50 protein-coding genes, 2 pseudogenes and 1 riboswitch (2 of these 53 only partly in view) are annotated in these 57,671 nt (G+C 31.6%); of the genes and pseudogenes, 35 read left to right on the forward strand and 17 right to left on the reverse strand.

Going from position 1 to position 57,671, the window contains the following annotated elements:
* The 4 genes from RCG18_RS13480 to RCG18_RS13495 all read left to right on the forward strand — a co-directional run.
* On the forward strand, window positions 1–753 hold the 3' portion of the coding sequence (locus tag RCG18_RS13480) for a spore germination protein (RefSeq protein ID WP_308041772.1). It extends 678 nt beyond the left edge of the window; the window shows 753 of its 1,431 coding nt (coding positions 679–1,431); its start codon lies beyond the left edge, outside the window; the stop codon is at window positions 751–753.
* A gap of 95 nt (window positions 754–848) precedes the next feature.
* Window positions 849–1,535 carry a response regulator transcription factor gene (locus tag RCG18_RS13485; protein ID WP_308041773.1) on the forward strand — a complete coding sequence of 229 codons (687 nt, stop codon included), beginning with the start codon at window positions 849–851 and terminating at the stop codon, window positions 1,533–1,535.
* Window positions 1,536–1,539: 4 nt separating this feature from the next.
* A complete protein-coding gene (locus RCG18_RS13490) occupies window positions 1,540–2,973 on the forward strand; it encodes a HAMP domain-containing sensor histidine kinase (RefSeq protein ID WP_308041774.1) in 1,434 nt (477 codons plus the stop codon).
* A gap of 132 nt (window positions 2,974–3,105) precedes the next feature.
* Window positions 3,106–4,413 carry a hypothetical protein gene (locus tag RCG18_RS13495; protein ID WP_308041775.1) on the forward strand — a complete coding sequence of 436 codons (1,308 nt, stop codon included), beginning with the start codon at window positions 3,106–3,108 and terminating at the stop codon, window positions 4,411–4,413.
* A 223-nt stretch (window positions 4,414–4,636) separates the two neighbouring features.
* Here the strand turns inward: RCG18_RS13495 and RCG18_RS13500 are convergent, their stop codons facing one another.
* Entirely contained in the window at window positions 4,637–5,911 is a 1,275-nt protein-coding gene (locus RCG18_RS13500; RefSeq protein ID WP_308041776.1) for a dicarboxylate/amino acid:cation symporter, read from the reverse strand.
* A gap of 226 nt (window positions 5,912–6,137) precedes the next feature.
* On the opposite strand from RCG18_RS13500, the gene RCG18_RS13505 reads away from it, so the two are divergent.
* The 3 genes from RCG18_RS13505 to RCG18_RS13515 all read left to right on the forward strand — a co-directional run bounded on the left by RCG18_RS13505 (window position 6,138) and on the right by RCG18_RS13515 (window position 9,800).
* A complete protein-coding gene (locus RCG18_RS13505; protein WP_308041777.1) occupies window positions 6,138–6,806 on the forward strand; it encodes an NAD(P)/FAD-dependent oxidoreductase in 669 nt (222 codons plus the stop codon).
* 208 nt (window positions 6,807–7,014) lie between these two features.
* Window positions 7,015–7,554, forward strand: coding sequence for a histidine phosphatase family protein (locus RCG18_RS13510; protein ID WP_308041778.1), 540 nt, complete (start codon window positions 7,015–7,017; stop codon window positions 7,552–7,554).
* A 173-nt stretch (window positions 7,555–7,727) separates the two neighbouring features.
* Window positions 7,728–9,800, forward strand: coding sequence for a methyl-accepting chemotaxis protein (locus RCG18_RS13515; RefSeq protein ID WP_308041779.1), 2,073 nt, complete (start codon window positions 7,728–7,730; stop codon window positions 9,798–9,800).
* A 29-nt stretch (window positions 9,801–9,829) separates the two neighbouring features.
* Here RCG18_RS13515 and RCG18_RS13520 read toward each other — a convergent pair whose 3' ends face one another.
* The gene (locus tag RCG18_RS13520) at window positions 9,830–10,177 is read right to left on the reverse strand and encodes a CGGC domain-containing protein (RefSeq protein WP_308041780.1); all 348 of its coding nucleotides are present in this window, start codon (window positions 10,175–10,177) and stop codon (window positions 9,830–9,832) included.
* Window positions 10,178–10,397: 220 nt separating this feature from the next.
* Here RCG18_RS13520 and RCG18_RS13525 point away from each other — a divergent pair, with 220 nt between their 5' ends.
* Window positions 10,398–11,237: a methyl-accepting chemotaxis protein gene (locus tag RCG18_RS13525; protein WP_308041781.1), complete on the forward strand. Its 840-nt coding sequence runs from the start codon at window positions 10,398–10,400 to the stop codon at window positions 11,235–11,237.
* Window positions 11,238–11,415: 178 nt separating this feature from the next.
* On the opposite strand, the gene RCG18_RS13530 is transcribed toward RCG18_RS13525, so the two are convergent.
* Window positions 11,416–12,168 (reverse strand): TSUP family transporter, encoded by a 753-nt coding sequence (locus RCG18_RS13530; protein ID WP_308042026.1) that lies wholly within the window; start codon window positions 12,166–12,168, stop codon window positions 11,416–11,418.
* A gap of 414 nt (window positions 12,169–12,582) precedes the next feature.
* On the opposite strand from RCG18_RS13530, the gene RCG18_RS13535 reads away from it, so the two are divergent.
* From RCG18_RS13535 to RCG18_RS13555, 5 genes are all read left to right on the forward strand, one after another.
* Window positions 12,583–13,119, forward strand: coding sequence for a TetR/AcrR family transcriptional regulator (locus RCG18_RS13535; RefSeq protein ID WP_308041782.1), 537 nt, complete (start codon window positions 12,583–12,585; stop codon window positions 13,117–13,119).
* Between the two features lie 131 nt (window positions 13,120–13,250).
* Window positions 13,251–13,427: riboswitch (Lysine riboswitch) on the forward strand.
* A gap of 215 nt (window positions 13,428–13,642) precedes the next feature.
* Window positions 13,643–15,085 carry an amino acid permease gene (locus RCG18_RS13540; RefSeq protein ID WP_308041783.1) on the forward strand — a complete coding sequence of 481 codons (1,443 nt, stop codon included), beginning with the start codon at window positions 13,643–13,645 and terminating at the stop codon, window positions 15,083–15,085.
* 455 nt (window positions 15,086–15,540) lie between these two features.
* The gene (locus RCG18_RS13545) at window positions 15,541–16,698 is read left to right on the forward strand and encodes an MFS transporter (protein ID WP_308041784.1); all 1,158 of its coding nucleotides are present in this window, start codon (window positions 15,541–15,543) and stop codon (window positions 16,696–16,698) included.
* Between the two features lie 191 nt (window positions 16,699–16,889).
* Window positions 16,890–17,429, forward strand: a complete 540-nt coding sequence (locus tag RCG18_RS13550; protein ID WP_308038893.1) for a winged helix-turn-helix domain-containing protein — start codon at window positions 16,890–16,892, stop codon at window positions 17,427–17,429.
* A complete protein-coding gene (locus tag RCG18_RS13555; protein WP_308038894.1) occupies window positions 17,392–17,967 on the forward strand; it encodes a transposase in 576 nt (191 codons plus the stop codon). Before RCG18_RS13550 ends, RCG18_RS13555 begins: the two co-directional genes overlap by 38 nt.
* Before the next feature lie 133 nt (window positions 17,968–18,100).
* On the opposite strand, the gene RCG18_RS13560 is transcribed toward RCG18_RS13555, so the two are convergent.
* Both RCG18_RS13560 and RCG18_RS13565 read right to left on the reverse strand, forming a co-directional pair.
* On the reverse strand, window positions 18,101–19,528 hold the full coding sequence (locus RCG18_RS13560) for a hypothetical protein (protein ID WP_308041785.1): 1,428 nt from the start codon (window positions 19,526–19,528) through the stop codon (window positions 18,101–18,103).
* A 234-nt stretch (window positions 19,529–19,762) separates the two neighbouring features.
* The gene (locus RCG18_RS13565) at window positions 19,763–20,521 is read right to left on the reverse strand and encodes a TSUP family transporter (RefSeq protein WP_308041786.1); all 759 of its coding nucleotides are present in this window, start codon (window positions 20,519–20,521) and stop codon (window positions 19,763–19,765) included.
* Between the two features lie 158 nt (window positions 20,522–20,679).
* On the opposite strand from RCG18_RS13565, the pseudogene RCG18_RS13570 reads away from it, so the two are divergent.
* Window positions 20,680–21,545 (forward strand): annotated as a pseudogene (locus tag RCG18_RS13570) (LysR family transcriptional regulator).
* A 190-nt stretch (window positions 21,546–21,735) separates the two neighbouring features.
* On the opposite strand, the gene RCG18_RS13575 reads toward RCG18_RS13570, so the two are convergent.
* Window positions 21,736–22,191 carry a DMT family transporter gene (locus tag RCG18_RS13575; RefSeq protein ID WP_308041787.1) on the reverse strand — a complete coding sequence of 152 codons (456 nt, stop codon included), beginning with the start codon at window positions 22,189–22,191 and terminating at the stop codon, window positions 21,736–21,738.
* A 313-nt stretch (window positions 22,192–22,504) separates the two neighbouring features.
* On the opposite strand from RCG18_RS13575, the gene RCG18_RS13580 reads away from it, so the two are divergent.
* Window positions 22,505–23,032, forward strand: coding sequence for a hypothetical protein (locus tag RCG18_RS13580; RefSeq protein WP_308041788.1), 528 nt, complete (start codon window positions 22,505–22,507; stop codon window positions 23,030–23,032).
* Window positions 23,033–23,110: 78 nt separating this feature from the next.
* On the opposite strand, the gene RCG18_RS13585 is transcribed toward RCG18_RS13580, so the two are convergent.
* From RCG18_RS13585 to RCG18_RS13595, 3 genes are all read right to left on the reverse strand, one after another.
* Window positions 23,111–23,632 carry a GNAT family N-acetyltransferase gene (locus tag RCG18_RS13585; protein ID WP_308041789.1) on the reverse strand — a complete coding sequence of 174 codons (522 nt, stop codon included), beginning with the start codon at window positions 23,630–23,632 and terminating at the stop codon, window positions 23,111–23,113.
* A 127-nt stretch (window positions 23,633–23,759) separates the two neighbouring features.
* Window positions 23,760–25,841: a methyl-accepting chemotaxis protein gene (locus RCG18_RS13590; RefSeq protein WP_308041790.1), complete on the reverse strand. Its 2,082-nt coding sequence runs from the start codon at window positions 25,839–25,841 to the stop codon at window positions 23,760–23,762.
* A gap of 310 nt (window positions 25,842–26,151) precedes the next feature.
* Window positions 26,152–28,182 carry a methyl-accepting chemotaxis protein gene (locus tag RCG18_RS13595; protein WP_308041791.1) on the reverse strand — a complete coding sequence of 677 codons (2,031 nt, stop codon included), beginning with the start codon at window positions 28,180–28,182 and terminating at the stop codon, window positions 26,152–26,154.
* A gap of 251 nt (window positions 28,183–28,433) precedes the next feature.
* Here RCG18_RS13595 and RCG18_RS13600 point away from each other — a divergent pair, with 251 nt between their 5' ends.
* Window positions 28,434–29,888 carry an MDR family MFS transporter gene (locus RCG18_RS13600; protein ID WP_308041792.1) on the forward strand — a complete coding sequence of 485 codons (1,455 nt, stop codon included), beginning with the start codon at window positions 28,434–28,436 and terminating at the stop codon, window positions 29,886–29,888.
* Window positions 29,889–30,060: 172 nt separating this feature from the next.
* On the forward strand, window positions 30,061–30,765 hold the full coding sequence (locus tag RCG18_RS13605; protein ID WP_308041793.1) for an MgtC/SapB family protein: 705 nt from the start codon (window positions 30,061–30,063) through the stop codon (window positions 30,763–30,765).
* A 130-nt stretch (window positions 30,766–30,895) separates the two neighbouring features.
* Here RCG18_RS13605 and RCG18_RS13610 read toward each other — a convergent pair whose 3' ends face one another.
* The 3 genes and pseudogenes from RCG18_RS13610 to RCG18_RS13620 form a co-directional block, all read right to left on the reverse strand.
* Window positions 30,896–31,636: an MFS transporter gene (locus tag RCG18_RS13610; protein WP_374119142.1), complete on the reverse strand. Its 741-nt coding sequence runs from the start codon at window positions 31,634–31,636 to the stop codon at window positions 30,896–30,898.
* 57 nt (window positions 31,637–31,693) lie between these two features.
* Window positions 31,694–32,346 (reverse strand): annotated as a pseudogene (locus tag RCG18_RS29055) (MFS transporter); the annotation flags it as partial.
* Window positions 32,343–32,762, reverse strand: a complete 420-nt coding sequence (locus tag RCG18_RS13620; protein WP_308041796.1) for a MerR family transcriptional regulator — start codon at window positions 32,760–32,762, stop codon at window positions 32,343–32,345. The pseudogene RCG18_RS29055 and the gene RCG18_RS13620, both read right to left, overlap by 4 nt.
* 430 nt (window positions 32,763–33,192) lie before the next feature.
* Between RCG18_RS13620 and RCG18_RS13625 the strand changes: the two genes are divergently transcribed.
* Together RCG18_RS13625 and RCG18_RS13630 are read left to right on the forward strand one after the other, a co-directional pair.
* Window positions 33,193–33,894, forward strand: a complete 702-nt coding sequence (locus tag RCG18_RS13625; RefSeq protein WP_308041797.1) for a phenylalanine--tRNA ligase beta subunit-related protein — start codon at window positions 33,193–33,195, stop codon at window positions 33,892–33,894.
* Between the two features lie 25 nt (window positions 33,895–33,919).
* On the forward strand, window positions 33,920–34,297 hold the full coding sequence (locus RCG18_RS13630) for a PH domain-containing protein (protein ID WP_308041798.1): 378 nt from the start codon (window positions 33,920–33,922) through the stop codon (window positions 34,295–34,297).
* Window positions 34,298–34,407: 110 nt separating this feature from the next.
* Here the strand turns inward: RCG18_RS13630 and RCG18_RS13635 are convergent, their stop codons facing one another.
* Window positions 34,408–34,626, reverse strand: coding sequence for a hypothetical protein (locus RCG18_RS13635; protein ID WP_308041799.1), 219 nt, complete (start codon window positions 34,624–34,626; stop codon window positions 34,408–34,410).
* A 304-nt stretch (window positions 34,627–34,930) separates the two neighbouring features.
* Here RCG18_RS13635 and RCG18_RS13640 point away from each other — a divergent pair, with 304 nt between their 5' ends.
* From RCG18_RS13640 to RCG18_RS13680, 9 genes are all read left to right on the forward strand, one after another.
* Window positions 34,931–35,836 (forward strand): LysR family transcriptional regulator, encoded by a 906-nt coding sequence (locus RCG18_RS13640; protein ID WP_308041800.1) that lies wholly within the window; start codon window positions 34,931–34,933, stop codon window positions 35,834–35,836.
* A gap of 168 nt (window positions 35,837–36,004) precedes the next feature.
* The gene (locus tag RCG18_RS13645; protein WP_308041801.1) at window positions 36,005–37,387 is read left to right on the forward strand and encodes a tryptophanase; all 1,383 of its coding nucleotides are present in this window, start codon (window positions 36,005–36,007) and stop codon (window positions 37,385–37,387) included.
* Window positions 37,388–37,794: 407 nt separating this feature from the next.
* Window positions 37,795–39,573, forward strand: a complete 1,779-nt coding sequence (locus RCG18_RS13650) for a stage V sporulation protein D (protein WP_308041802.1) — start codon at window positions 37,795–37,797, stop codon at window positions 39,571–39,573.
* A 212-nt stretch (window positions 39,574–39,785) separates the two neighbouring features.
* On the forward strand, window positions 39,786–40,280 hold the full coding sequence (locus RCG18_RS13655; protein ID WP_308041803.1) for a superoxide dismutase family protein: 495 nt from the start codon (window positions 39,786–39,788) through the stop codon (window positions 40,278–40,280).
* A 115-nt stretch (window positions 40,281–40,395) separates the two neighbouring features.
* Complete coding sequence (locus RCG18_RS13660; RefSeq protein WP_308041804.1) at window positions 40,396–40,599, forward strand: aspartyl-phosphate phosphatase Spo0E family protein; 204 nt, start codon at window positions 40,396–40,398, stop codon at window positions 40,597–40,599.
* Window positions 40,600–40,936: 337 nt separating this feature from the next.
* Window positions 40,937–41,986 carry a carbamoyl phosphate synthase small subunit gene (locus tag RCG18_RS13665; protein ID WP_308041805.1) on the forward strand — a complete coding sequence of 350 codons (1,050 nt, stop codon included), beginning with the start codon at window positions 40,937–40,939 and terminating at the stop codon, window positions 41,984–41,986.
* Between the two features lie 43 nt (window positions 41,987–42,029).
* A complete protein-coding gene (carB, locus tag RCG18_RS13670) occupies window positions 42,030–45,236 on the forward strand; it encodes a carbamoyl-phosphate synthase large subunit (RefSeq protein ID WP_308041806.1) in 3,207 nt (1,068 codons plus the stop codon).
* A gap of 189 nt (window positions 45,237–45,425) precedes the next feature.
* Window positions 45,426–46,250, forward strand: a complete 825-nt coding sequence (locus tag RCG18_RS13675) for a methyl-accepting chemotaxis protein (RefSeq protein ID WP_308041807.1) — start codon at window positions 45,426–45,428, stop codon at window positions 46,248–46,250.
* Window positions 46,251–46,337: 87 nt separating this feature from the next.
* Window positions 46,338–47,162, forward strand: a complete 825-nt coding sequence (locus tag RCG18_RS13680) for a MerR family transcriptional regulator (protein ID WP_308041808.1) — start codon at window positions 46,338–46,340, stop codon at window positions 47,160–47,162.
* 202 nt (window positions 47,163–47,364) lie between these two features.
* On the opposite strand, the gene RCG18_RS13685 is transcribed toward RCG18_RS13680, so the two are convergent.
* On the reverse strand, window positions 47,365–47,778 hold the full coding sequence (locus RCG18_RS13685) for an Lrp/AsnC family transcriptional regulator (protein WP_308041809.1): 414 nt from the start codon (window positions 47,776–47,778) through the stop codon (window positions 47,365–47,367).
* A 108-nt stretch (window positions 47,779–47,886) separates the two neighbouring features.
* Here RCG18_RS13685 and RCG18_RS13690 point away from each other — a divergent pair, with 108 nt between their 5' ends.
* The 5 genes from RCG18_RS13690 (at window position 47,887) to RCG18_RS13710 (ending at window position 51,954) form a co-directional block, all read left to right on the forward strand.
* Window positions 47,887–48,648 (forward strand): MBL fold metallo-hydrolase, encoded by a 762-nt coding sequence (locus tag RCG18_RS13690; protein WP_308041810.1) that lies wholly within the window; start codon window positions 47,887–47,889, stop codon window positions 48,646–48,648.
* Between the two features lie 314 nt (window positions 48,649–48,962).
* On the forward strand, window positions 48,963–49,307 hold the full coding sequence (locus RCG18_RS13695; RefSeq protein ID WP_308041811.1) for an SdpI family protein: 345 nt from the start codon (window positions 48,963–48,965) through the stop codon (window positions 49,305–49,307).
* 191 nt (window positions 49,308–49,498) lie between these two features.
* Window positions 49,499–50,536 (forward strand): low specificity L-threonine aldolase, encoded by a 1,038-nt coding sequence (locus RCG18_RS13700; RefSeq protein WP_308041812.1) that lies wholly within the window; start codon window positions 49,499–49,501, stop codon window positions 50,534–50,536.
* A gap of 564 nt (window positions 50,537–51,100) precedes the next feature.
* A complete protein-coding gene (locus RCG18_RS13705) occupies window positions 51,101–51,346 on the forward strand; it encodes a hypothetical protein (protein ID WP_308041813.1) in 246 nt (81 codons plus the stop codon).
* A 113-nt stretch (window positions 51,347–51,459) separates the two neighbouring features.
* The gene (locus tag RCG18_RS13710; RefSeq protein ID WP_308041814.1) at window positions 51,460–51,954 is read left to right on the forward strand and encodes a hypothetical protein; all 495 of its coding nucleotides are present in this window, start codon (window positions 51,460–51,462) and stop codon (window positions 51,952–51,954) included.
* Between the two features lie 129 nt (window positions 51,955–52,083).
* On the opposite strand, the gene RCG18_RS13715 is transcribed toward RCG18_RS13710, so the two are convergent.
* Window positions 52,084–52,992, reverse strand: a complete 909-nt coding sequence (locus tag RCG18_RS13715; protein WP_308041815.1) for a DMT family transporter — start codon at window positions 52,990–52,992, stop codon at window positions 52,084–52,086.
* Window positions 52,993–53,106: 114 nt separating this feature from the next.
* On the opposite strand from RCG18_RS13715, the gene RCG18_RS13720 reads away from it, so the two are divergent.
* Complete coding sequence (locus RCG18_RS13720; RefSeq protein WP_308041816.1) at window positions 53,107–54,471, forward strand: PLP-dependent aminotransferase family protein; 1,365 nt, start codon at window positions 53,107–53,109, stop codon at window positions 54,469–54,471.
* Window positions 54,472–54,494: 23 nt separating this feature from the next.
* On the opposite strand, the gene RCG18_RS13725 is transcribed toward RCG18_RS13720, so the two are convergent.
* Both RCG18_RS13725 and RCG18_RS13730 read right to left on the reverse strand, forming a co-directional pair.
* On the reverse strand, window positions 54,495–55,397 hold the full coding sequence (locus tag RCG18_RS13725; RefSeq protein ID WP_308042027.1) for a DMT family transporter: 903 nt from the start codon (window positions 55,395–55,397) through the stop codon (window positions 54,495–54,497).
* A 226-nt stretch (window positions 55,398–55,623) separates the two neighbouring features.
* Window positions 55,624–56,178: a helix-turn-helix domain-containing protein gene (locus RCG18_RS13730; protein WP_308041817.1), complete on the reverse strand. Its 555-nt coding sequence runs from the start codon at window positions 56,176–56,178 to the stop codon at window positions 55,624–55,626.
* Window positions 56,179–56,471: 293 nt separating this feature from the next.
* On the opposite strand from RCG18_RS13730, the gene dsdA reads away from it, so the two are divergent.
* On the forward strand, window positions 56,472–57,671 hold the 5' portion of the coding sequence (dsdA, locus tag RCG18_RS13735) for a D-serine ammonia-lyase (RefSeq protein ID WP_308041818.1). It continues 174 nt past the right edge of the window; the window shows 1,200 of its 1,374 coding nt (coding positions 1–1,200); its start codon is at window positions 56,472–56,474; its stop codon lies beyond the right edge, outside the window.

Genomic DNA, 57,671 nt, shown 5'->3' on the forward strand with positions numbered 1-57,671 from the left:
TCAGATACAGCCTGTGCAAATATATTAGAAGGAAAGGTTTGCATAGTAGTAGAAGGAAGCAATTTATCATTAATAGCGCCTAAAAACTTTATTGAATTTTTAGATGCTGGTGATGATCACTATGGTAACTCTTATGCAGGAATACTTTTTAAATTTTTGAGATTTTCATCTTTAATAATAGCACTAACGCTATCATCTATATATGTTGTTTTAGTTGCTTTCCATCCTGACATCCTCCCAGCACACTATATTTTAGCAATTGCAACTTCTAGAGTAGGAGTACCTGTAAATGCTGTGACAGAATCTATAATAATGGAATCAATATTAGAACTGCTAAGAGAAGCAAATCTAAGGCTTCCAAAGCAAATAGGTTCCTCTATAAGTATAGTTGGAACTATTGTTATTGGTCAGGCAGCAGTTTTTGCAGGTCTTGTAAGCCCTCTTATGGTAATAATTGTAGCACTATCTTCTATGGCATCCTTTGCTGTTACAGATTATACTGTCATGAACCCCATAAGAATATTAAAGTTTTTTATGATTGTTCTTTCAGGAATGTTTGGTTTATTTGGCTTTATTATGGGATTAACTCTTGTAGTAATAAAAATAACATCCATTGAAAACTTTGGAATACCATATACTGCACCTGTAACTCCTTTCAGTTTTAAGGATTTAAAAGACCATATTATGAGTGAACCAACAAAAGATAATGATAGACCAAGGTTTTTGTATCTAAAGAATAAAAAGAGAAAGTAAATTATAGGAGTATCTTTATCCTATGGGAATTATATGATAAAGTGTTATAATTATGTACATGAGTTCAATACATTAGCCATTAAGGGGGATGAATTGTGAATTTTAGAGTATTTGTTATTGAAGATGAATTTTCTATAAATGATATATTAACTTTTTCTTTGAAAGGAGAAGGCTACGATGTAAAAGGGGCTTTTTCCTCAAAGGAAGCAAGAGAACTTCTGGAGCATTTTAAGCCTCATATAGTATTGCTGGATATTAACTTACCGGATGAAAGTGGTTTTGAACTTTGCAAATTTATTAATGCTAATCACAGAATTCCAATAATCATGCTTACAGCAAGAAATGATGTTATAGATAAAATACTTGGGTTAGAACTTGGAGCAGATGATTATATAACAAAACCATTTCATATAAAAGAAGTTTTAGCACGGGTGAAAGTAGCTTTAAGAAGAGTTGATAAATATAAGAACTATGATGAAGAGGGGAATTTCATACAGTTAAATACAGATGTGAAAATTAATTTAGAGAAAAGGATGATAATTAAAAATGAAGAAGAGGTTAAGCTTAAGCCTAAAGAATATGATTTACTGGCATTCTTTATAAAAAATAGAAACAGAGTTTTTTCAAGGGAAGAAATTTTAGATAGAGTTTGGGGAATGGATTATGATGGTGAGATTAGAACCGTTGATATTCATGTAAGAAGATTGAGAGCAAAGCTAAATCTAGAAAGTGGACAATCATTTATTGAAACAGTTTTTGGAGTAGGATATGTTATGAGGTAATATTATGAAAAATAGTGTAAGATTCAAATTTATACTGGGATTATCAATGATATTTATAATTTCTGCCGTTGCTTTAAATCTTTTAATTAGACAAGTCTTTGAAACTAATTTAGAAAATACTATAAAAAGCTCTATGAAGGATACAATGAAAAATTCAAGAGAGTACCTTCGTTATAATATGAAATCTAAGGATTCATATGAGAATGAAAAAAGCTTTTATGCTCGCATGAGGAATTTACTTAATAATTCTGTGCTTACTTATAATTATGAGTTTGAAATAAGAAACCCTAGTGGAAAGGTAATGGAAAGCAATATGAGTTTAGATTCTAATGAATTAACAGAGAAAGGAGCGAAGTCAGCGCTTAAAGGAGAAGCTGTAATAAATCTAAAATACAATAGTGATAATGTTCAGGCAGTTTTATCCTATCCTTTATATTATGAAGACAAGTGCTTGGGAATAATTAATATAAGCCAAAATTATAATAATATGTATTTAGAAAACAAAAGGATTGTAGATGTTATTACAGTAATTGAATTTGCAGTTTTTATAGTTATATTTATAATATCATATTTATTTACATCTAAAATAATAAGACCTATTATAGTTTTAACAAAACAAGTAAAGAAAATTGAAGATGGAGACTATGAAATAGATTTAAATGTTAAAAGTAAGGATGAAATAGGAATACTACTGAACGAGTTCATGAATATGAAGGACAAAATAAAAAATCAAATTCAAACAATAAGTATGGAAAAAGATAAGGTGTTAAGGCTGGAAAAGGGAAGAAGGGAATTTTTCAATAATGTAACACATGAACTAAAAACTCCACTGACAGCTATTTCTGGTTATGCTCAAATATTGCTAGATAAAGAGGTAGAAGATGAAGAGTTTAAGAATAGAGCAGTACAGCGAATTTATTTAGAGAGCGAAAGACTTCATAGCTTAGTTTTGGATTTAATTAATGTTTCTAAAGGATTAAGTTTTTTTCAAGAAGATAAGAAAAATATTGAAATGAAAAGTCTCTTAGAGGATATATGTAATGATATGAGTATTAAGGCAAAAAAGTATTCAATTGATATACTGGCAAATATTGAAGAAGGATTTATAATTGGGCAAGAAAATAAGATAAAGCAGCTCATAATAAATTTATTAGATAATGCTATTAAGTACTCTTTCTCAGAAGAAAGTATCAATATAAATACATTTAATGAGGATAAAACTTATACAATACAAATTTTAAATAGAAGTAATCCAATACCCTGTGATATTTATAATTCTATTTTTGAGCCTTTTGTAAAAGGAAACAATACAGTTGAAGCTGGAAGTAGTGGATTGGGGTTATACATATGTAGTGAAATAGTTAAGGAGCATAGTGGACAAATATTTATTGAAAATGGTAATGAAGTAAAGGTAACAGTAAAAATTCCTTCTCTTTAAATTATGAAGTTTAAATTTTTAGTTGGAAACAAGTTGGAAATAAGTTGTGCAAATTTGGAAAACATTAAGTGATATTATTTAGTTAAGGAAAATTTAAACTTCAAATATATGATTTAGAAAGGGGAAGAGAATATGATAAAAACAAACATGAAAAGAATAGCACTAATATTAGCTTTAATAGTTTCAATACCAGTAACTTTTACAGCCTGTGGTGAAAAACAAAAAGAAATTAAGTTAGCTACTGATGTTAAACAAGAAGTGAAAGATGAAGAAAAAAATGCCAATAAATTGGTGAAAATAAAAGATTTAGATATAGGTAACATGATGTATGTACCTATATGTTGGAAAGATGATGAAAATATTGTAGTTACAGAAGGCAGCGAAAAAAATAAAAATGCAATAGATTTTAAAAGTGTCCATATAGATGATATAAATGTCTATAACATTAATATTAAAACTTCAAAAGTAGACAAAATTAATACAATAAAAGATGCACTCTGTGGAGAAGTAGGGGAAAAGGACATGTATGGAAGTTTTCTCTATATAAAAGATAAGAAACTTTGGATGTACAATACAATAGAAAATACTCAAAAATCAATATATGACTTATCAGACATAATTAAAGAACAAAAAGAAAGTTTAAAAATTACAGATGATAAAGAATTATTAAAAAGAATACACTGTGGCTTTGTGTTTGGAAGTGATAAATATGTGTATGTTATGGCAGATATAAATGGCACTGATTGTAGTATGAGAGTTATTGATACAAAAACAGGAGCTGTAACTAGAGGACTCGTTAATTCAGGATATTTTCCTTATTTAGATAATGTACGTGGAAATTATTCATGGGTATACAATAAAAACAATGATAGTTTTTATATAACTTCAATTTTTTATAATGTTATATACAAATGTAAGTTTGGAGAAAGTACTAGCCTTAAAAAAATTAAAACCGTAGGAGGACAAATATTTGACATATCAGAGGATGGAAATGAGATATATTTAAATAGCATGTATAAAAAAGGTGAAAAAAGTATTGTAAAATACGATATACAGAAGGATAAAGTTACAGTAATAGCAAGTGAAAATATGAACATTGGTGGTAAAAATCATATTAGTATATTTGAAGATGTTCATATTAACAATAGCAAACATTCTATAGGATATGGTGTGCAAAATGCAGTATTTGAGCCAGACAACAAGAGCTTATCTAAAATGCAAACAACATCATTCATAGGTGATTTCGATGGTAAAGAAATAAAAAATGCTAGGATGCTTCCTGTAGAGCAGCTAGACAATAAAAATTACGGTAGCTCAATTATGTTTAATAAAAAAGAAGATGGATTTATTTATACTGTTCATTATTTCGATTACAATTCGAAAGATGATGTTACTACATTGTATAAAGCAAAAAGTTATATATATCAAATAAAGCAATAATATAGGGTTACAAGGCCGAAAATTGACTTACACCCTGTGCTAAGTTTCCAAGCTTCAGTCCGTTAAGCAGAGAGCCAAAATCGTAGATTTTGTGCGAATCGCTTACTCCTCTGACGTAAGGAGGAGGAGTTTCATATAAAAGTTTTTAAATCCACCTTAAGCTTTGGAAACATATCCCTTTGTGTAAGTCAATTTTCTAATTTGTAATCCTATAATTTTTGTCTTAAGAAGATGTTTCTGCTATTTGGTTATTTCCGTCTTTAAGCCAATTTTTACCTTCTACCAATCTTGTTACCAGCATAGCACATACTGTATTTCCTGTAGAATTTAACAGTGTAGCTGGAGCGTCTATAATTGTACTTATAACAGCTATTATTGGTAAAACCTCTGGAGAAAAACCATAGACACTTATAATAAGCATCTCACCAATCATACCACCACCAGGAATAGCACCCATAACAGCGCCTACTAGGAAGGAGATACATACTATACCTAATATAGATTGTACACTATTAATGTCCTTTCCGAACAATCCAAGAAGAAATACAATTTTCATAACGCCACCAAATACAGAGCCATCTTTATGAGTATTAGCTCCAAGTGGGATTACAGTTTCAGCTATATCATTTGGAACTCCCATTTTTTTTGTGTATTCGAGATTAATTGGTATACAAGCGGCACTTGAACAAGTGGCAAGGGCTGTTACTGACGGAGCTATAGCATTTCGCCAGAAAGTCGTTACACCTTTTTTTCTACCAGATATAAATGCATATATAGTAAAGAAACCAAAGTAGTAAATAGCAGCTAAAGCCAAATATAAAATGAATACTCGGAGATATCCTTTAAGTATTTGAGTACCAAGCTGACCGATCATGGATGCAAAATAGCAACCAAGACCTATAGGTGCGTAATACATTATAATGCTAACAAATTTCATCATTACATTTGTTCCAGACTCCAGTAATGCAGCGATAGGTTTTCCTTTTTCGCCAATGACAGCTGTAGATGTACCGAACAATACTGAAAATACTATAAGTTGAAGCATATTTTTTCTTGAAAATAAAGCTGAGAAGTCAGAGACTGTAACAGTATTTACAAGCTGCTGAAGTATTCCAGGGTATTCGGAGGCTTTAGGAGCATCTGCTGATTTAGCTATAATACTTTGAATTGCAGCAGGATCCACTCCTTTAGTAGGATTGACAATTAGTGCTCCAATCAATCCAATAATTGCAGCAACAAATGCTGTACAGGTAAAAACTATGACCACACTAGCCATGATTTTCCCAAGTCTTTTCATTCCATTCATATTAGCAATAGCCGAAGAAACGCTGAAAAATACTAATGGTACTATTATCATAAACATTAAATTTATAAATAGACTACCAAAAGGCTCAAGCACCGATGCCTTCGGTCCCATAGATATCCCAATAATTCCACCTAGAATTATAGAAGATAACAGTATAATAGAAGATTTGTAGGAATTAAAAAATGATTTCATTGAAAAACTCCCCCTAAAAGTAAATTATTACGAGCTTTGTTTAAATATATTATACACTAATTTTTTGCATGGTTTATTGCTAAAAATGCTTATTATATTGCAAAAAATGCTTTACTAAAATTAAGCAATATTTTGGAGAATTGATTATAATCATAGAATATTTGAATTTAATTTGATAAAATATTAATTAAAAAATATCTATACTTTTAGATTAGGAGAGATTAGTATGAGTAGCCATTTTGGTAATTTGCAAAAAATAAGAAACGGTAAAAGAAAGTTTTCAATAACTCCATATATTCCAGGAGGATTTATAACTCCTGAAGCTCTTGAAAAAATAGCTCAAGTAACTAAAAAATTTAATGGAGTTTTAAAAATAACTTCTGGTCAGAGAATTATGATAACAAATTTAGAGGAGAGCGATTTACCAGCTATATGGGAAGAGCTAGGTATGGAACCTGCTGTAAGAAAGCAAAACTCTGTTAAAAATGTGGAGATCTGTCCAGCTGGATTCTGTAAAAGATCAAAATACAACACTATAAGTACAGGTATGAAACTAGCAAGAAAATATCAATGGATGGATATGCCTTGTAGAACTAAAATAGGTGTTGCAGGCTGCAGAAATGCCTGTGGAAGTGTATATAGCAAAGATGTAGGCGTAATAGCAGATATTACAGGCTTTATGATAGTTGTAGGAGGTTCTGCAGGGTACAATCCTAGAATGGCAGATATCATAGCAGTAGATTTAAGTGAAGAGAAGGCATTAAGATTAGTAGATATAATTTTTGACTATTATAAAGAAACTGCAGAAGATGGAGAGAAATTAGGATTTTTTATTGATAGAATTGGAATAGAAAATTTTAAAGCAGAAGTTTTAAAGAGGGCAGAACTCTTATAGATTTATAACGGAACAAGTTTTGTTCCGTTATTTTAATTTTATCTAATAAACTAGTCTTTCCTTAATTTAATCTGAAACATCTAATATATCATTGTAAAATATTGATTCAAAACTAAAGTCTAATTTAACAGCGGTTAATAGAATAAAATTTTTACATATGTAAATTATATAATAAGTAAAGCATTTTAATTTGGAATGGAGAATAGAGATGAAAATAGGTCTTATAAGGCATTTTAAAGTAAATCTAAAAAAGAGTAGCTTTATGTCATCAAAAGAATATAATAAATATGTTTCAGATTATGATGTATCAGAAGTAATACCTAATGAGATTGTTGTTGATAAGGAATGGGATAAATGCTATTGTAGTAGCCTAAGCAGAGCGATTACCACTGCTAAAACTGTATATGATGGTGAAATAATTATAACCGATAAGCTGGTAGAAATTCCATCAGCAGCGTGGAGAAACATTAGATTTAAAATACCTTATACTGTGTGGACTTTGCTGAATAGGCTTGCGTGGATTAGAAACCACGTTTCTCAGCCAGAGGGCAAAAAAACTACATTAAAAAGAGTCAATGAAATTTTGGATACAATACTAAGAGAAAAGAATAAATATATATTAATTGTAAGCCATGCTGGAACCCTTTATGAAGTACAAAAGATATTAATTAAAAAAGGATTCAAAGGGAGCTACTTTATAAAGCCTAGAAATGGTAAATTATATACTTTTGAAAATAAAAAATACTGATAAAAGATATATATAACTATTTGTCTTAAATGAAGGCAAGTAGTTTTTTTTATTAGTGAAGTTGTCATATAATAAGTTAAATAGAAGGATTTTCAAATAATATGGCGAATAAATACATAGCTGGAACTTAAAGTGAAAATAGAATTAAATGTAAGTAGACAGGGGGAGTTTACATGGGGAAAATAAAAAGTAAAATAACTGCAGCAATATTATTCTGTACATTTGTAATAGCTGTGGTAGTAAGTACTGTATCTGGATATCAATCAGGGAAGGCAATAGAAAAGGAATCTAAGGATAAGCTTTTAGCTGTAACAGAAAGCAATGCAAAGGATTTTACTACTTTAACCAGAGAGATAGAAAAAACTGTAGATTTTATATCTAATTCAGTATTATCAGACTTTGATTTATCAAAAGCTAAAAATGATGAAGGATATTTAAAACAATATGAAGATAAAATTGAGCCTATTATAAAAAAGATGGGTGAGACTACACCAGGAGTTGTTGGATCTTACATATACTTAAATCCGGAATTGAGAAACTCACTGCATTATGTGTCTTATGATGATGCAGATAGAGATGGAACTTTCAAAAGAAAAACTTCATATGTTTTAGAAAATTTTAAAGAAGATAATAAGGATATGGGATGGTACTATGGATCAGTAAAAGCTAAAAAAGGGGCATGGAGTGATATTTATGTTGATATGCATTCAAAAATTGAGATGATTTCCTATACTAAACCGGTATACGTAGACGATACACTAGTGGCGGTTGTAGGTATGGATATTTCCTTCGATCTTTTCCGTAATGCAATAAATAAAATCAAACTCTATGATACGGGCTATGCATATCTTTTATCATCGGACTATAATTTTTTAGTTCATTCTAAATTTACTAGAAAAGATAACATGGCAACAGTAGAAAATGGAACTTTAAAGAGTGTAATGGAAACGATTAAGAAGAATAAATCAGGGGTGATTGAATATAACTATGGTGGCAAAAGAATAGTTGGATATTATACTATTCCTAATGGTTATATTCTAGCTGTTAGTGTTCCTTTTAATGAGGTACTAAAAAGCTTAAGCCAAATGAGGATTTTTGTATCTATAATAGTAATTATAGGTATGGTTGTAGCGGCATTTATAGCAATGATAATTGCAAGTAGAATATCTAAGCCTCTTATGGAGGTAGTACAATTGTTAAATAAGATGTCTAATTTAGATTTAACTGATGACAAAAGATATGGACACTTGTCACAAAATAAAGATGAAATTGGAGTTATGGTTAACTCCATGCATAATATGCAAAAGTCTCTAAGAGAAATAGTGGAAAACATTAAGTTAGGATCTAAGGAAGTAGCTTCCAGTGCTGAGAATTTGTCCAGCGTATCAGAGGAGAATGTAAGTTCAATAGAATCAGTAGTAAAAGCTACGGATGAAATTGCAAAAGGTTCAGCTGACCTAGCGGTAAATATTGAGTCAGGTGCAGAAAAGTTAGATTTTTTAGCAAATGAAATAAATAGTGTGGTTGAAGGTTCTAATATAATTAAAAAACATGTTGATGAAACTAGCAGTGTAAGTAGAGATGGATTAGACTATGTTAAAGAACTAGAAATTGCAGTAAAAGGTAATGTTGAGGTAGCAGATAAAGTAGCTAAGCAAGTTAATGATTTATACAATAAGTCTGAAATAATTAGTAGAATAACAGATACTATTAAGGCTGTTACAGACCAGGTTAATCTTCTTGCTTTAAATGCAGCTATTGAAGCAGCTAGAGCTGGAGAACAGGGGAAAGGCTTTGCAGTTGTTGCAGAGGAAATCAGAAAACTTGCAAGCGAGACAGCGGCTTCTACAGAAGAAATTGATGATATAATAAAAGAATTTAAATCAAATATTAATGACACTAATCTTAAAGTAGGTGAAGCAAAGGTAGCAATTGACCAGACGACTAATGTTTCAAAAAATACAGAAAAGGCTTTTGAGATGATTGACAAGTCAGTTTCAAGCGTAATACAGCAAATTGATAGTTTAATAGAGAATATAAATACTATAGGTAAAAATAAAAATGAAGTAATAGCAGCAATGGATAGCATATCAGCTATTTCACAACAAGTAGCTGCAACTAGTCAAGAAATTTCAAGTTCTTCACAAGAGCAATCAAGCAGTATGGAAAATATAGCTCAATCTTCAAATGAACTAAGTGTTATATCTTCAAACTTAGAAGAATTAGTAGGTAAGTTCAGAACATAATTGAAGAAAAAGATAAAATGCAGAGAATGTTACTCTGCATTTTTATTTTTTCGCTCTTTACCACCGTGAGTATATCCTATTACTTCAAAATTTTTAGAAAGTGTACTTAAAAATTCGTCATACCAAGGACACTTAGATCTTATGCATGATGATAAATGAATTGTGTCCACACCAATTTCTTTCATTCTTTCAGCTCTGCTTATAACCTGATCTATTGAATCTTCACTGCATCCGTTACAGTGAACGAAGCTTAACAGTTGAGACTCATTGTCATAGTTCTCAAATGAAGCAGTTTTGTTATTAAAAGCTTTAAAACACCCTGAGCCAGAGCATCTTTTAGATACTTCAAAGCAATTTATAATACCTATTTTTTTCATCTAGTTTCTCCTTTATTGAGTGATACGCCTACATAACATAATATCATAAAAATAACTATTTCTATGTGACAACTATCACGAGCATTTAATTTAAGAAATTTAATCAATATTAAAAACCATAATTCGAATTTAATGTTTCAGTTGATTAGCATTTAATTCTAAAATATAATAAATTATATACTAAAGTGTAAATAATTTATTAACTAAAGGTGGTTTTAGAATGAAGTTAAGCGATGAAGAATATTTTTCAGCATTTAAGGTAGTATTTGATACTTTGCCAGATTTATTTACATCAGATATGGCTATTTCTCTTACAGATTTAGAAAAATTTATATTAGTAAGACAAGCTAAATCTTTTAATTTAAATGTATTTGAAGGAATGGAATTGGTAAAGGGCGGTTCATCAGAAAAGGCAATTAGAACTAAAGAAAAACAAACAGCACGATATCCAAAGGATACTTTTGGATTCCCAATTATAGCCGCTTCTATTCCACTTGTAAATAACCATACCGGAAATGTAGTAGGCACTATAACTTATGGAGTATCTCTGGAAAAGGAAAACTTGGTCGGTGAAATGGTAAATGAAATAAGAGAGTTCTCAAGTGAATTAGCAGCTTCGTCGGAGGAAATGGCTAGTTCTGCTGAAGAGTTATCTTCAAATGCTCAAAACATTAATTCAGTAATAAGCGATACCCAAACAGGTATTACTAATATGGATGATATACTAAAGTACATAAAAAGTATTGCGGATACAACTAACTTATTAGGTCTAAATGCTGCTATAGAAGCTGCGAGAGCCGGGGAGCATGGAAGGGGATTTTCTGTAGTGGCAGGTGAAATAAGAAAGTTAGCTTCAAATAGCAAGGACTCAACAGCTCAGATTAATGAAACCCTAGTTAAAATTAAAGAAAATGTAAATAGTATACTTAGTTTTTTAAATGAGTTTACTTCAACAACAGAAAATCAAGCAGCACAGGCGGAACAAATAGCAAGTAGCAGTGAAAATCTTAATGAACTTTCACTTAAGCTTTCAAGGATTGCAGAAAATCTTAGTCAGTAAAATAAAGTGAAACTTACTTCAGGTGGGGTTTTAGACTCCATCTGAAGTTTAGTTGAACGAATCCAGGGACGTAGCCGCTCTTTACCCCCACCTTGGAGAGGATGGGAGTATTAGAGCGGGTAGTCATCGGATAAATCCACAAGTATAAGAACTTGTGGATTTTGTATATCAATTAAATCTATCTCATTATTCCATAAAGCATTTTACCTGCTACAGCAAGAGACATTGTTACAAATATAGGTTTTATAACCTTAGCTCCTTTATTTAGTGCAACTTTAGTCCCAAGTCTTGCACCTAATATCATAAATATTGCTATTGGTATACCTAATTTTAAATTAATTTGTCCTCTCATAGCAAACATTATTACTGCAGCAACATTTCCTACAAAATTTAAAGACTTACAGTTGCCGCCTGCCCTGACAAAGTCAAACCCAAATATATTTATTAGGCCAAATATTAAAAAAGAGCCTACACCAGCTCCTAAAAATCCATCATAGAAGCCTAAACATAGAGCAAGAATAATACCTAATGTTATATTTTTTCTTGAAAAGCCACTAAATCTATCTTCCATACCAGCAGTTTTCGAAAACAAGCTATATATCCCTACAAATAGCAAGAGTATAAGAACTATGGTATTAAGATAATTTCCATTTATTTTAAGTACAGTGTTTACTCCTAAGATAGCTCCTAAAAAACTAAAAGGGGCTAAAATCTTTAAGAGATAAAAATCTACTTTATCAGATTGAGCAAATTTTATGGTACTAATAAGTGTAGAACAGCAAGAGCAAAATTTATTTGTTCCAAGTACTAAATGAGGTGGAAGACCTGAAAGTAAAAAAGCTGATAAACTAATAATTCCTCCTCCTCCTGATATACAATCTATAAAACCAGCAAGAAATCCAGCAATGCATAAAAATATTAAAGTATTAATAAAAATCCCCTCCTCAAGTAAGTGATATATGGTAATAGGCGGTCAGTTAACTTTCTGGTTATTTCGCCTATATAAGATTATAATTCTAAAAGTTATCACATCCATCTTATATTTATAATTGTAGCAGAGGGGAAACCATATAAAAAATATTTAATACATATTATAGGTATATGAAAAAGATATACATGTCCTTTTGTATAAGCGAAATACCTAGGTTAGGTATATATCTAATATGGATAATTAGCTTAATCAAGGTACTCCTATGAATATCGCTAATAAGTTAAGTACCCAAGGTGGATATCTATAGGGAAACTAACTTTGAATCATACATATTTAACAAATTTGACCAGTGTTGTTGACAGAAAAGTATGAATATGATATATTGTGAACAGAGTTCATTAATGGGAGGATAAAATGCCAAAGTTAATTGAAAATGCCAAGGAAAAAATAATAATCCAAGGAAGAAAAACTCTTTTAGAAGAGGGATATAAAGGTCTGAATATAAGAGAAATTGCCAAGCAGTGTGAAATAGGAACAGGAACCTTTTATAATTATTTTAGAAATAAAATAGAGCTTGTAATAGAAATTTTTCAAGATGATTGGAATAAAACCTTGAATATTATAGAAAACTTAAAGTTAACTGATGAACCTTTTAAAGAAAAAGTAAGAAAAATATATGAGTCTTTACAGGGCTTTGTAGATGATTATATTTCAATTTTTTATGAAATTGCGAATGAGGAAGAGCAAGGATATCACTGTAGAGAAAAAGATAGCTTTACAAAGTTGTATGCAAAGATAGGAGAATTAATTGAACTTGAGAGAAGAAAAGGAAACATAACATCTAAACTTGATTCCGAAAAACTCTCTTATCTTATTATTTCTAATCTTACATATTTAAGCAAAAATAAATATATGTCGTTTGATGAACTTTATGATCATTTGAAAATATAAATTTTCTTAATTTACAGAAGGTTAAATACCATTATAATTACAAGAAAAAATAAAAAAGCTCTTATACTAAAATGTTAAAAAACTGTTTACTAATTATAAATGTTGCTGTATAATGGTTAACATAAGTGAATAACTGAGGTAGAGGCGCGGGATTTAAGAGTAAAACTGCAGAGGTAAGCACAATGAAGTAGTTTGAAAGGAAATTTCGCCGAAGCGTACAGTAAATGCTTTAGTACTGTATAGCTGGGTTTGCATAGAATATATGCAAGACTGTCACAAATAGTATTTTGTGGTGAGCTATCATTCGTTGTATATTAATATGTATGTTTTAGTAGTTAGTATAAATGCATATTAAATGCCTTGAGTGTATGCTCAAGGCATTTTTTTACGTTAAGCAGGCATCCAAAATCTGTGATTTTGTGATGATCGCTTACTCATTCGACTGATGGAGAAGGAGTTTCATTTCTAATCTTAGTTATTTCACTTATCGGAATAAATAAAAGCCGGTAAGGAGGAAAAATTTATGCAAAACGCAGTAGAGCAAAATGCTCAGACTTCTAATGAACTTAAAAGAAGTTTGAAGGCAAGACATCTAAATATGATTGCAATGGGAGGCGCAATTGGGACAGGTATATTTTTAGCCCTTGGCGCTACAATTAAACAAGCTGGTCCTGGTGGAGCGCTAGTTGCATATGGTTGTATAGGTATTATGGTTTATTTCTTGATGACTAGTTTGGGGGAAATGGCAACATTCATGCCAGATTCAGGTTCCTTTGGAACATATGCGTCAAAATTTGTTGATCCTGCTTTTGGATTTGCAATGGGCTGGAATTATTGGTATAACTGGGCTATTACAGTTGCAGCAGAAATGGTTGCAGGTGCCCTTCTTATGAAGTTTTGGTTTCCAGGTGTGCCAGCCCTTGTATGGAGTGTTTTATTTCTTGTATTAATAGTTGGACTTAATCTTTTATCAGCAAGAGCCTATGGTGAATCAGAATATTGGTTTGCAAGCATTAAAGTAATTACAGTTATTATATTTATACTAGTAGGTGTTGCAACAATAGTTGGAATAATAGGTGGACATGCTGTAGGATTTAAAAATTTTACAGTTGGTGAAGCACCATTTGTTGGTGGAGTTAAATCAATTTTCATGGTATTCTTAATTGCTGGTTTCTCATTCCAAGGAACAGAGCTTGTTGGTATAGCTGCTGGAGAAAGTGAAAATCCAGAAGAAAATATACCTAAAGCAATAAATACAATCTTTTGGAGAATTTTAATATTTTATATAGGAACGATATTTGTTGTTGGAGCATTAATTCCTTATACAGATGCCGGAGTTGATACAAGCCCATTCACACTAGTATTCCAAAGAGCTGGTATAGCTGCAGCGGCATCATTAATGAATGCAGTTATCTTAACTTCAGTATTATCAGCAGGAAACTCAGGAATGTATGCTTCAAGCAGAATGTTATATGCAATGGCTAAGGATGGTAAAGCACCAGCATGGCTTGCAAAGGTTAATTCTAGAGGAGTTCCTATAAATTCATTAATAATAACTACAATAGTAGCATCTCTTTGTTTCTTAACAGGTCTTTATGCAGAAACTACAGTTTATGTATGGCTTGTAGCGGCATCAGGACTTGCAGGCTTTGTCGCATGGTTAGGTATAGCGCTATGCCACTACCGTTTCCGCAAAGCTTATGTTGCTCAAGGACGTGACTTGAAAAAATTAAAATATGTTGCAAAGTTATTTCCATTAGGACCAGTAATAGCAATGGTGTTATGTATAGTTGTTACTTTAGGACAGGGCCTTAGCTATTTTGAAGCTGATAAAATAGATTGGAATGGGGTAATTTCATCATATATCGGACTACCATTGTTTATAGGATTATGGTGGGGTTATAAGAGGAAGCATAAGACAAAAGTTATCGATTTAATGGAAGTTGATTTTAACACTACTGAATAATAATATAAAAAGGCCGCATTAATTGCGGTCTTTTTATATTATTATTATAGACATATAATTTTGCACAATTTCTATATTTAATTAGGCTGAACCTTAGTTTATGTTATTTTACAATGTCTAGGTAATAGTGACCGTAACTGCTTATCTAGAATTGCAAGATAAGCATGCCAACTATTAACCAGAATTTAAAATTCTGGTTATAATATATTATAAATATAATGAGACTATGGTAAAATGTTGTATAATAGTTATTTTAAATAATACTAGAGGTAAAAGTTCTAAATGAACTTTTATGGGTAACTTGTGAGCGGAAACGAAAATCTTAAGTTATTCAGTGTTCCGACTAAAAGGAGGAAGTATAATGAGAACGATTTGATGCATCTGCACAACTATATGTTAAAAAAACCCTTTCTAAAAGGTTTTTTTGTTGTGCAAATTTTTGGAGGTGTATCAAATTGAATAAAAAGATAAATGTTTATTTAATGTACATTATTGCTTTTCTTCAGGGACTTGTTTTTTATGGGCCTGTAGCTACTTTATATAGACAATCAAGAGGTTTGTCTATGTACAATATTTTTTTAATAGAGTCCATATTCATGATTTTAATGCTGCTCTTTGAGATTCCTTGGGGATGGTTTGCAGATAAATATGGGTATAAAATAACTTTGTTGATGGGAAACTTTCTACTTTTTATATCAAAAATTGTTTTCTATGAGGCAAATTCCTTTTCCTTATTTCTAGTAGAAAGAATATTAGTAGCTTTAGCTACTTCTGCAATTTCAGGATGTGATATAGCATTATTATACTCATCAACGGATAAAGAGAAGACAGAAAAGGTATTTGGCATGTACACTGCTATGGGTGTTGCAGGATTTCTATTGGCATGTTTATTTTCTACGAAAATGGTTGAGAGATCAATGGATTTAACTGCATCTGGAACAATAATCCCTTATGGGGCAGCAGTGATCTTAACATTTCTTATTAAGGATGTGTCTCATAATTTAGAAAAGAAGCCAAGTATTAAAGATAGTATAAGAGATGTATTAAATAACAAACAAATTATAATAATTGTGGTAGTCTTTGCTCTCATCAGTGAAACAACCCATTCAATTGGTGTTTTTCTAAACCAAACTCAATATTTGAAAAGTGGAATAGGTATCAGGTATTTTGGATTTTTAACAGCATTAATGCAGATAGTATGTTTAATATCAGCTAAGTCCTATAAGTTTACTGAAAGATTTGGACAAAACAAAACAACAAAAGTTTTATTAATAAATATTTTAGTAGGATGTACAGTATTAGTATATACTAGAAATCCAATTATAAGTGTAGTTGCAATTGCTGTCACTCAAGGATGTTTTTCAATTATGAGACCTATCATTTTAGATATTGAAAATAAATCAATAAACAGCAGCAATAGAGCAACAATACTTTCTATCTATGCTATGGCTGGCGATATACTTTCTTCTATAGTTAATATTTCCATAGGTAAATTTGCTGACGTATCTATTGAAGCAGCCTTTAAAGCATGCACATTTATTAGCATCACTGCCTTTGTCTTAGCACTAATATACTTTAATAAAGACAAAACTAATTCAGTAAACCAAAACTAAACAAGAACTATAGATATCTAATCTATATGATTTACTTATTATCAACGTTCATAGGGGTATCCCTGATTAAGTCAAGTATCAAAGTTATTTATCTATAGATAAACCAACTGTATGATTGACTTATTCGAAAATATTGTTAGTGATTTCTGCACAAACTAAAATCAATTAGAATTTAGTTAGGAGATATTACTATGGGGAGAAAAGGTATTGAAGTTGAATCATTATACGGCTTCACAACAGAAAGCCTTAAGAAAATGAGAAATTCACACGAGAGTGAATTTGCACGCAATGTATTAACTGCTGTCGCTATGCGCTATGAAGGTTTTAGTACTATAAAAATTGCCAAGTTCTTATTAAAATCTAAGCAAACAATTATAGATTATATTAAGAAATGGAATTCAGTTGGGTTAAAAGCATTAGAGGATCATCGTGGAGGTTCTGAAGGAACTTTTACAGCTGAAATGCTTGATGACCTAATAAATACTGTACTGCATACACTTCCAAACGACTTTGGCTTTATAGGTAATGTATGGACATGTCCACTTCTTGTAGAGTATATCTATCAAAACTATGGTGAAAAGTACTCTAAAGAATATATAAGAATATTGCTAAAGCGAAACAATCTTAGCTACAAAAGAGCGCAGCGCAAGCCGACTAAGGCTGATAAGGTTGAACAAGAAGCCTTTAAAAAAAATGAAATACCTTCTACCTATTGTAGAAAACTCTTCTGATTGTGTATTTTATGCTATGGATGAAACTGGCCTTAGGACGGAGTCTGATATCCGTAGAACATGGAGCCCTGTAGGGATATCCCCTAATTTAGAAAGCAATAATTCTCATGAGGGACTTAATCTAATAGGCGCCACCGAAATTACCAAAAACTTTGATACTATCATAGATGCCTATTCGGCGAAACAAGTGATTACCTCTGAAGAAGTACAGACATTTCTTGAGAGGCTACTTGATATAAATGCAGGTAAAAAGGTGTATGTTTTATTAGACAATGCGAGATTTCATGTTTCTAGAGCTATGCAGGCTTTCGCTGAAGCTCATAGATATGAGATGTTTTTGATAAACACTCCTAGATATTCTCCTAAGTTAAACCCTCAGGAGAACATCTGGAATAAATTAAAGAACTGTGTCTTTAGTGTTAGTGCATATCCTTCTATTGATGAACTTTTTGAGTCAATCAAATTAGTTTATTATCATTTTAATGAACAAAAGGATATGATTAAGTCCTTAGCTTATGCTAGAAATTACTATATATAAGTTTAGTTTTGAGTTGGCTTATCTATATAAGATTTCAAGCAAGAAAATTGACTTATACAAAGGGCTATGTTTCCAAAGCTGAAGCTTGGAAACATAGGGCCCGGAGTTTAAGTCAATTTTCGGCCTTATAACCCTATACTTGATTTTGCTTATTATGGTCAGTATAGTCAGGTGCAAACCACTTAACAGATATACTGTACTTTCCTGTTTCATCCTTAGGATTTACTTTAAGTTCCTCGCTACTAATTTCGGTTTTATTTAGTAGCAATACAGTATTTTGAGGATCATCACAATAAAAAGTAATTCCTCTTATGTTATCAAGAGTAGGAACGTGTTTCCCGAAAATAGGATCATTTATATTAGTTATATTAATATAAGTTTTTCCGTTATCATTTACTTTATTATACATTATATATTTATGGACATTGGCGTACTCCAGAAGCCTTGAGGTTCTGGCAACGAGTATCTTTCCATCTGTTTCATACTGTTTTAGCAATCTTAAGGATTTTATATTTTCATCATGGAATAAATCTTCGGCATCGACACCAAAGTGTTGTCCCACTACAGAATAATACTTATTGCTTACAATACTATCTAAGTTTGATTGAGTAAGTTGTTTGTGGAGATGTTTAGGAACCCATGTCCATTCAATCTTTCCATTTACCATGTCATTTGTATACCTATAAAAGCCCCATACCTTTTTGCCATCTCTTAGAGAAATTTCATAAAGAGGATAATCATGCCCAAAGTTATAATCTGATATAGAGTTCCAAACATATTTAATACCATTAGGAATAGTTAAATCTGTATGATAGCATGAAGAACTAGGGTTGTCCCCTTGTTGATAGTTCATAAAATTAGAGGTACCATAGGCACCAAAATTTTGCCTATTAGACTTATTGCCGTGATTTATCCATACTACCGGTTTGAAATTAATAGTTTTTAGTGTTTCCCAAGCATTTACGGCTAAAGCTCTGTTAAAGGAAGAATTTCTTTCATTTTTAGTTGAAAAATCTCCAAAAGAGTGGAGAGAATCTATCCATCCGCATTTGGTGAAATTAATAATTTCATTAGAGTTATGTCGTGAAGATTTATCTATACCTTTAAAGAAAGTCATTATATTATCAACGCCATTGCCATATTTATCTACTTTATATCCTGCATTATCAGCCATGTACAACCACATAGAGTCACTAATATCTAGACCTATACCTTCACCGTTAGCAGTTTGTTCTTTAGTGTTTAAAAACCTATGATAGTTTTTAAACTCTTCTAAAGTTGCATCATCTATATCAGAGCATATAGCAAGCATAGCGCTGTATGGGTAAGGAAACTTCCTTAAATCCTTATATTGCGAATCTGAAGTCTCATTATTGGAATTCAGTATAGTTGCAGGTATTCCATCATGCGTTTTGCTCTTTTCATGTTTTTGTTCTTGATTAGTTGCATTAGATGTTACTTTTGCGGTGATTTTTGCTTTGTTAGGATTAAATATTTTTAATGCTGCGAAAGCAGTCATCAAAATAAATAATAGTAAAAATAATAATTTAAATTTTTTCATAGTTTTCAGTCCTTTATATAATTAATTTATGTAGTATAAGTAAACACACTTGAATATTGTACCATATTTTCCATTGAAATTAAAAGAAGTAAAGATAATTAAAATATAATTAATATAAATTGTTTGATAATTCTAGATGCTTAAGACTAACCTATTATCAATAAGAAAAGGATTGTAAGACTAATAAAGGACAATAAACAATAAGGAGTAAGGAAACCGTGATTTCCTTACTCCTTACTTAATTAACACTCCGTAAAGCATTTTAATTGCTACTGCTAGAGACATAGTTACAAAGATAGGTTTCATCAGCTTAGCACCTTTATCTAGAGCAACCTTTGTACCAAATTTAGCTCCCAGTGCCATAAATATTGCAACTGGTATACCAAGTTTATAATCAATCTGCCCTCTTATAGCAAACATGCCAAGAGCAGCAATATTACTTATAAAGTTTAAAACTCTTCCGTTTCCTCCAGCTCTAACAAAGTCAAATTTAAATATTTTTATAAGACCAAAGATTAAAAAAGAACCTGTCCCAGGACCGAAAAAGCCATCATAAAATCCTAAGGAAAATGCAAGTAGTATTCCGAAAAGCTTGTTCTCTTTTGTCAGACCTTCAAATTTATCTTCAATTCCTGCAGTTTTCGAAAATAAACTATATATACCTACAAATAGTAAAAGTATAAGCACTATTGTATTAAGATAACTTGCATCTATGCTAAGAACAGTATTAACACCTAAAATAGCTCCTATAAGGGTAAATGGCCCTAAAAATTTCAGGATCCCAAAATCCACTTTGCCAGATTTAGCGAATTTAACAGAACTAGTAAAAGATGCACAAGACGAAGAAAACTTATTGGTTCCTAGTGCAAGATGAGGTGGAACACCTGCTAGCAAGTAAGCTGGAACGCTAATAAGGCCTCCACCACCAGCTATGGAATCTATGAAAGCAGCGCAAAAGCCAGCTGTGCATAAGAGTATTAAATTATTAAGCATAAATACCTCCGATTAAATTAAACTGAAATAAGACTTATTTTGACAGTGTCTATTCTTTACTGTATTATTATAGCAAAGAAAAATATATATAAAAAATATTTAATAGCTATAAAATGCATATGAAAAACATATGGTTATAATTTAGAGGAGATATTCTTATGGACATTAGACAATTAAGATATTTTATCACAATTGCAGAAGAAGGAAATATAACTAAAGCAGCAAGAAGGTTGCATATAGCACAGCCTCCTCTTAGTCAACAGCTAAAGCTTTTAGAAGAGGAACTTGGAGTTAAATTAGTTGAAAGAGGAAGCAGACAAATACAACTGACGGATGCAGGTAAAATATTAAGACATCGAGCAGAGCAGGTAGTAGAACTAGTTGATTCTACTATTAAAGAATTAAAAGATTTTAATGAAGGACTCCAAGGAACACTATCCGTTGGTACAGTCCCATCCTCAGGGTCTACCCTTTTACCAGAGAGGATATATAACTTCCATGAAAATTATCCAGGAGTAAGTTTTCAGATATGGGAGGGGGATACTTATAGAATACTAGATTTATTAAATAATGGAGTTATAGAAATAGGAATTGTAAGAACACCAATAAACTCAGAGTTTTTGAGATAATATATTTGCCGGATGAGCCAATGGTAGTCGCAACAAGAGGGGACATGTATTGGGAAGAAGAGCAAAAATCAATATGTCTTAAAGAACTTAAAGATAAGCCTCTGATAATAGACCGCAGATTTGAAAAAATGATAGTAGATTCCTGTGAAAAATCAGGATTTGAACCTAATATACTATGCAAAAGTGATGATGCAAGATCAATACTATTGTGGGCAGATACTGGAATTGGCGCAGCTATTGTACCAAAAGCAGCCATAGGACTTATACCAAGTACAAATTTGAAATATAAGGAAATTGATGAAGCGTCCTTAGAAACCCAGACAGCTATAATATGGATGAAGAATAGATATTTATCATCAGTAGCAAAACATTTTTTAGAAACCTTTTTAGGTTAGAGAAAACATTTATAAAATTATAGGTTAGAAAATTAACTTACATTAATATTTAAAATGGCAACTTTTATAGGATAAGTATTTAACTGAATAGTTGAAAGTTGAGAATTAACTTTTGCTCTTCTCCTATAAAAATTACCAACTTAGATTATAGTGTAAAGTAACTTTATAGTTATTTTATCTATGTACCTCTTTAATGTGTTTGAATAATGTACACGCCTGCTACTAGCAAGATAATACCAACAGCTCTTAAAGGATTAATTGCATGAACTTGCATATTAAATGCACCAAAGTGGTCAAAAATTACTGCAAGAAGTATCTGCCCACCAATAACTAAACTAAACATATTAGCGAAGCCTATTTTCGGCGATGCAAAAATAGTTGTGAATATGTAAAATGCACCAAAGAGTCCTCCTGTCCACATCCACCAATTAGTGTTTTTGAAGTTTGCCAAATCTGGCTTAGCTTGTGCACCTAACCAGATAGAAGCAAAAAAGGCAATCGCCAAACCTATAGCACCAACAGCAAAGCTGATAAAAGAGGTTAGTATAGGATCACCAAGATTAGAGCGTAGTTTTCCATTAACTGCAACCTGGGTTGCTATAGCCAGGCCTGAAATTAAGGAAAGTACATAATAAATTCCCTTCATTTTTTCTCTCCTTCTAAGTATTTTCCATTATATATATATTTCTTTATATCTGTTAGATAATTATAACATATTTGCTAGACGAATCAGATAAAAATGTCAATGGATTTATAATTTTAAGACTATTCCGTAATTTTTTAGAGTATAAGGTAATTACAAGTAAAAATTTGTCGTCAATAATTAACAATAAGAATTGTATGTGTTAAAATATAGTAAAGGATTAGCTATAAAAATTTCATAGCAATGATATTTTTATATTTACGTTTTAAGGATAGTATTACTATATTAAATTACAGGAAACAGGAGGAAAATAGAATTGTCGCATAATGAATTGCTGCTAGGATTAGGTTTTATTGTGATCATCCTTATCATAATTAGTTTTATAAAAAAAGTAGCCAAGATTGTTATTTATGCTCTAATAGGATTGCTGGTGTTTTTTGTAATAAATGCTGTAAGTTCAAATAAAAGTCCAGAAGCAGTGTTTAACTCCACAAAAAGTGATGCTGTTTATACAAAAGAGATATACAGTTACACTGGGAAAATAAAGACTTCAGTAGATAACACAATGAAAGGAATTGAAAATAGGGCATTGCCACAATTAAAAGAAGAAAATAAAAATCTTCACAAATATTTAGATGAAGTGACTAAGCTTCCTCATGGCAAAGAGCTGGATTCTTTTCATGAGAAGTATTGCAATTATTTAGAAAACATAGTAGTCACTTCTGATACTGCTGTTAAAGACGGAGATTTTATAAATGGAACAACAAAAAGTGTGGAAGAGGCAAAAGACAAGATTAATAAAGCGTTAGAGGGATTGACAAATATGAAAATAAATTCTCAATAGAATATGAAACATTTTTTGAATAAGGATAAAGTTATAAGGAGTTGCATAATTAACCAATTATGCAACTCCTTATAGTTATTATATAACTTCACGATTTTCACAAGGAATATTTGATTGCTCTGTTTTGTAATCTTTACACAAAAAAGCTCTAATATAGCCTCGATCTTTAGTGGTTGACTCAATATAAAAACCTCTGCCATAATAAAATCTAACAAGTGATAGCATCCTAGAAGCAGTATGAAGATATATATTAGTTACACCTAAATCTATCATTGCATTATCTACTGCATTTATTAATATTTTGCCTACACCATTATTTTGGTAATCTAATTTGACTCCAAATCTGCTTAAGTAGGCGGTTTTATCAGGTTTCACTTCAACTCGAACGCTTCCAACTACTTCTTCATTTAAAAGGGCTACAAAAACTTCCTTTGTTTCTATATCTCTTTCTATATCTTCATAGCTTTCACTCAATGCACTGAGTGTACCTTTGACACCTGCATTTTCAGCATAGATTTTAAAAACTATTTCAGTTATTTCATGTATTTTTGGGATATCTGCTTTTTCAGCTTTTCTAACCACAAAGACCATTTTTTCCATTGATCTACCCCCAGTACTAAATCTAATTATTTCGGATATGAATAATTATACAAAATATATAATAAAAATTCAATATAAATTTATAGATAATAAAAATCCCGAACTTTAAATAAGTCCGGGATTTTTGTTAATTTAGTTTAAATGTTCTTATAGATTCATGAAGCTTTACTGACATACTATTTAACTCATCAGCTAGACCGAATATTTCCTCTACAGCAGCGTTTTGCTCTTCTGTTATAGCTGAAACTTGTTGAGAAGATAAAGCAAGAGTTTCAGCCACTTTTGATGCGGCATCCATAACCGTAATAAGTTGATCTCTAGTGATAATAACGTCATTAAGGCTAGAGGAGGTTATGTTTATTTTACTTACCACGTCTTGAATACTGGAAGATATTTCGCCAAAGGTTTCTCTAGCATGTTTTACAGCATCATTTTGTTTATAAATCACAATTTCTGCTTGATTTATAGTATCCTTAGCTGTGATAATGTCTTTTTGAACATTAAATATAATTTCCTTAACATTATTACTTGAAGAAGCTGTGTCTTCAGATAGCTTTCTAACTTCCTCAGCAACTACGGAGAAGCCTCTGCCTGCCTCGCCTGCCCTTGCAGCTTCTATAGCAGCATTTAGAGCAAGAAGATTAGTTTGTTCGGAGATTGAGGTTATAGTATCAGCTATATTTCCAACTATATTTGCTTTATCACTTAGTGAATTTATGACTAATGCTACATTATTTATAGATTGATTACTTTCTCTTGCAGCACTTTCTAGTGTATGAATAGCCTCAATACCTCTAGCGCTAACATTACATATGTTATCAGCAGAAGTTTTACCATCATTCATATAATCTGTCATAGTAGTAATTTTATCAGATAACTTTTTAGTTGTATCAAGTCCAGTTGCAGCATTGGAGGCTTGTCCATCAGCAGCTACTGTAACATCTGAAATATTAACTGTTACCTGTTCTATAGATTTAGCGGTAGATTCAGTAGTAATTGCTAGGGTTTTAGATGAATTAGTCACAAGTACAGATGTTTCATCTATGTTAGTAATGAGTTCTTTTATTTGAGACATCATTAAATTAAAGTTACTACTTAGGCTTCCAAGCTCATTTTGACTTTTATATTGAGATTGAACTGTTAAATCGCCATCAGATGCTTTTTGCATCAGTATAACTAAATCAGAGATTGGTTGTGTAAATTTTTTTGCAAGAAAATATATTAATATAATTACTAACAAGAGCAGAGATAATGCTATAATCATGTTTTTTATTTGAGTAGTTCTTATTATTGCCATAGCAGATGCTTTGTCTTGCACTGTTATTACTGCCCAGCTCTGAGATTGTCCTGGGAGCTTTATTGTAGTATAAGAACTTGATATTTCTTTTTTATCATTATCTGTATATTCGACAACACCAGATTCTCCCTTTAATGCCCTTTCAGTGATGTCCTTAAGAGCTTGAGGAAGTTTTATATCTTGAAGTTGAGTTTGCTGATTTCCATTAGCATCTTTAACTACATTACCTGAAGAATCCTTAACTAAAACCGTTTTCTTAAAGGTTTTATAATTATAAAGCTCTGAAACTTGACTTTTATCAGGATGAGCAATAACTACGCCATCGCTGTCCAGAATAAATGAATAGCTATTTTTACCATCAGAGTACTTATCTACAAGCTTTTGTAATTCGTTTAATTTAAGGTCAGCACCGAATATTCCTATTATATTGGAGTTTTTATCAAAAATAGGATGAAATATTGAAGTTACGGCGCTATCACCAGTTACAGAATAATAGGATTTGCTAACGAATGATTTCTTTTCATTCATAACTTGTGTAAACCACCATCTATTGGCTCTATTCGCCAATTCACCAGAAGAGCGAGCCGTCTGATTTCCATCACTTTTTACTATGTACAACAAATCTAAATAAGGGTTTTTAGATACAGATTTGGTAAGCATCTCTTTTTGATCCTCTAGGTTAAAGTCGACAGTTGTCTTACTTTCGGTCATTGATTCCGTAAGAGCGTATGCCTTATCAATAAAATATTTAACTTCGTCAGCCATTGTGGATGAAAGACGTTTATTACTATCTGATATGCTGGATTCAATGTTATTGGAAAAATAATAAGAGCAGATAAAATTAGTAATTATTACTGGGATTATTACTAGCAAGATTGCAACAGAAATTAATTGACGTTTTATGGATTTCATCAATTTGTCCCCCTATAAATGTTAATAATATGTTTACATTTTAGCATAATAACATAAACATTTCAAAATGTAGTTTTTATTTAAAAAATGTGAAAGTTAATGTAAAAAATATAAAATTTAGTATAAGGAATAAGGGATATCCCAAAATATAATTTTTAGGATACCCCCTTTAATTTCCATAATAAAGCATATTTGTTTTTGTGATTCCCAAATAGCTACATTCCGATTAATTAAAACAAACCTATTATCTTTCTATTTTAAAATATTTAAAAATATAATCTAAAGAGTCTGAGTTAAATTTATTTATAATTTATTCGTTAATCTTAAATTGCATTATCATGTTAAGTAATTCAGAAGATAAGATTTTCAATTTGCTAATGCTTTGATTAATTTCCTCGAATGCCGCTGCCTGTTCTTCTGTAGCAGCAGATATTTCTTCTGTTGTAGCAGCAGTTTCCTGGGAAACAGATGCAATGTTGTTAACAGATACAACTACTTTTTCTGTATTCTCGCTCAAAATCTTACAAATATCATTTAAATTTTCTACAAGGGCAACTAATGAATCATTTGAAGCTTTAAGCATATAAAAAGCTTCAACGGTGTTATCAAGCTTTTCGTTTGATTCGCCAACGGATTTACCTGCAATATTTATGGATTTTACAGCATCTGATACATCGCTTTTGATTTCCTTAATAAGGGAATCAATATTAAAAGCTGCATCTGCAGACTGTTCAGCTAGATTTCGGACCTCTTCTGCTACAACTGCGAAACCTCGTCCAGCCTCGCCAGCTCTTGCAGCTTCAATAGATGCATTTAATGCTAGTAAATTAGTCTGGCTGCTTATTGCAGAAATAGATTCTGTGATCGCTCCTATTTGGTTCGATCTATCAGCAAGCAAGGTTATCTTTTCACTTACACTTTCTGTTGCATCTTTATTTTCGGAAAATTTATTTTTTAAGATATTTATTGATTCAAGGCTATTTTTATTTTGATGGTCTATTTCGCTTATCTTTTCAGAAATTATACTTGTATTTGTTAGGATATCCTCAATGTTCTTAGATACATCAGATAATTGATCAGCGCTTGTTTGAGCTTCCTGCGCTTGATTAGTTGTACCTCCTGCTATTTCGGAAACACTTTTTGCAATCTCTTCTCCCGCAGCTGAGGTTTGTTCCGTTGCTTGTGCTACTGCATCAGAGGTTAGTGTTACGTTTGAGGCAGTAGTATTTATACTTAAAACTAATTCTTTTAAATGATTTATAGTATTATTAAATCCAAATGCTAATTGACCAAGTTCATCATTGTCAGAATCTTTAATGGAGACATTAAGATTTCCATCGCCGACCTCCTCTACTACCTTTAATATATTTTTAATTCTTTTAATAATATATTTGTTGCTTACTAAAAAAATAATAAATGAAGCTAAAAGTAAACTAAGTACTATTGACAAAATAATATTATTTCTTAAAGTTGATAACTGACTATAGTATTCTGATGTAGGTATTGTAGCTATAATAGTATATTTATCTGTCTTTTGAAAGGCCATTAAGTTTTCAATACCATTCATTTTGTACTTGAAACTTCCCTTATTTGAGGATGCTACTTTTTGTCCCCAATCAAAATCCTTTAAGCTTTTTCCAATAAGTTTATCATCAGGATAACTAATTATTTTACCATCTTTATCAAGTACAAATACATATCCAGCTTTACCAATTTTAGTTGACTTAGAAATGTTTTTTACATTAACTCTATCTAATAAATCCTGCAATTCCTTTGGAACTACTCCTATTTGTACAAGACCAGGTTTATCTACCCTTGATACGGTAACATACTGAAAAAGTTCTTTGTCACCTCCCCTTGGCTGAGGGTCTTGAGCCAGCGTGAAGTTCTTATCGGTAAGCCCTGGGAGAAAAGGTTTAGTTTGATCAGAAGTTTTAAAATCGAACCCATAGAAGTCTGGAATAGATCCCCATCTTAATATTCCATCCCCATCAGTAATATGTATTTCAGTAACGCCTAGAGATTGAGCCAATCTTTTAGCTTCGTCATTTAATTTATCTTCAGGGACTGTTTTTAATGTCTCAGCAATGCCTTTTGTAATTGAAATCAAGTATTTATCGAGAGCTTGCTTTAAGGATTTGACGTTATCTTCTCTTTCTGCAATCAATCCTTTTGTTTCTTCTACTTTAAGTGTAGTCATGTTTTCCATAATTCTAGTCAATGCATTTTTTTCACCTATATAAGACAATATGCCAATGCCGCTTGTAGCTAGAAAAGTAATTATAAGTATTGGCATTAAAAATTTAATTCCTATGCCCCTATAATTTGTATTCTTCCCCATAAGTATTCCTCCTTAACATATATTGTTTGGTTTTAATTATAAAAGCTCTTAGATAATAATATCGTTATATCAATACAATTACTTTATACAATTAGTGGATATTATGTAGAAATAATGTATTTTGTCAAAATATTTGTCTGAAGAGAAGGTCATTTTTTAAATCTTGGCAAGTTGGTATATTAATGATAAAATAAAATTTGCTATATTTTTTGAGGTGTTAATTTTTATTATATAAGGAAGTGATATTTAGAATGGATTCTAAAAAAAGAAGTATAGTTATTGCAGTAATGGTTGCCATGTTCCTTGGAGCTGTTGAGGGAACAGTTGTAACTACCGCGGTACCTACTATAGTCAAAGAATTAAATGGATTTGAACTTATAAGTTGGGTTTTTTCATTATATTTACTTACATCAGCTATTTCAACGCCTATATATGGCAAGCTATCAGATTTATATGGAAGAAAAAATGTACTATCTGTAGGAATAATAATTTTTCTAATTGGAAGTTCACTTTGTGGTATATCTCAAAGTATGTATCAGCTAATAGCCTTTCGTGCAATTCAAGGGTTGGGGGCTGGATCAATATTCACAGTTACTTACACAATAGTAGGAGACGTATTTTCTCTTTCAGAGAGAGCAAAAGTTCAGGGATGGTTAAGTACAGTATGGGGAATAGCTAGCTTAATAGGCCCATTTTTCGGAGGGTTTCTTATAGACTATCTTTCATGGCATTGGATATTTTTTATAAATATACCTTTTGGAATAATGTCTATAATATTGATTCAGAAGAACCTTAAAGAAAATTTTGAAAGAAAGAAACATAAAATTGACTACGCTGGAACAGTAGTGTTATCTGCGTCAATAATAGTTCTTTTATATGCTGTGTTGACCGGGGGAGAAAGTCACAGCTTTTATTCTTTTACAACTGTAATTTGTTTAGTAGCTACAGTGATTTTTTTAATAGCATTCTATTTTATAGAAAAAAAAGCAGAAGAGCCAATTATACCTTTTGATATTTTTACTAAGACTAACATAATAGTTAACATAATTAGCTTTTTGGCATCAGCTGTTTTAATAGGTGCAGATGTTTATATGCCTATTTATATGCAAAATGTCTTAGGCTTTGGAGCAACAATTTCAGGAGTTTCTATGGCGCCTATGTCCGTTGCATGGCTTATGTCTTCAGTTATTTTGGCAAAAGCTATACCTAAATATGGGGAAAGGGTAGTTATTGCACTATCCACTATTATTTTAGTCATAAGTTGTGTGCTTTTACCGACACTAACAGTTAGTTCGCCATTGCTGTTGGTTATAATATATATTACTATAATGGGATTTGGCTTTGGTGGAAGTTTTACAACATTAACAATAGTAGTACAGTCCTCTGTGGATTATAGCAAAAGAGGAGCTGCAACAGCATCTAACTCTTTAGTTCGTACTTTAGGTCAGACTATTGGAGTAAGTGTTTTTGGAAGCATGTTTAACTTAGGTATAGTGAAATATTTTAGTAAACTAGGCATCCAAGGAGTAGAACCAAGCAATCTATATTCCGCTGCTAGCGTAAACTATGGAGTTTCAATTGGTCAAATAAAGGCAGCATTACATTCTGGTTTATATTCAGTATTTATATTATTAATCATACTTACTGTAGTGTGCTTAACATTATCCTTTATACTTCCAAATGCCCTTAAGGAGAAAAGCGCTTAATAGAATATTATTATTTTTATAGGACATTTTTTAATCACAAGATAAAAGCATCTCTAAAAGTATTTTTGTTGTGTTCTTTTATAAAAATAATCATAAACTATCAATATAATATTGATTATTTAGAAGAACTGTGGAAAAATATATGAAAATACCATTGAAGGGGACAGGGATAATGGAAATATACGAAGTTATAATAAGGTTGCTGCTCGCTATACTGATTGGTGGTCTAATAGGGTATGAAAGAGAGTTTAAAAACAGGCCAGCAGGCTTTAGAACTCATATACTTGTGTGTATAGGCGCCTGCGTAATATCAATGATACAATTATATGATGTGCAAAAAACTGTACAACTAATATTAGCTCAGCCACAGCTGGCTAGTGCATTAAAAGCGGATATAGGAAGAATAGGTGCGCAGGTTGTAAGTGGAGTAGGTTTCCTGGGTGCAGGAACAATAATTCATGAGAAAGGTTCAATAAAAGGACTTACTACAGCTGCAAGCTTGTGGGTGGTTGCTTGTATTGGGCTTGCCATAGGTCTTGGATATTACTATTTAAGTATTTTAGCAGCTATTGCTGTAGCTATATGTCTTGTAACATTAAAGAAGTTTGAATCTAGATTTTTAGAGAAGGCCAGCGTAATAAAAATTCAAATCGAATATTTAGATAAAAAGGAAATGGTTCAAAAAGTTGATAGTTATTTTGAAGATAAAAATGTAAAGATTAAAAATATAGAGTTTTTACTTGAAGAGGAACTTGAGGGCGAATTTGCATATATGAAGAGTTCATACACTATTTTAGTTCCAAGATATGTAAGAAAAGAAGAGTTAATTAAAGATTTAGCATCATTTAATGAGGTTTTAGGAGTAGCAATTATATAAGAGTGTATATACTTATGAATCTACAATAAATATATATTTTGTAAAGGCATAGAGATTTTTACTTAGCAAATTTAAGAAGGCCGCGCTAATTTAAATAGCAGCGGCCTTAAGTTTGTATAATTTTTAATTATTATGCTAATTCTAATTCTGGTTCTGATTCCTCATCCCATTTTGGTTCTGGTCCTCTTAAATAAGATAGAATAGCAGCTATTACACTAAAACCAAAGGAGATACTAAAGGCTAATCTAAGACCGCCAATAAATTTACCTATTGCAATTCCTTGAGATCCAACCTGAGTTCCTACAAACAAAGCCTGCATTGCTTCTGGAGTAACACTGGAGGATATTATAGCCATAGAAAGAGCTATGCTTATTACGCTTCCGGCAGTATTTAACATAGTTCTAAGTCCTGCGGCAACACCTCTTTTATCCGCTGGTACAGACCCCATAATTGCATTAGTATTAGGTGAAAAGAATAGGCCTGAACCAAGTCCCATAATTAACATATATATTACAAGCATTGTAGTTGAAGTAGTTGAGCTTATGGTCATAAATCCTAAAAGCCCTACAGCGGAAATAATAAGTCCTATGGAGCTTAGTACTCTTGAGCCATATTTATCAGAAAGTGCTCCGCTTATTGGAGAAATAATAACCATAGAAATAGCAAGCGGTGTTAAGTATATTCCAGCTATAATTGGATCTATAGCTTTAATTCCCTGAAGATAAAATACAAGTAAGAAGGTAACGGCTCCTCTTGCTATTCCATTAAAAAAGTTACTTGCATTTGCAAAGGCTAATATTCTGGTATTTAAAAGCCTTAAGTCAATCATTGGATATTCAACTTTACTTTCAATTTTAACAAATATAACCATAAGAACTACAGAAGCTATTAATAGACCTATTACTACAATATTTAACCATCCTAAAAAGCTGCCTAATGTTAGAGAAGTTAACAGCGACATTATGCCAACAGTAAATGCAAAAGTACCCATCCAATCAAATTTTTGCTTTTCAGGTAATGTAGTTAGTTCTTTTAATTGAATTCCTGCCCATATGGTTCCGAAAACTCCAATTGGAATATTTATATAGAAAATACTTCTCCAACCAAAGTTAACTAAGAAACCACCTAAAATAGGTCCAATGACATTAGCTACACTGATAACCATACTATTAATACCAAGAGCTTTTCCTAATTCTTTTTTGGAAAGGCATCAGTAACTATTGCAGTACTGTTTGCCACCATTAATGAACCACCAATACCTTGAATTAATCTATAAATTAATAATTGCATACCTGTGTGTGACAGGGAACATAAAAAAGATGCTATAGTAAAAATAGCAAATCCACTAACATACAACTTTTTCCTTCCCACCATATCTGCAATTCTGCCTATTGATGGTACAAGTATAGTAAGTACTAATAGATAACCCATAAGAATCCATGTAACCACTCCCATACCTGCATTTAAATCTTTCATCATAATAGGTAGTGCTATAACTAAAGTACTACCACTCATAACGGATAGCAAAGCACCTAAAGTAGTGCAACTCAATGCAATCCATTTATATTTATCATTCTTCATTTCTGTTCCTCCTGAATTTCGTCAAGTATTAAATTTAATTTTATTAAGTGATCATTACATTTTTTTTCAACTCTTCTTAATATCTCTTCTCTTTCTCTTGCAAGATTAGATAGTTCTGTTACTTTTGATATTGAATCTTTTATATCATCAATATTCTTGTATTCACCTTGAAAAATATTATTTAAAGTCTTTCTTAATCCTATTATCTTTTTGACTTCAATTAAAGTTAATCCTAATTTTACGCGTAGATTTTTTATTTCCTTTATGGTATCAATAACTTCTTCAGTGTATAACCTATAGCCTGAGTCAGTTCTTATAGTAGTATATAATTCCATATCTTCATAATATCTTATAGTTCTTTTTGTAAGTTCAGTTATTTTTGCCACTTCATCAATTTGATAATACTTTACGTCCATTACTTCACCTCCATAGTTATATTTTAATATTAATTAACATTAACGTTAATGTCAATGTTAGAAAGTTATAGTAAAATCGATTTCATTTTTCATCATTTGTATCAAATCCTAAATTTTATGAACTATATCGCTTTTACCAGAAAACTTAAATGCAATCAATAAAATATTCAAATAGACTTAGAAGAATATGAGGATAAGACTGTTTTAAAAATTTTATCAGCACTCCTTACAAAACAAGTGGTTTCCATATAAACGCTAATAGCATGTTTCTCTTAATGTAGTTAGTCTCTAATTTGAATTTGTTATTGTGAAAGGTTTCATAAATAGGTTATAATGTATTTTAAAACAAATTATAACCACAATAGTAAAATAATATAGTGATGGCAGCTAAGGTGGTAAGTCTTAATATATAAAACAAGGGGTGAAAAATATGAAATTCATAGTTTCGGAAAAAGTATTTGATGAACTTGGAGATGTTTGTTTTGGAGTTGTAGTGGCAAAAGGTATAGATAACAACAGCAATAATATATGGATAAACGAACTTCTCAAAGAAAGTATAAATTCTGTAGAACAAAAATTTCAAGATAAGAAGGTAAAAGAATCAGAGGAAATATTACCATATAGAGAAGCCTTTAAAAAAATGGGAATTAATCCTAATCAAAATATGAGTTCTATTGAAGCGATGACTACAAGGATATCAAAGAAGAAAGGTCTTCCAAGCATAAATTCTATAGTAGATTTAGGAAATGCTATATCTTTAAAATACCTCGTTCCGCTAGGAGCTCATGATATGGATAGTGCATCAAATGATATCCAAGTCAGATTTTCTAATAAAGAAGACTTGTTCGTACCTTTTGGAGAGACAGAAGCAGAAGTTTTAGAAGATGGAGAACTTATTTACTCTGTTGGTGATAAGGTAAAAACAAGAAGATGGATTTGGAGACAGAGTGAAGAGGGAAAAATAACGGAAGGAAGTAAAAATATATTTTTCCCTATAGATGGTTTTAAAGATAGAAACTATGATAAGGTAATTGGAGCTAGAGACGAGCTTGCACAATTACTAAAACAACTTCTAGGGGCTGAAGTAAAGGTAGGATTTATTGATAAGGACAATATGGAATTAGAATTATAATTTAAAGGATTTGGAGGAAGAATAAATGGGATTGTTTGATGGACTTATGGGAAACGCTTCAGAGGTTAATATTCAAGAGGTGCAAAAAGAATTTTCCAACATATTATCTTCTACAGAAAATATTGAAAAGGCGTACAAGCTAATTCGTGACATGTTTATCTTTACAAACAAAAGACTTATATTAGTAGATAGACAAGGATTAACAGGAAAGAAGGTGGAATACCACTCAATTCCATACAAAAGCATTACTCACTTTAGCATTGAAACAGCAGGAAATTTTGATTTAGATGCTGAGTTAAAAATTTGGATATCAGGAACACAACTTCCAATACAAAAACAATTTAACAAGAGTTTAAATATATACGAACTTCAAAGTGTATTAGCAGAATATGTGTTGAAATAAAGACAAAGAGTTGTAAGACCGAAAGTTAACTTTCGGTCTTACAATTTTATAACTATTTTCTTTATTTTACTTTACTTTTCTCAACGTCAGCACCTAGCACATCTTTAAAATTAAAATCTTCTTTTACGGTTTGAAAAATAAATTATTGCACAAATAATCATTATAACAAATAGTGGGCCACCAAAAACAAACTTGAGAATAATAGAAATAACAGAGAAAACTAAACCAACTGCAATAACAATAGCGATTATTGGAAGAGCCGCAGCACTAAGAGCAAATACAACAACTCCAAATATCAACATTGAAATTAAAAATAATAGGGTTAACATAATTTAATACCTCCAAATTTATATAATTATATCTATGAAATATTAGGTACAAGTATTAATCCATATATGATTAATACTTATTTATATGGTGTATAATACCGCATAAATAAGTAAAAATAAACACTTATTTTGCTTCAATATTATCTATTTTAGATTGAATAAGCTTGTTTATAAAGAATTAATCTAGATTTCTTTGTAAATCTAAAGATTACTTATATTATATTAAAGGATTTGATTTATGGATATATATAATGTGTTATAATTTCAGTAAAATTATAGTAGGAGAGCAGTAAGGAGGGTATTTATGATTCAATTACAACAGTTAATATTCTTTGAAAAAATTGCTGAGAAAAGTAGTATGAATAAGGCCGCTGAGGAGCTCTATATTAGTCAACCTAATTTAAGCAAGGCTATCCAAAACTTGGAGAATGAATTAAAAATTAAGATATTTGAACGAACAAATAAAGGAGTAAAGCTAACAGAAGACGGATATAAATTATATAAATATACAAAAACAATACACAAGCAGGTTGATATGATTCAAAGTATTGCGCTTAAAGAAATACCTAATAGTATAAGTGTAGCTGCCTACCCATGTCCTCTATTATATAAGGTTTTGGGGGAATTTCATAATAGAAATAAGGAACAATATATTGAGTTGACATTAAAGGAAGAAAGAGTACAAAATATTATTGAAAGTGTGGCAAATCTCCAATCGGATATTGGCATAATAGAGATTAATGATGTTCAAAAAAAAGAGGTTCGGCATCTATTGGAGTCAAAGAATCTGGAATATCATGAGTTCGCCAATGATACTTGGTATGTCCATGTTGGGAAAAGTAGTCCTTTTTATAATCAAGAAATCATAGAGATGTCTCAGCTTGTTGATTGTACTATTATGCGTTTTCCAGATGATTATTTCTCAAACTTATCTTATTTATTCGAAGTGGATGGAATACATTTCACCCAATTTGAAAAAACAATGTTTGTCAATGACTATTTCACACGATTAAGACTTTTGAACATGACAGATATGGTTTGTATAGAAACTGCTTGGGATAAAGAACTTGAAAAAGAAATTGGTGTGAGAGCTATACCAATTGTGAATTGCAATATACAGATAAGCATGGGGTGGATTAAACGAAAAAAAGAAAATCTTTCCGTGAAAGTGTTGGATTTTATTGCAATATTGGAGCAGATATTTAAGTAAATACAGTTGCTATAATTAATAGTAATAACTGAAATATAAATATAATATCTTATTCAAATAGACAGAAAAGTGTTACTATTACCTTAACAGTAAGAAGAGTTTAAACAAGAAACGATAAAGTGTTGAAAAAGACATATTATTGTCAAAAATTAAAGGAGGTAATAGTAAATGGGAGTAAAATATATTCCAGAACCATTCAGAATCAAAATGGTAGAAACTATAAAAGTTCTTTCTAGAGAAGAAAGGGAAGAAGCACTTAAAAGGGCAAAGTATAATATGTTTTATTTAGCAGGAGAAGAATGCTACATTGACCTTTTAACAGATAGTGGAACTAATGCCATGAGCCAAGAACAATGGGCAGGAGTAATGAGAGGCGACGAAGCTTATGCAGGTTCAAGCAGTTACTATAAACTTGTTGATGCAGGTAAAGATATTTTTGGATACGAATATATTCAACCTGTACATCAAGGTCGTGCTGCTGAAAAGGTACTTTTCCCGATTTTATTAGGTGAGGGGAAATACTCCATTTCTAATATGCACTTTGATACAACAAGAGCACATGTAGAACTATCAGGAGCTAGAGCAATTGACTGTACTGTAGAGGAAGCCTCAGACCCATCCTTAAGAGCACCTTTTAAAGGAAATATGGATACAGAGAAGTTAGAAAAGCTTATTCTTCAATATGGTCCTGAAAATATTGGAGTTGTTGTTATGACAATTACTAATAATTCTGCAGGGGGACAACCTGTTTCTTTAGCAAATGTAAGAGAGACAGCAGCTATTTGTAAAAAATATGGTATTTTCTTTAATATTGATGCTGCTAGATACGCAGAAAATGCTTTCTTTATTAAACAACGTGAGGAAGAATGCAAGAATATGTCCATTAAAGAAATTATTAAGACAATGTTTAGTTATGCAGATGCTTTTACAATGAGTGCTAAAAAAGATACAATTGTTAATATGGGTGGCTTACTCGGCGTTAAAGAAGATGCAGATTTATTCCAAAAAATCAAAGGTAGAACCATTTCTTTTGAAGGATTTATTTCCTATGGTGGTTTATCCGGACGTGATCTTGAAGCTTTAGCAATTGGTTTATATGAAGGATTAGATGAAAATTATTTAAGATATAGAATCGGCCAAATGGAATACCTTGCAGGACGTTTAGATGATGCAGGTATTGCATATCAATCACCTGTAGGTGGTCATGGTGTATTCATAGATGCAAAGGCAATGTTCCCACATATTCCATATTACGAGTTCCCAGGACAAGCACTGGCAATTGAGTTGTATAGAGAAGCTGGAATACGTACATGTGATATAGGTTCTTATATGCTAGGTAATGATCCTGATACAAAGAAGCAATTAGAAGCTGACTTTGAATTTACAAGACTTGCAATTCCACGTCGTGTATATACTCAAGCACATATTGATATTATGGCAGATGCTTTGATTGCTATTAAAGAAAGAGCGGCATCCGTTAAAGGCTACAGGATTACATGGGAGCCACCAATTCTTCGTCACTTCCAAGCATATTTAGAGCCAATTGAATAAATTGTAAAATATTTAATGCTGATTGAGGTAGTCCCTTCTGGGACTGCCTATTTCTTTTGGAGCTGCGTCTTGATGTATATCTAAAGAATTGTATTAGAATAATTCTTTACATTTTGTAACTGGCATTACGTAAAGAAAAAGAAGGAATTTATGGAATAGAACAGCTAAAATTTCTATAAATTTTTTTAATCTTGTAACATAGTTGTCACAAAGAGTCTGTATAATAAAATATGTAAAAGAATATAGAATAGATTAAATCATTCCTAGTCTTGTGGAGACATATATTAAGTTGTATGTCTCTATTTTTTTCGTTGTAGTAACTCAGAGAATTTGTTAAAATAAAGTGAAGCTACCAATTAAACGATAATTAATGAAAATACATATATTAAAGCACAAAGGAGCTTAAGATGAAAAATAAAAAAAATAATTTAAAACATAGATTTATGATCATTTTCATATTCTTATTCTTAATATTTTTTTCATTAGTAGGACGACTTTTTTATGTAATGGCAGTAACAGCGGACAAGTATAAAAGCAGAGCCTATGAACAACAAAAAAGTGAAATACAAATTAATGCTAAAAGAGGAAGAATATTAGATAGAACCAACAACGAGTTAGCTATAAGCGTTAATGTTTATCAGATAGATTTAGACTTAATAACATTGAAAGATACTTTGAAAAATAAAATGACTTTTGATGAGCTGGCGGATAAGCTTGCCCCGATAGTCAATATGAAAAAGGAAGATATAATGAAAATATTTAATACTACATTGCCAAGCGGGTTGCCAGCTAGTTCTGCTATATTAAAAAGGCAGGTTGAAAAAGCGGAAGTAGATAAAATTAAGGCACTAAATATTAGAGGCATTGTTATTTCATCAGATACAAAAAGATATTATGCAAATAGTAATTTTTTATCTAATGTGTTAGGTCGTATTAATTATAAAGGTGAAGGTGTCTCAGGAGTTGAGCTAAGTTACAATAAAGAACTTTCCGGAGTACCAGGAACTCTAACCTATGAAAAAGATGTAAAAAACAATCAACTTCCTTATGAAGATCAACAATATGAAAAGCCTGTGGATGGCAAAGATGTTATTTTAACTATAGATGAAACAATTCAAGATTACATAGAGAAAGCAGCAGAAAAGGCTTTAGTTGATAATAAAGCAAAAGCTGTAAATATTATAGTTATGAATCCTAAAAATGGTGAAATACTAGGGATGACAAGTAAACCAAGTTATGATCCTAGTAAGCCGCAAAAGGATTCGGAAGGTTCTAAAGGAGTAAGTAACATTTGGAAAAATCCTTCTGTTCAGGATACTTTTGAACCAGGATCTATTTTTAAGGTCATAACTGCTGCTGCTGCTTTAGAAAACAATATAGGCGTAAATGATGGCTATGCCTGTGGTGGAAGCATAAAAATAGGAGGTAAAGTAATTCACTGTTGGAATCTAGATGGTCATGGTAATGAAAGCTTTGTAGATATAATAAAGAACTCTTGTAATGTAGGTTTTGCCCAATTAGGAGGCAAATTGGGTCAGGACAAGCTTTTAGCCTTCTCGCAAAAAATGGGATTTGGACAGAAGACTGGTATTGACTTACCAGGAGAATCACCAGGAATTTTGAGAAAAGCAAGCCAAGTAAACGCAGTAGATCTAGCATCAATATCTTTTGGACAAGGATTAGGAGTTACTCAGGTTCAATATATGGCAGCTTTTAATGCAATTGCCAATGGAGGCACGTGGGTAAAACCTCACGTTATGAAGAGTATTGTTCATCTTGATGATAGTAGTAAAATGACTGTTGATAAAGAGTTTAGCGATTATAATAAAAAGAAGGTTTTTGATACAAATTTAGCTGCAAATTTAAGAGGAGATTTAGAAAAGGTTGTTACTGAAGGTGCAGGTAAAAACGCTTTTGCAGAAGGATTAAACATCGGAGGAAAAACAGGTACTGCCCAAGTAGCAGATCCTACTAACGGTGGATATGCTCCAGGAGTATACATGTCATCCTTTGCAGGCATGGCTCCGGTAAGTGATCCTAAAATAACACTTTTGGTAAGTGTTGATGAACCAGATAGCTCAAATTACTATGCTGGAGATGTTTCTGCTCCTGTAGCAAGAGAATTGTTTAAGCAGATATTTAACTATATGGCAATTAAAGGCGAGGAAAATGTTTTAGGTAAATAGTGAGGCATACGACAACAGGCTTCTAAGCTGCAGATGAAGTTTAAAACTCAACCTGAAGCTTAGAAGCCTGTTTATATTAGGACAGCAAAATTTACCCGATGGGTTAACTTCTTTTAGTATAAAAATAAGTGTATGCGAAAAACAAGGTCTGATGGAACCATATTAGTGGCTACTGCATATAATGATAACGAATTAAAAACTGGAGGTAAAATATGATTGCTGTAGCTCAAATACGAGGAGGAAATCTAGATCCAAACCTCAATGGAGTTGTATATTTTAGAGATGTTCCAGGCGGTGTAGAAGTACAGGTAGAAGTAAGGGGACTCCCTAAATATAAACTTGGTACAGCTAGAACACCACAAATTGGTCCTCATGGGTTCCATATACACGAAGGTGGAAGCTGTAATATAGGAGACCCTAAAAATCCATTTGCCGCTGCTGGAGAACACTGGAATCCTACAAAACAACCTCATGGTAACCATGCAGGAGATTTTCCAGTACTTTTTTCTAATAATGGGTATGCTAGAATGACATTTTTTACAAATAAATTTAGAGTTGCAGACATAATAGGCAAAACAGTGATAATACATGAGAGCCCTGATGATTATCGTACGCAACCAGCAGGTGCATCTGGTAAGCGTATTGCATGTGGAGTAATTAGAATCTATCAAAACGTTCCTCAATCAATGCCTCGTATGTATTTCTAAATAAAAATATAAAAAAGCTGGAATCTCACTCCAGCTTTTTTATATTTTTAGTACCCCCCTAAATTTAGCGTAATAATCGTATATCTAATGTATTTGCTAGAAAGTGAGGGGCATTATGTTAATAATGGAAGAAATATTGTCAAAGATAGAAGAGTTGAGAAATTTAATGCATCGACTAATTGAGGAGAAAGAACTGTTAACGGACACAGAGTTAGTTTCACTTAGCCAAGAGCTGGACAAGCATCTGAATAAGTACAACAGACTTTTGAATATTAAAAGAGAAAGTGAAAATAATGAAAATAAGAGAAGTAATAAGTAAAAATAGAAAGGTAGGTCCAATTAATCTAACGTAATAAGTAAGGTTTAAAATCAAGGTGTAATATCAGCCCTTGACAACCTTTAAAATATAAATTAAAATTAACTGTGAAAATAAAGTAAAAAATACACTTTAATTTGGTCCTGTGAGGCCAGGAAGAGGTATAATTATGATGATGTTTTTTTGTTGTGTGAAAAAAAAGGTGAATACTATAACTATAACGGGTAATGAAAAGATTAATTTTTAAAATTTAGTCTTCTTATTACCCTTTTCTTTTGAATAAAGAAAGGCCTTCAACAAAAAGTGTATTTTTACTGTAGCAAATTGAGGAGGTCTATTTATGAAAGCAAAACTTATATTAGAAAACGGAACAACATTTCAAGGAAATGCATTTGGCTACCTAAAGGATAGTGTTGGAGAGGTTGTATTCAATACTGGAATGACAGGGTATCAAGAGATTCTTACAGACCCATCCTACTATGGTCAGATTGTCACAATGACCTATCCGCTTATAGGAAACTATGGTATAAACTTAGAAGATATGGAATCAAAGTCTCCTAAGGTTAAAGGATTTATTGTTAGAGAAAAATGCAGTGCATCAAGTAACTTTAGATCTGAATTAGAATTAGAAGATTACCTAAAACAAAATAAAGTTATAGGATTAGAAGGAATAGATACGAGAGCTTTAACTAAAATATTGAGAAACAATGGAACTATGAAAGGAATAATAACTTTAGAAGATGTTTCTCATGAAGAAGTTAAGAGTAGAATAGAAGCCTTCTCTAATAGAGAAGCAGTGCAAATGGTAACTGCTAAAGAAAAGTATGTAGTAGAGGGAAGTGGAAAACACGTTGCTATTATGGACTTTGGCATAAAGCAAAATATAGTTAGATCCTTCTTAAATAGAAAATGTAAAGTAACAGTTTTCCCAGCAGACGCAAAGGCTGAAGATGTTTTAAATGTAAATCCAGATTTAATATTCTTATCTAATGGCCCAGGAGACCCGGAAGATTTAACGGATGTTATAGGAAATATAAAGAAGCTAATAGGTAAAAAACCAATCGTAGGAATATGCTTAGGACATCAGTTACTAGCTTTAAGTCTTGGAGGAAAAACAGCAAAGCTTAAGTTTGGACATAGAGGATGTAATCACCCTGTTAAAGATTTGGAAGCAAACAGAGTTCATATAACTTCTCAAAATCATGGATATTACGTAAATATTATACCAGATGATATGAAGGTAACCCATGTAAGTGTGAATGATGAAACTATAGAGGGAATGAAGCATAATAGTTTACCTATTTTCTCAGTGCAGTTCCACCCAGAAGCATGCCCAGGTCCAAAGGACAGCGATTATATATTTGATAGATTTATGGAGTATGCAGAATAGTTTATGAGAAAAACATGTATTCGAAAATTAGGAGGTAGCAAATATGCCATTAAATAGAGATATAAAGAAAGTTTTAGTTATAGGATCAGGTCCAATAGTTATAGGTCAGGCAGCGGAGTTTGATTACTCCGGAACGCAAGCTTGCCAAGCGTTAAAGGAAGAGGGAGTAGAGGTTGTACTTATAAACAGCAATCCAGCTACAATAATGACAGATAAAGAAGTAGCAGATAAGATTTATCTAGAACCTTTAACAGTAGAGTTCGTAGAAAAAGTTATAGCAAAGGAAAGACCAGACAGCCTTCTTGCAGGAATGGGAGGGCAGACAGGATTAAACTTGGCTGTAGAGCTTTATGATAAGGGAATATTAGAAAAGTACAATGTAAGAGTTATAGGAACATCTATTGAATCCATAAAAGAAGGAGAAGATAGAGAGCTTTTCAGAAATATGATGAACAGAATAAATCAGCCTGTTATACAAAGCGAAATAATCACTGACATGAAAAGTGGAAAAGCTTTTGCAAGTAAAATAGGATATCCAGTTATAGTTAGACCAGCTTATACCTTAGGGGGGACTGGCGGCGGAATAGCTAACGATGAAGAAGAATTAGAGCAGACTTTAGCGCTAGGACTTCAATTAAGTACTATAGGCCAAGTACTTCTTGAAAAGAGTGTTAAAGGATGGAAAGAAATTGAGTATGAAGTAATGAGGGACAGCTTTGGAAACTGCATTACTGTATGTAATATGGAGAACATAGATCCAGTAGGTATTCATACAGGAGACAGTATAGTTGTAGCACCAAGCCAAACATTATCAGATAAAGAATATCAGATGCTTAGAAGTGCATCAATAGATATAATAAATGCTGTAGGAATAGAGGGAGGATGTAATGTACAGTTTGCACTAAATCCACATTCCTTCGAGTATGCAGTAATAGAAATAAATCCAAGAGTAAGCCGTTCTTCTGCGCTAGCATCAAAGGCTACAGGATATCCAATAGCTAAATTGGCTGCAAAAATTGCACTAGGTTATGGATTAGATGAAATTAAAAATGCAGTTACACAAAAGACCTATGCATGTTTTGAACCATCATTAGATTATGTAGTAGTTAAAATTCCAAAATGGCCTTTTGATAAATTCCATGGAGCAGACAGAGCTTTAGGAACTAAAATGATGGCAACAGGAGAAATAATGTCCATAGGAAGCAACTTTGAGGCTGCTTTCCTAAAGGGAATAAGATCCTTAGAAATAGGAAAATACTCACTGGAGCATAAAAAGTTTAGAGAATTAAGCATGGCAGAATTGAAAGAAAGGGTAATCACTCCAGATGATGAAAGAATATTTGCCCTAGCTGAAATGCTCAGACGTGATTATAGAATAGATAAGGTTGCAGAAATAACAGGAATAGATAAATTCTTTATTGAGAAGTTTAAGTGGATTGTGGAAGAAGAGCAGAGATTAAGACTTAGCAAAATAGGTGACCTAGATAAAGAATGGTTATATAAATTAAAGAGAAAAGGCTTCTCAGATAAAGGAATAGCAGATATGCTAAGGGTTTGCCCAGAAGATGTATATAGACTTAGAACTATATGGGGAATAACTCCAGTATACAAAATGGTTGATACCTGTGGAGGAGAGTTTGAAGCCCTTTCACCATATTACTACTCAACTTATGAAACTTACGATGAGGTAGAGGTTTCAGATAAGAAAAAAGTTATAGTTATAGGATCAGGTCCAATCAGAATAGGTCAAGGTATAGAGTTTGACTATGCATCAGTACACTGTGTAATAGCTCTTAGAAAACTAGGAATAGAAACAATAATAGTAAATAATAACCCTGAAACAGTAAGTACTGACTTTAATATATCAGATAAATTATACTTTGAGCCTCTTACAGAGGAGGATGTATTAAACATAATAGAAAAAGAAAAACCTAATGGTGTAATTCTTCAGTTCGGGGGACAAACAGCTATTAAACTTGCTGAGTTCTTAAAGGAAAAAAATATACCTACGCTCGGAACTACTGCAGATCAGATAGATATGGCAGAAGATAGAGAAAAATTTGATGCTCTGCTTGAGAAACTAGGAATATCAAGACCTAAAGGAAAGGGAATCTGGAGTGTAGAAGAGGGCTTAGAAGAGGCTAAAAAGTTAGGGTTCCCAGTACTTGTAAGACCTTCTTATGTAATTGGAGGCCAGGGTATGGAAATAACCTACGATGAAAAGGAGCTTATATACTATTTATCAAATGCCTTCCAAAAGGATAAGAAGAATCCAATACTAATAGACAAGTATCTTATGGGGAGAGAAATAGAAGTAGATGCTATATCCGATGGAGAAGATATACTGATACCAGGAATAATGGAACATCTTGAAAGAGCAGGAGTACACTCAGGGGACAGTATAACCATGTATCCGAGTCAAAATATATGCTCTAATATAAAAGAAAAAATATTAGAGTTTACTAAAAAGCTTGCTTTAGGAATAGGGATAAAAGGAATGATAAACATTCAGTTCATAGAGTTTAAAGGAGAGCTTTATGTTATAGAAGTTAACCCAAGAGCATCAAGAACTGTACCTTATATAAGCAAGGTAAGTAAGGTGCCTATAGTAGATATAGCAACTAGAGTTATGCTTGGGGAGAAATTAAGAGATTTAGGCTATGGAGTAGACATCTATAAAGAGCCAGAATTAGTATCTGTAAAGGTGCCTGTATTCTCTACTCAGAAACTTCCAAAGGTTGAAGTTTCATTAGGACCAGAAATGAAGTCTACAGGAGAGGTTTTAGGAGTTGGAAAGACAATAGAAGAAGCTTTATATAAAGGATTTGTAGCAGCTAACATGTTCACTAACAAAACAGGATCAACTATACTTGCTACAATAAATGATCACGATAAGCAAGAGTTCTTGCCAATAGCAAAAGAACTTAATAAGCTAGGGTTCAAATTTGTAGCAACTTCAAAAACAGCACAACTTTTAAGAGATGCTGATGTAGAAGTAAAAGAAGTTAGAAAGCTTAGTGAAGAGCATCCTAATATAATAGATGTAATTAAAAATGGAGAAGTAGATTTAGTAGTTAACACTCCGACTAAAGGTAACGATTCAAATAGAGATGGCTTCCATATTAGAAGGGCAGCTATTGAAAGAAATATAGGGGTTATAACAGCTTTAGATACCTTTAAAGCTATGGTAGATGTTAAAATTAAAGGAATAAAAGATGAAGAGCTTGATGTATTCGATCTAGCTAACTAGAAAAAATTAAAAGGAGAATTCCAATGTTTGGGATTCTCCTTTTAAATAATTTAAATTATAAGTATATACTAAATTATTGATATTTAGATGCGATAACATTATAGTATTAAATGTAGAACTAGGTTGTTCTTTGTTAATTAAATATATAATTAAGCTAGCTAGTTAGTAGAAAAAAAGGGGCGATGAGTTATGAAAGAAAAGATTTTAGAATCCTTTATGGATGTACTACCACATTTAAAAGGAATAATTCAGGAAGATATAATGACTTCAGTAACTGATACTGAAAAGTTTTTAGGGTATTATCCTGGTGATAAAATGAGAGTAGATATAAAAATTGGAGATCCAATACCAGATAATGATCCTTTGAAACAGACTATAAGAGAAAATAAAATAATATCTTCAATAGTGCCAAAGGAAGTTTATGGATTTCCATTTAAGGGTGTTACTTATCCTATAAGAGATGAAAAAGGAACTGTTATAGGAGCAGTAGGTTATGCAATAAATATTGAAAATGAAGTTAAAATCAGTGAATCATCAGAAAGTATGTTTAGTGCTATTGAGGAAACAAGTGCAAGCATTAATGAAGCTTCTGTGGATATTCAAAAACTAACTAGTATGATTAATAACATAGACGAATCTGCCAAGGCTACAGAAAAAAAGATTGCAGATTCAGATAAAATAATAAACATGATTAAAAATGTAGCACAACAAACTAATTTATTAGCCTTAAATGCTGCAATTGAAGCTGCAAGGGCTGGTGAGCATGGAAGAGGATTTTCTATTGTAGCATCAGAAATGAGAAAACTTTCTCTAACCAGTAAAGAATCCAGCGAAAGCGTATACAGAGAATTAAGTGAAATGAAAAAATCTATAGAATTTATTAAGAAACAAATAGATAGTATTTTAGAGATAGCAGATAGACAGTCTGTAAAATTCAAAGAAATTACAACAGCTACAGAGGAGATTGCCTCAAACGCAGAAACGCTTGTTCACTTTACCAGAATAAATGATTAAAATATTATTTGTGTTACCTTATATTGACTTTTACCTTAGGTAAAGGATTATACTTAAAACATCAAATCAAATGCGCAGGTGATATTGATGTTTTCAATAGGAGTTTTTTCAAAAATTAATAAGATTACTACAAAAACATTAAGACACTATGATGAACTAGGATTATTGAAGCCAGAATATGTTGATAGTTTTACAAGCTATAGGTACTATACTTCACAGCAGTTACCAAGACTTCATAAAATACTAACATTAAAGCAAATGGGACTGTCTTTAAGTCAAATAAAAGAGGTAATTAATAATCCGGCAGCAATAGATATATTCTTAAAATTGAAAGAACAGGATATTTTAAAGAATATTGATGCTGAGAAAGCAAAGCTTTTACAAATTCGTAGTTATCTTAATAGTATGAGAGGAGAGGAATGTTCTGTGTATAGTCCAATTATAAAAGAATTGCCTAAGGTTATAGTGGCTTCAATGAGACAGATAATACCAAGCTATCATGCACTTTTTGAATTGTGCCCCAATGTAATGGCAAAGGAAATGGAGAGGTTAAAATGTGTATGTGCCACTCCAGCCTATTGCTTTAATATTTACCATGATGGTGAATACAAAGAAAAAGATATTGACGCGGAAATATGTGAAGCTGTAACAGAACTAAAGGAAGATACAGATATTTTAAAGTTTAAAATCTTAGAGGGTATACCAACAGCTGTATGCGTGCTTCATAAAGGTTCTTATGATACTCTTAGGAATGCTTACTCATATGTTTTTAAATGGATTGAGGAAAATGAATATGAAGCTATAGACAATCCAAGAGAATCATACATCGATGGAATATGGAACAAAGATAAGGTGGAAGACTGGCTTACAGAGATTCAGGTGCCAGTAAAGAAGAAAGATAAAAAGGATTAAGCATGTATATATGCGATTCGAAGATGGACGGCTTCCGTATAATTAGAACTAGCTAATTAGAAAAATGTTAAGAAAAAGGAGAATTCTAATCCAGATGAAATTCTCCTTTTATAATTAACAAATAATTAGTTAATAGTAATATTTAATTTAAAAGTACTTAGAGGTGCAACGGATTCCCAACTTCGAGTTTGCTCTAAGTTTATTATTTTATTTTTCCAATTGATATGTTAACTCGATAGTTACCATACTTTAAAATCTCATCCAATAAATTCATAAGCTCCTCTTCATTAGATACATTTACTTTTAGTAAATAACATCCATCACCACTAATTCGATTTGCTTCTAATATTTCTGACTTTTCTTTAATAAAAGTTTGAAAAGATAGATGATCAATGGTTTTCATAAATATAGTGATAAAAGCAATTAGAGTCTTGCCTAATTTACTTTGATCTAATTTAACGGTGTATCCTTGGATAACTCCAAGCTCTTCCATTTTGCGAATACGGTTTGCAACGGATTGTCCTGTTAAGTGAACTAACTCTCCAATTTCTCGCCATTGTATTCTAGAGTTCTTCTTTAATAAAGAAAGTATTTGAAAATCAGTTTGATCAAGCATAATTTCTAAAATCCTTTCATCAATCAATTCATAGAGTATTTTTGTTTTCTCCAATCAATATCATTATCACGTATAATAAGTATATCATATACCTTGGAGGTGCAAATAATGAAAATTCAATTAGTAAGACATGCAACTTTACTTTTAAAGATTAATAACAAAACAATTTTAGTTGACCCGATATTAAGTCCAGCAGGAACTATGGATGCTATACCGAATGTTTATAATGCCAATAAAAACCCACTTGTAGATTTACCTGTCAGTGTTGATATACTTACTAATGTTAATGCAGTTCTAGTAACACATACCCATATGGATCATTTTGATGAAGCAGCAGCTCAATTAATCCCCAAACACATACCAGTATTTTGTCAGCCAATAGATAAAGAAAAAATAGAAGCCAAGGGATTTGTTAAAGTTACCTCTATAGAAAAGTCCTATACCTGGGAAGACATCACCTTTAATCGTACTACAGGGCAGCATGGCACAGGAAAGATTGGAAAAGAAATGGGATTAGTTTCAGGCTTTGTTATTACTGCGCATAATGAACCTTCTTTATATATTGCAGGAGACACTATCTGGTGTTCAGAAGTGGAAGAAGCACTGGAAATCTATAAACCGCAGATTACTGTTGTTTTTGCTGGTGCAGCTAGATTTAGTGAAGGAGATCCAATTACAATGACGGCACAAGACATTCATGATGTTTGTAGGAAAGCGCCTAATTCAAAGATTATTGTTGTTCATATGGAGACATGGAATCATTGTACCCTTACAAGATTAGAACTAAAAGATTTCTTGAAAAAATATTCATTAGATAGACAGGTATATGTTCCTGATGATGGAGAAAGTATAAATTGTGATATTTTTTAATGAAGAATCTCAAATAGTATGAGATTAAAAGGGAAAAGTTGACTTACATGCAGAGACATATTTACAAGCTTCAGTCCGGTATATTTTCCTAAACATGTCTTGATAAAAATCCCTGTTAGGCATTAAGAATCAATGCACTAAGGGATTTTTTTATTAGTGTCTTAAAGATAGTGATGTGTCTGGTAAAGTTTTCATAGAAGCATTTATTTTGAATGGATTAAGGAGTATAATGAAAATAAACAATGCCTACTTTACAGCGGCTCAGTCTTAATAGATAAGATAATTTGATTAAAGAGGTAAAATGGGGTGTATGTATGGTATTTCTAATAGTAGGGATAACTTTCAGTGTAGCTGGATTTATCTTAAAGCAATTTCCACCTGAAAGTATAAATGGAATGTATGGATATAGAACTCCTATGTCAATGAAAAACAAGGAGACCTGGGATGAAGCGCAAAAACATGGTGGACACAGTATGATTATACTTGGAATAATAAGTTGTATCCTTGCAGCTTATGTGTATCTTGTGCCAAATTCTATTATTAATAATGAGAGTATTCAATTATTATTTCTACTTATAGGTTCTGTAGGGATGATAGTTATCGATGAAGTTCATTTGAGAAAACTATTTAATAAAGATGGAAGTAGAAAACTTATATAAATCATATATTCATTTGCGTTAATTAGTGTGTTAATATTTAGTAAGAGACTAAAATAAATAATATTTAGTAAAAATAATAAATTGTAACTCTACTTACTAATATCAAAGAACTAATAATTAGGCTATATACAGTTAAATAAAATCAATCAGTGTGTAAGCAAGTACACTAGATGTAAAAGGGAGGTTTACCAATGTACAGTTTTAAAAATGACTATAGTGAAGGAGCACATCCAAGAATAATAAATGCTTTGGTTGAATCAAATATGGAGCAGACTCCAGGATACGGTGAAGATAGTTATACAGAAAAAGCCATTGAACTTTTAAAACAAAAAATTAAAAGAGATGACATTGATGTTCACCTATTTGTTGGAGGTACACAAACAAATCTCACTGCAATTTCAGCCTTTTTAAGACCACATGAAGCGGCTATTGCTGCTAATACAGGACATATACTAGTTCATGAGACGGGAGCTATTGAGGCCACAGGTCATAAAGTAATATCTATAGAAGTAAGTGACGGTAAACTAAGACCTGAAGATATCAAGCCTGCTTTAGATGCACATACTGATGAACATATGGTAAAGCCTAAGTTAGTGTACATTTCCAACTCTACAGAAATCGGCTCCATATATAAGAAAAGCGAACTAGAAGAACTAAGTAAATTCTGTAAAGAAAACAAACTCTTTTTATATGTAGATGGCGCAAGACTAGGATCAGCGCTATGTTCAGAAGAAAATGACATGGAACTTTCTGATTTAGCCAGATTAACAGATGCCTTCTATATCGGTGGAACCAAAAATGGTGCATTAATGGGTGAGGCTATGGTTATATGCAATGATTCACTTAAAGAGGATTTTCGTTTCCATATTAAACAAAAGGGAGCACTGCTTGCAAAAGGAAGGCTTCTTGGTATACAGTTTTTAGAGCTTTTTAAGGACGACTTATATTTTGATTTAGCAAGACATGCAAACAAAATGGCTGACTTACTAAAAAATGAAATCAGTAGATCTGGATATAAGTTTTTAATAAAATCACCTTCCAATCAGATATTTCCAATCTTACCCAATAGGTTAATTGAAAAGCTTCTGGAGAAGTATTCCTTCTTTATCTGGGAAAAAGTTGATCAGTATAATTCTGCTATACGCCTTGTGACATCTTGGGCTACAAAAGAAGAAAGTGTGTTAGCTTTTGTTGAAGACTTGAAAAAGGCTATGGATTCAGAACAGTAACTCATAAGGTATATATGCACTCAAAGCAAAAGAAGGTATTTGTTTCGAGTGCTTTTTATTTTGCATAGTAAAAACATATAAAGCAAAGAAACAGTCAAAATTGCACGTGAAAAATGTCTAATCTAAATTAAAAAAATAATCATGATGTGTTCGAAGCTCTATTATCATGTGAAAATCTTCCTAAGAAATGTTATTTAAACAAAAAAGATTAAAATTAAGCGGTTGATAGCTGTCAAGGTGACTGGTTGTTAACCGCTTATCTTATTTTTATCCGATGACTTACCCGCTCTAATACTCCCATCGCACTTTGTGAAAGCGATTCACACAAAATCAGAGATTTTGGTTCTCTGCTTTTCTCAAAGTTGGAGTAAAGAGCGGCTATGTCCCTGGATAACGACTTCTAAGCTTCAGATGGAGTCAAAACTCCACCTGAAGCCAAGAATTCTGTTTATATGATTACATTATAGTGTTATTTGATCAATTATATTTTACTACAATTTACACGGCATATCACAATATGTAGCTATCGGGAATATTATATAGCGAACAAACTTTAGGAGGTTTTTGATATGTCACATAGAAAGCATCATAAGTCCGATAGATGTAAGCAATCAGATAGATCCGATAGATGTAAGAAATCAGATAGGTCCGATAGATGTAAGAGATCAGATAGGTCTGATAGATGTAAGAAATCAGATAGGTCTGATAGATGTAAGAAATCAGATAGAAGGCATAAATCACATAGAAGGCATAAATCACATAGATAATAAAAATAGTTGCAGAACTCTTTGTGAATTTAAAGTAATCTAAGTATTTTTCATTGACAGCCCAATTATGCTAATAAGGAGGATAGATACGTTTATATCTGTCCTCTGTTTCATATAAATTATTTCATTTCAGATGGAGAAGGAGGACATGACTCAATGAGCTCGTCAGACATCACATTATTTGAAGAGATCTTCCTAATGAGTAAGAAAGAAATAGACAATAAATTTAAATATTTAGGTGAAGGTGGGGGACGAATTGTATACGCTATAAATAATGATTATGTGATAAAATTATCAAAATTTCGTGGTGGATATAAACAATGTGAAACTGAAAACTATATTTATCATAACGTACAACAACATTTGAAAAAATATCTTTGCCCTGTAGTATGGTATAAAGAAGATATGATTATTATGAGAAAAGCCATTCCATTAGCAAAGAAAAGAAAAGAAAAACATAATAATGTTTTTAGGCGTTTAGGAATAAGTGAAGAAGATACTCTTTATATAAATATAGAAGAATTAGTAAAAACCTTTAATTTGCTTTATGGTGACATAAAAAGCCTAAGTTCTTGGGGGGTACTTGATAACCATATTATTCTTATTGATTATGGTTGCACTAATAAGATTTTTCGAAAATATTTTGCCTGATGTCTATCACCACTAACAAACTAACTTTCTAACCGGTATTTAATAGTATCAACTTAGATAATATTAAATGCCGGTTCTTTTTTAAACTTTAAAGAGAATCTTTAGAAATTTTTTCTTTGGAATCATTTTTTAAGATTTTTTATCTAAAAAATTCGTTCCAATTATTCCAGCAATAATCATCACTGCTCCAATTATATGATAATAATATAAACGCTCATTTAGGAATATAACTCCAGCAAGCATGGTTATTAGTGTAGATAGATTACTAAATACGCTCATCTTAGATGCTTCTATTTGGGACAAAGTATAATTTGATAACAATGATGTTACAAGTGAAGATAATATACCTAAATAAAGTACTGAAATTACAAATAATGGACTAACAAATGGCTTAAAATAAACATTAAGAGTGCCTCTAAGACCATGATCCACAATAGATATTAAATTAAAACTTAGAAAACCTATAAAGGTCATCATATAAGTTAAATCCGCTATTTTATATTTTTTGGTTATTTTCCTTGCTAGTACATTATAACCAGCTGAAGCAAGTGCTGATAAAATAATTAATATAGCTCCTATAAAGCTAGCAGATTTTAAATTTAAACCCTTCATAAGAAAGATGTAAATCACTCCAGATACAGATAAAATCAGTGATACCTTTTGTAGTCTGCTAGAATACTCCTTTAAAAAAAATGTTGCTAGAATCATCGTAAAAATTGGAATAGTCGCTTGAATAATTCCAGCTTCTGAAGATGAAATATATACTAATCCAAAGGCCTGAAAAGCGAAAAATAAAGTTGGGTAAAACAATGAAATTGGTAATATAGGAAGTATATCTTTAAAAGTTATATCCAACTTTATCCATCCAAATACAATAGGGATAGAAGCGACAAGAAAAGATATTGTAAATCTATGTGCAAGGATATTTAGTGGATCTGTAACAGTTAAAGCTAGTTTTACGAATAAAAATGAGAACCCTATAATAAGTGCATATAGAGAAGCAGCAAAATAGGCATTCTTTTTATTTACATTTTTCATTTTAATATTCCTCCATAATTATAACTTTATATATCTATGTTAGTAGATAAAACATTATGATACAATAAAAATAAAATCGATCTATACCGGTACAATAGTTCAAAGGAGTAAGTTATGTATAAATATTTAGCAGTATCAAATGAGATTGAAAACATGATAAAAAGTGGTAGATATAAAGAAGGGGAAAGAATTCCTTCTATTCGAAGTTTAACTCAAAATTACAATTGTAATAAAAGTACGGTTATTAGTGCGCTGAGTGAATTGGAGAGAAAACACATAGTTTACTCTCTTCCCAAAAGTGGATACTATGTTGTGACAAGAAAACCCAACTTAATCAAAGGTGAGAAGCTTATATTGAATTTTTCATCTTCCGCTCCAGATCCAGAGGTGTTTCCATACATAGATTTTCAGCATTGCATTAACCAAGCAATTGATATATATAAAAATGATTTGTTTATATATGGAACACCTAAAGGGTTATCTTCTTTAATAGATGTTATACAAAAACAATTGGCTAACTATCAGGTGTTTACCAATAAGAAAAATATTTTTATTACATCTGGCGTTCAGCAAGCATTATCAATTTTAGCAGCAATACCTTTTCCAAATAATAAAGAAACTATACTAATTGAGCAACCTGGTTATCATTTGTTTATAGATTATCTAGAAACACATAAAGTGCCAGTAGTGGGTATAGAAAGAACCAGTGAAGGAATTGATATGTTAGAATTAGAGAGAATATTTAAATCAGAGAACATTAAATTTTTTTACACTATGCCAAGATATCATAATCCTTTAGGAACTTCATATTCACAAGAAAAAAAGAAGAAGATTTTAGAACTTGCAAAGAAATATGATGTATATATTGTAGAAGATGATTATTTATCTGATTTTGAACAGAATTTGAAAGCTGATCCAATATTCTCATATGATAGTTCTTCCTATGTTATATATCTAAAAAGCTATTCAAAAATTATTTTCCCAGGATTAAGGATTGGTATTGCAGTCATTCCTGAAAGCATTATTGAAAGATTTAGCAAATATAAAAGTGTTCTTGATATAGATAGTTCAATGCTTTCTCAAGCAGCATTAGAAATCTACATTAAAAGTGGTATGTTTGAAAGACATAAGGAAAAAATTAAAGCCTCCTATCTTTTAAGAGCAAAATGTTTAACTTCTTTATTGGAAAAGAAAATTGATAGTTGTAACCATATTTATAAGTACAGTCCTTTGAAAAATATATGTATTCATACATATATAGAACTAGATAAAGAAATATCTTGTGAAAAACTTATAAATAGATTAAAAAAGAAATCAATTATAGTTGACACAGCAGATAACAATTATTTGAGCTCATTTCCAATAAAGAAATCAATACTAAAAATAAATGTTTCAAATGTGGCAGAAGACTATATTGATGAAGGAATTAATGAAATAATTCAGGAGATTGAGTGTTTAAGTAGAAAGAACTTTGTCTAAAGTACGAAACAATTGAAAATTGACTATGATTGCTTTGGAGAAAATTTGATCTGTGATGCTAGTATTCCTCCAAGTATAAGAATACAACCTATATATCCTCTGCTGCTCATAGTCTCTCCAAGTATAAGTGCACCGCCTATAGCACCAAATACTGATTCCATACTTAGAATGATGGCTGTGTGAGAGGGCTTTGCATTCTTTTGAGCTACTACTTGAAGGGTATATGCTACACCAACGGATAAAATACCACTATAAAGTATTGGAATTAAAGCATCTAATATACTGCACATGGTAATCTGTTCGAATATTAAAGCTGTTATCAGGCTTAACAATGAACATGTTGCAAATTGAATACATGATAATTTCAAAGGTTCAATCTTATTAGAAAAATAATCTATTGTTAAAATGTGTATGGCCCAGAACACTGATCCTATAAGCTCAAGTAAGTCGCCATAGCTGATACTAAAATTTTCATTTATGCTTAGGAGGTAGAGACCAACAACTGCAAGTCCTACTCCTATCCATGAATTTTTCCCAATTTTATGTCCTAAAAATATTCCGATAATTGGTACAATGACCATATAAAGCCCTGTAATAAAACCTGCTTTTCCGGCAGTTGTATATATAAGTCCAATTTGCTGTAGAGTTGCACCTGCATAAAGAGCAATACCAACCAATACACCAGGTAGAATTGTTTTCTCAAAGGATACTTCTATAGTACTCTCATCATCGCTAGTGGTTTTTTTTCTTTTATTAAAATAAATAAGTAAGGGTATGAGGGAAATGTTTCCAATGGCAAATCTTATTCCATTAAAGGTAAAGGCGCCTATAGATTGAGAGCCTACTCTTTGTGCAACGAATCCCAATCCCCATATAGCTGCAGTGAGCAATAAGAGTATATTAGCACCTAATCTTTTATTATTCAGCTTAATCATCTCCTTTCATATGTAGCAGTATTTTTTATTGAGAATGAATTTAATTAATGAATTTTGTATAGTATTATATTTATATATTGTTGCATCTTAAACTATTCATATATATCTTCATTTTAGGCGGATATTTATTATTTTTATGAGTTGAATTGAAGAGTTTAAATATAAATTCAAGAATTAAAAAATGTGATGACAATAAAACTGTCACCACATTCTTATACTAAAATGATGGCGGAGTAATAGCAAAGACAATTGCTGCATTCTCCTTATATGAGTTTTCCCACTTATGTTTCATCCCCCTAGGAATACGAATGCTATCTCCAGTGTCTAATACAATAATATTGCTATCTATATAAAGATTTAGCTTTCCTTCTAAAACAAAAACTACTTCTTCTCCTTCATGCTCCATTAACTCTTCAGAGGAATGAGAATTAGGAGTTAACTTCATAAGCGCAAATTCAATTGCTCCACTTAGATCTGGTGACAATAATTCATAGGCTATATCTTTATTTTCTGGTAATATCATTTTTTTACGTTTATCAGACCTTACTACTAACTCCTTAGTATTCAAAGGTGTGACGAAAAAGGCAAATAGTGGAACTTCTAAAATTTTAGCAATAACTTTTAGCGTATTTAAAGAGGGATTTGCTAATCCTCTTTCAATCTGGCTTAATAAAGAAGGGGTTACATTAGCTAATTTTGCTAAATCTCTTATACTCAAATTTTTTGCTTTTCGATACTCTGATATTTTTTCACCAACGTTTATATCATCCATACATTGTTCTCCTTCTTATATAGGTTATTTTATATAAACAGAATGCTTTATACATTTAATAATAAATATAATTATTTATTATAACATAATACTTTAATGTTTTGTAAAGCTGTGTTTAATATAATTTAATTATGTTAAATAAAACTTGACTAAAATAAATGGCATTGTTAAACTATATTTAACAATATTAAATTAGAATGAAATAATTTGTATATAATATCTATATACAAAATTATTTTATAAAGTAAATTTTTCTAAGAAAACGTTTGATATAAAAGAAAGAGGTGTATTGTATGAGTGAAAAAGTAGTACAAGGAAAAACTTTAGAGCAGTGGAAAGAAGAATACCCTTTAATGGACAAAATTATTTGCACAGAAGAAGTGTTTTGGACTAACCCTAAGTATGGAAAGTTTGAAGATGCTATAAAAAAGATTCCTTTATCAGAAGCAGATGTAAAAGATGCAGAAGAAAGACTAAAAAGATTTGCGCCATATATAGCTAAGGTTTTTCCAGAGACACAAAAAACAAATGGAATTATAGAATCTCCTATTGCTAAGATTCCTAATATGCAAAGAAAAATAGAGGAAATGTTTAATCAAGAAATTTTAGGACAACTGTTACTAAAATGCGATAGTCATCTTGCTATTTCAGGATCAATTAAAGCAAGAGGCGGTATTTATGAAGTTTTAAAGCATGCAGAAGATTTAGCTATTGAAAAGGGCATGTTAACTTTAGAAGATGATTATTCAATTTTAGATAGTGATAAATTTAGAGAATTCTTTTCTAAGTATTCTATCGCAGTTGGATCAACTGGAAATCTAGGTCTTAGCATTGGTATAATGAGTGCCCAACTAGGCTTTAAAGTTTTTGTTCATATGTCAGCTGATGCAAAACAATGGAAAAAGGATCTTCTTAGAAGTAAGGGAGTCACAGTAGTTGAGTATGAGTCAGATTACAGTAAAGCAGTAGAAGAAGGTAGAAAACAAGCAGATGCAGATCCAAACATGTATTTTGTTGATGATGAAAATTCAACTAACTTATTTTTAGGATATGCAGTTGCAGCCTATAGATTAAAAAATCAATTAGAGGAAATGAATGTAGTTGTAGATGAAGAGCATCCACTATTTGCTTATCTTCCATGCGGAGTTGGAGGTGGACCTGGTGGAGTAGCCTTTGGTTTAAAATTAATATTTAAGAATAATGTACACTGCTTCTTCGCAGAACCAACACATTCTCCATGTATGGTTATAGGCTTGATGACAGACATGCATGATAAGGTGTGCGTTCAAGACTTTGGAATAGACAATATTACGGCAGCAGATGGACTTGCTGTTGGAAGAGCTTCAGGCTTTGTAGGAAAGACACTACAAGAGCTAATGAGCGGGTCTTATACAGCAAAAGACGAAAAATTATATGTGCTTTTAAGTACACTAATAGAATCAGAAAATATCTATCTAGAGCCTTCTGCTTTAGCTGGTATACCTGGACCAATT

Source organism: Clostridium sp. OS1-26, from assembly GCF_030915445.1.
Taxonomy (GTDB): domain Bacteria; phylum Bacillota; class Clostridia; order Clostridiales; family Clostridiaceae; genus Clostridium_AM.

What these genes read in the sequence shown, in the direction of transcription:
- RCG18_RS13520 (WP_308041780.1), bottom strand. Translation starts at nt 10,177, where the DNA reads ATGAAAAAAATAGGTATTATAAATTGCTTTGAAGTATCTAAAAGATGC.
- RCG18_RS13605 (WP_308041793.1), top strand. Translation starts at nt 30,061, where the DNA reads ATGGAAATATACGAAGTTATAATAAGGTTGCTGCTCGCTATACTGATT.
- RCG18_RS13575 (WP_308041787.1), bottom strand. Translation starts at nt 22,191, where the DNA reads ATGAAGGGAATTTATTATGTACTTTCCTTAATTTCAGGCCTGGCTATA.
- RCG18_RS13515 (WP_308041779.1), top strand. Translation starts at nt 7,728, where the DNA reads ATGGGGAAAATAAAAAGTAAAATAACTGCAGCAATATTATTCTGTACA.
- RCG18_RS13620 (WP_308041796.1), bottom strand. Translation starts at nt 32,762, where the DNA reads ATGGACGTAAAGTATTATCAAATTGATGAAGTGGCAAAAATAACTGAA.
- RCG18_RS13700 (WP_308041812.1), top strand. Translation starts at nt 49,499, where the DNA reads ATGTACAGTTTTAAAAATGACTATAGTGAAGGAGCACATCCAAGAATA.
- RCG18_RS13600 (WP_308041792.1), top strand. Translation starts at nt 28,434, where the DNA reads ATGGATTCTAAAAAAAGAAGTATAGTTATTGCAGTAATGGTTGCCATG.
- RCG18_RS13555 (WP_308038894.1), top strand. Translation starts at nt 17,392, where the DNA reads ATGAAATACCTTCTACCTATTGTAGAAAACTCTTCTGATTGTGTATTT.
- RCG18_RS13690 (WP_308041810.1), top strand. Translation starts at nt 47,887, where the DNA reads ATGAAAATTCAATTAGTAAGACATGCAACTTTACTTTTAAAGATTAAT.
- RCG18_RS13720 (WP_308041816.1), top strand. Translation starts at nt 53,107, where the DNA reads ATGTATAAATATTTAGCAGTATCAAATGAGATTGAAAACATGATAAAA.
- RCG18_RS13660 (WP_308041804.1), top strand. Translation starts at nt 40,396, where the DNA reads ATGTTAATAATGGAAGAAATATTGTCAAAGATAGAAGAGTTGAGAAAT.
- RCG18_RS13610 (WP_374119142.1), bottom strand. Translation starts at nt 31,636, where the DNA reads ATGGTTATATTTGTTAAAATTGAAAGTAAAGTTGAATATCCAATGATT.
- RCG18_RS13490 (WP_308041774.1), top strand. Translation starts at nt 1,540, where the DNA reads ATGAAAAATAGTGTAAGATTCAAATTTATACTGGGATTATCAATGATA.
- RCG18_RS13730 (WP_308041817.1), bottom strand. Translation starts at nt 56,178, where the DNA reads ATGGATGATATAAACGTTGGTGAAAAAATATCAGAGTATCGAAAAGCA.
- RCG18_RS13645 (WP_308041801.1), top strand. Translation starts at nt 36,005, where the DNA reads ATGGGAGTAAAATATATTCCAGAACCATTCAGAATCAAAATGGTAGAA.
- RCG18_RS13680 (WP_308041808.1), top strand. Translation starts at nt 46,338, where the DNA reads ATGTTTTCAATAGGAGTTTTTTCAAAAATTAATAAGATTACTACAAAA.
- RCG18_RS13550 (WP_308038893.1), top strand. Translation starts at nt 16,890, where the DNA reads ATGGGGAGAAAAGGTATTGAAGTTGAATCATTATACGGCTTCACAACA.
- RCG18_RS13650 (WP_308041802.1), top strand. Translation starts at nt 37,795, where the DNA reads ATGAAAAATAAAAAAAATAATTTAAAACATAGATTTATGATCATTTTC.
- RCG18_RS13695 (WP_308041811.1), top strand. Translation starts at nt 48,963, where the DNA reads ATGGTATTTCTAATAGTAGGGATAACTTTCAGTGTAGCTGGATTTATC.
- RCG18_RS13560 (WP_308041785.1), bottom strand. Translation starts at nt 19,528, where the DNA reads ATGAAAAAATTTAAATTATTATTTTTACTATTATTTATTTTGATGACT.
- RCG18_RS13595 (WP_308041791.1), bottom strand. Translation starts at nt 28,182, where the DNA reads ATGGGGAAGAATACAAATTATAGGGGCATAGGAATTAAATTTTTAATG.
- RCG18_RS13640 (WP_308041800.1), top strand. Translation starts at nt 34,931, where the DNA reads ATGATTCAATTACAACAGTTAATATTCTTTGAAAAAATTGCTGAGAAA.
- RCG18_RS13495 (WP_308041775.1), top strand. Translation starts at nt 3,106, where the DNA reads ATGATAAAAACAAACATGAAAAGAATAGCACTAATATTAGCTTTAATA.
- RCG18_RS13665 (WP_308041805.1), top strand. Translation starts at nt 40,937, where the DNA reads ATGAAAGCAAAACTTATATTAGAAAACGGAACAACATTTCAAGGAAAT.
- RCG18_RS13500 (WP_308041776.1), bottom strand. Translation starts at nt 5,911, where the DNA reads ATGAAATCATTTTTTAATTCCTACAAATCTTCTATTATACTGTTATCT.
- RCG18_RS13590 (WP_308041790.1), bottom strand. Translation starts at nt 25,841, where the DNA reads ATGAAATCCATAAAACGTCAATTAATTTCTGTTGCAATCTTGCTAGTA.
- RCG18_RS13525 (WP_308041781.1), top strand. Translation starts at nt 10,398, where the DNA reads ATGAAGTTAAGCGATGAAGAATATTTTTCAGCATTTAAGGTAGTATTT.
- RCG18_RS13625 (WP_308041797.1), top strand. Translation starts at nt 33,193, where the DNA reads ATGAAATTCATAGTTTCGGAAAAAGTATTTGATGAACTTGGAGATGTT.
- RCG18_RS13635 (WP_308041799.1), bottom strand. Translation starts at nt 34,626, where the DNA reads ATGTTAACCCTATTATTTTTAATTTCAATGTTGATATTTGGAGTTGTT.
- RCG18_RS13685 (WP_308041809.1), bottom strand. Translation starts at nt 47,778, where the DNA reads ATGCTTGATCAAACTGATTTTCAAATACTTTCTTTATTAAAGAAGAAC.
- RCG18_RS13510 (WP_308041778.1), top strand. Translation starts at nt 7,015, where the DNA reads ATGAAAATAGGTCTTATAAGGCATTTTAAAGTAAATCTAAAAAAGAGT.
- RCG18_RS13655 (WP_308041803.1), top strand. Translation starts at nt 39,786, where the DNA reads ATGATTGCTGTAGCTCAAATACGAGGAGGAAATCTAGATCCAAACCTC.
- RCG18_RS13505 (WP_308041777.1), top strand. Translation starts at nt 6,138, where the DNA reads ATGAGTAGCCATTTTGGTAATTTGCAAAAAATAAGAAACGGTAAAAGA.
- RCG18_RS13540 (WP_308041783.1), top strand. Translation starts at nt 13,643, where the DNA reads ATGCAAAACGCAGTAGAGCAAAATGCTCAGACTTCTAATGAACTTAAA.
- RCG18_RS13675 (WP_308041807.1), top strand. Translation starts at nt 45,426, where the DNA reads ATGAAAGAAAAGATTTTAGAATCCTTTATGGATGTACTACCACATTTA.
- RCG18_RS13630 (WP_308041798.1), top strand. Translation starts at nt 33,920, where the DNA reads ATGGGATTGTTTGATGGACTTATGGGAAACGCTTCAGAGGTTAATATT.
- carB (WP_308041806.1), top strand. Translation starts at nt 42,030, where the DNA reads ATGCCATTAAATAGAGATATAAAGAAAGTTTTAGTTATAGGATCAGGT.
- RCG18_RS13710 (WP_308041814.1), top strand. Translation starts at nt 51,460, where the DNA reads ATGAGCTCGTCAGACATCACATTATTTGAAGAGATCTTCCTAATGAGT.
- RCG18_RS13715 (WP_308041815.1), bottom strand. Translation starts at nt 52,992, where the DNA reads ATGAAAAATGTAAATAAAAAGAATGCCTATTTTGCTGCTTCTCTATAT.
- RCG18_RS13535 (WP_308041782.1), top strand. Translation starts at nt 12,583, where the DNA reads ATGCCAAAGTTAATTGAAAATGCCAAGGAAAAAATAATAATCCAAGGA.
- RCG18_RS13565 (WP_308041786.1), bottom strand. Translation starts at nt 20,521, where the DNA reads ATGCTTAATAATTTAATACTCTTATGCACAGCTGGCTTTTGCGCTGCT.
- RCG18_RS13585 (WP_308041789.1), bottom strand. Translation starts at nt 23,632, where the DNA reads ATGGAAAAAATGGTCTTTGTGGTTAGAAAAGCTGAAAAAGCAGATATC.